Annotated in this window: 51 protein-coding genes and 1 pseudogene (2 of these 52 only partly in view); 21 read left to right on the forward strand and 31 right to left on the reverse strand. The window is 63.0% G+C overall.

Annotated features, from left to right (window positions below):
- Window positions 1-552 carry the 5' portion of a Crp/Fnr family transcriptional regulator gene (locus C3F42_RS11310; RefSeq protein WP_023631937.1) on the reverse strand. The gene continues 135 nt to the left of window position 1, outside the view, so the window shows 552 of its 687 coding nt (coding positions 1-552); its start codon is at window positions 550-552; the stop codon falls past the left edge of the window.
- Window positions 553-644: 92 nt separating this feature from the next.
- Here C3F42_RS11310 and C3F42_RS11315 point away from each other — a divergent pair, with 92 nt between their 5' ends.
- Window positions 645-1,169, forward strand: a complete 525-nt coding sequence (locus C3F42_RS11315; protein WP_094010166.1) for a DUF962 domain-containing protein — start codon at window positions 645-647, stop codon at window positions 1,167-1,169.
- A gap of 55 nt (window positions 1,170-1,224) precedes the next feature.
- On the opposite strand, the gene pcaC is transcribed toward C3F42_RS11315, so the two are convergent.
- The 9 genes from pcaC to pcaR form a co-directional block, all read right to left on the reverse strand.
- The gene (pcaC, locus tag C3F42_RS11320; RefSeq protein WP_104444452.1) at window positions 1,225-1,617 is read right to left on the reverse strand and encodes a 4-carboxymuconolactone decarboxylase; all 393 of its coding nucleotides are present in this window, start codon (window positions 1,615-1,617) and stop codon (window positions 1,225-1,227) included.
- Between the two features lie 10 nt (window positions 1,618-1,627).
- Complete coding sequence (gene pcaD, locus C3F42_RS11325) at window positions 1,628-2,419, reverse strand: 3-oxoadipate enol-lactonase (protein WP_104444453.1); 792 nt, start codon at window positions 2,417-2,419, stop codon at window positions 1,628-1,630.
- A 12-nt stretch (window positions 2,420-2,431) separates the two neighbouring features.
- The gene (locus C3F42_RS11330) at window positions 2,432-3,784 is read right to left on the reverse strand and encodes a 3-carboxy-cis,cis-muconate cycloisomerase (RefSeq protein ID WP_094010168.1); all 1,353 of its coding nucleotides are present in this window, start codon (window positions 3,782-3,784) and stop codon (window positions 2,432-2,434) included.
- 9 nt (window positions 3,785-3,793) lie between these two features.
- A complete protein-coding gene (locus tag C3F42_RS11335; RefSeq protein WP_023632037.1) occupies window positions 3,794-5,083 on the reverse strand; it encodes an MFS family transporter in 1,290 nt (429 codons plus the stop codon).
- A 148-nt stretch (window positions 5,084-5,231) separates the two neighbouring features.
- The gene (pcaF, locus tag C3F42_RS11340; protein WP_177182878.1) at window positions 5,232-6,437 is read right to left on the reverse strand and encodes a 3-oxoadipyl-CoA thiolase; all 1,206 of its coding nucleotides are present in this window, start codon (window positions 6,435-6,437) and stop codon (window positions 5,232-5,234) included.
- Window positions 6,434-7,213, reverse strand: a complete 780-nt coding sequence (locus C3F42_RS11345; protein WP_023632036.1) for a CoA-transferase subunit beta — start codon at window positions 7,211-7,213, stop codon at window positions 6,434-6,436. Before C3F42_RS11345 ends, pcaF begins: the two co-directional genes overlap by 4 nt.
- A complete protein-coding gene (locus tag C3F42_RS11350) occupies window positions 7,210-8,070 on the reverse strand; it encodes a CoA transferase subunit A (RefSeq protein WP_094010170.1) in 861 nt (286 codons plus the stop codon). The genes C3F42_RS11345 and C3F42_RS11350 overlap by 4 nt, the downstream gene beginning before the upstream one ends.
- A 182-nt stretch (window positions 8,071-8,252) precedes the next feature.
- A complete protein-coding gene (locus tag C3F42_RS11355; RefSeq protein WP_038705520.1) occupies window positions 8,253-9,599 on the reverse strand; it encodes an MFS transporter in 1,347 nt (448 codons plus the stop codon).
- A gap of 416 nt (window positions 9,600-10,015) precedes the next feature.
- A complete protein-coding gene (pcaR, locus tag C3F42_RS11360; protein ID WP_094010171.1) occupies window positions 10,016-10,885 on the reverse strand; it encodes a pca regulon transcriptional regulator PcaR in 870 nt (289 codons plus the stop codon).
- A 567-nt stretch (window positions 10,886-11,452) separates the two neighbouring features.
- On the opposite strand from pcaR, the gene C3F42_RS11365 reads away from it, so the two are divergent.
- A complete protein-coding gene (locus tag C3F42_RS11365) occupies window positions 11,453-11,653 on the forward strand; it encodes a hypothetical protein (RefSeq protein ID WP_023629966.1) in 201 nt (66 codons plus the stop codon).
- 312 nt (window positions 11,654-11,965) lie between these two features.
- Window positions 11,966-13,438, forward strand: coding sequence for an inorganic phosphate transporter (locus tag C3F42_RS11370; RefSeq protein ID WP_023629967.1), 1,473 nt, complete (start codon window positions 11,966-11,968; stop codon window positions 13,436-13,438).
- 101 nt (window positions 13,439-13,539) lie between these two features.
- Here the strand turns inward: C3F42_RS11370 and C3F42_RS11375 are convergent, their stop codons facing one another.
- Window positions 13,540-15,015 carry a helicase HerA-like domain-containing protein gene (locus C3F42_RS11375; protein ID WP_094010172.1) on the reverse strand — a complete coding sequence of 492 codons (1,476 nt, stop codon included), beginning with the start codon at window positions 15,013-15,015 and terminating at the stop codon, window positions 13,540-13,542.
- A 315-nt stretch (window positions 15,016-15,330) separates the two neighbouring features.
- Between C3F42_RS11375 and C3F42_RS30230 the strand changes: the two are divergent.
- From C3F42_RS30230 to C3F42_RS11395, 5 genes and pseudogenes are all read left to right on the forward strand, one after another.
- Window positions 15,331-16,155 (forward strand): annotated as a pseudogene (locus C3F42_RS30230) (cache domain-containing protein); the annotation flags it as partial.
- 141 nt (window positions 16,156-16,296) lie between these two features.
- Entirely contained in the window at window positions 16,297-17,061 is a 765-nt protein-coding gene (locus C3F42_RS30235; protein WP_371041571.1) for a methyl-accepting chemotaxis protein, read from the forward strand.
- 152 nt (window positions 17,062-17,213) lie between these two features.
- Window positions 17,214-18,326, forward strand: a complete 1,113-nt coding sequence (locus C3F42_RS11385; protein ID WP_371920590.1) for a glycosyltransferase family 4 protein — start codon at window positions 17,214-17,216, stop codon at window positions 18,324-18,326.
- Window positions 18,319-19,083 carry a DUF2334 domain-containing protein gene (locus C3F42_RS11390; RefSeq protein ID WP_038705517.1) on the forward strand — a complete coding sequence of 255 codons (765 nt, stop codon included), beginning with the start codon at window positions 18,319-18,321 and terminating at the stop codon, window positions 19,081-19,083. The genes C3F42_RS11385 and C3F42_RS11390 overlap by 8 nt, the downstream gene beginning before the upstream one ends.
- Window positions 19,080-20,072: a lysylphosphatidylglycerol synthase transmembrane domain-containing protein gene (locus tag C3F42_RS11395; protein WP_094010175.1), complete on the forward strand. Its 993-nt coding sequence runs from the start codon at window positions 19,080-19,082 to the stop codon at window positions 20,070-20,072. The genes C3F42_RS11390 and C3F42_RS11395 overlap by 4 nt, the downstream gene beginning before the upstream one ends.
- Here the strand turns inward: C3F42_RS11395 and C3F42_RS29875 are convergent.
- Window positions 19,978-20,211 (reverse strand): hypothetical protein, encoded by a 234-nt coding sequence (locus tag C3F42_RS29875; protein WP_081941206.1) that lies wholly within the window; start codon window positions 20,209-20,211, stop codon window positions 19,978-19,980. The two genes, C3F42_RS11395 and C3F42_RS29875, sit on opposite strands and share 95 nt — an antisense overlap.
- A 14-nt stretch (window positions 20,212-20,225) precedes the next feature.
- Entirely contained in the window at window positions 20,226-21,077 is an 852-nt protein-coding gene (gene purU, locus C3F42_RS11405) for a formyltetrahydrofolate deformylase (protein WP_094010176.1), read from the reverse strand.
- A gap of 298 nt (window positions 21,078-21,375) precedes the next feature.
- Between purU and mvaT the strand changes: the two genes are divergently transcribed.
- Window positions 21,376-21,753 carry a histone-like nucleoid-structuring protein MvaT gene (gene mvaT, locus C3F42_RS11410; protein WP_094010177.1) on the forward strand — a complete coding sequence of 126 codons (378 nt, stop codon included), beginning with the start codon at window positions 21,376-21,378 and terminating at the stop codon, window positions 21,751-21,753.
- A gap of 73 nt (window positions 21,754-21,826) precedes the next feature.
- On the opposite strand, the gene sbcB is transcribed toward mvaT, so the two are convergent.
- The 3 genes from sbcB to C3F42_RS11425 form a co-directional block, all read right to left on the reverse strand.
- Window positions 21,827-23,257 (reverse strand): exodeoxyribonuclease I, encoded by a 1,431-nt coding sequence (sbcB, locus tag C3F42_RS11415; RefSeq protein ID WP_094010178.1) that lies wholly within the window; start codon window positions 23,255-23,257, stop codon window positions 21,827-21,829.
- Window positions 23,258-23,318: 61 nt separating this feature from the next.
- Complete coding sequence (locus C3F42_RS11420; RefSeq protein ID WP_023631126.1) at window positions 23,319-23,678, reverse strand: PilZ domain-containing protein; 360 nt, start codon at window positions 23,676-23,678, stop codon at window positions 23,319-23,321.
- Window positions 23,679-23,801: 123 nt separating this feature from the next.
- Entirely contained in the window at window positions 23,802-24,188 is a 387-nt protein-coding gene (locus C3F42_RS11425; RefSeq protein ID WP_023631127.1) for a tol-pal system YbgF family protein, read from the reverse strand.
- Window positions 24,189-24,369: 181 nt separating this feature from the next.
- Here C3F42_RS11425 and pyk point away from each other — a divergent pair, with 181 nt between their 5' ends.
- A complete protein-coding gene (gene pyk, locus C3F42_RS11430) occupies window positions 24,370-25,824 on the forward strand; it encodes a pyruvate kinase (protein WP_023631128.1) in 1,455 nt (484 codons plus the stop codon).
- A 93-nt stretch (window positions 25,825-25,917) separates the two neighbouring features.
- Here the strand turns inward: pyk and C3F42_RS11435 are convergent, their stop codons facing one another.
- Window positions 25,918-26,838: an iron-sulfur-binding ferredoxin reductase gene (locus C3F42_RS11435; RefSeq protein WP_094010179.1), complete on the reverse strand. Its 921-nt coding sequence runs from the start codon at window positions 26,836-26,838 to the stop codon at window positions 25,918-25,920.
- A gap of 292 nt (window positions 26,839-27,130) precedes the next feature.
- Between C3F42_RS11435 and C3F42_RS11440 the strand changes: the two genes are divergently transcribed.
- The 4 genes from C3F42_RS11440 to C3F42_RS11455 all read left to right on the forward strand — a co-directional run bounded on the left by C3F42_RS11440 (window position 27,131) and on the right by C3F42_RS11455 (window position 34,826).
- Window positions 27,131-28,654, forward strand: coding sequence for a fumarate hydratase (locus C3F42_RS11440; RefSeq protein ID WP_023629003.1), 1,524 nt, complete (start codon window positions 27,131-27,133; stop codon window positions 28,652-28,654).
- A 156-nt stretch (window positions 28,655-28,810) separates the two neighbouring features.
- Window positions 28,811-29,782 carry a hypothetical protein gene (locus tag C3F42_RS11445; protein ID WP_104444455.1) on the forward strand — a complete coding sequence of 324 codons (972 nt, stop codon included), beginning with the start codon at window positions 28,811-28,813 and terminating at the stop codon, window positions 29,780-29,782.
- A 65-nt stretch (window positions 29,783-29,847) separates the two neighbouring features.
- Window positions 29,848-32,439 carry a hypothetical protein gene (locus C3F42_RS11450; RefSeq protein WP_104444456.1) on the forward strand — a complete coding sequence of 864 codons (2,592 nt, stop codon included), beginning with the start codon at window positions 29,848-29,850 and terminating at the stop codon, window positions 32,437-32,439.
- Window positions 32,436-34,826 (forward strand): RHS repeat-associated core domain-containing protein, encoded by a 2,391-nt coding sequence (locus C3F42_RS11455; RefSeq protein ID WP_104444457.1) that lies wholly within the window; start codon window positions 32,436-32,438, stop codon window positions 34,824-34,826. Before C3F42_RS11450 ends, C3F42_RS11455 begins: the two co-directional genes overlap by 4 nt.
- Window positions 34,827-34,861: 35 nt before the next feature.
- Here the strand turns inward: C3F42_RS11455 and C3F42_RS11460 are convergent, their stop codons facing one another.
- From C3F42_RS11460 to C3F42_RS11490, 7 genes are all read right to left on the reverse strand, one after another.
- Window positions 34,862-35,452: a hypothetical protein gene (locus C3F42_RS11460; protein WP_023629010.1), complete on the reverse strand. Its 591-nt coding sequence runs from the start codon at window positions 35,450-35,452 to the stop codon at window positions 34,862-34,864.
- Window positions 35,453-35,617: 165 nt separating this feature from the next.
- Window positions 35,618-36,196 carry a DJ-1/PfpI family protein gene (locus C3F42_RS11465; RefSeq protein WP_104444458.1) on the reverse strand — a complete coding sequence of 193 codons (579 nt, stop codon included), beginning with the start codon at window positions 36,194-36,196 and terminating at the stop codon, window positions 35,618-35,620.
- A gap of 74 nt (window positions 36,197-36,270) precedes the next feature.
- Window positions 36,271-37,428 carry a phosphatidylserine/phosphatidylglycerophosphate/cardiolipin synthase family protein gene (locus C3F42_RS11470; RefSeq protein WP_094010184.1) on the reverse strand — a complete coding sequence of 386 codons (1,158 nt, stop codon included), beginning with the start codon at window positions 37,426-37,428 and terminating at the stop codon, window positions 36,271-36,273.
- Window position 37,429: 1 nt separating this feature from the next.
- Window positions 37,430-38,011 (reverse strand): YceI family protein, encoded by a 582-nt coding sequence (locus tag C3F42_RS11475; protein ID WP_023632820.1) that lies wholly within the window; start codon window positions 38,009-38,011, stop codon window positions 37,430-37,432.
- A 44-nt stretch (window positions 38,012-38,055) separates the two neighbouring features.
- Window positions 38,056-38,352 (reverse strand): amidase, encoded by a 297-nt coding sequence (locus C3F42_RS11480; protein ID WP_094010185.1) that lies wholly within the window; start codon window positions 38,350-38,352, stop codon window positions 38,056-38,058.
- On the reverse strand, window positions 38,349-39,425 hold the full coding sequence (locus tag C3F42_RS11485) for a serine hydrolase (RefSeq protein WP_094010186.1): 1,077 nt from the start codon (window positions 39,423-39,425) through the stop codon (window positions 38,349-38,351). Before C3F42_RS11485 ends, C3F42_RS11480 begins: the two co-directional genes overlap by 4 nt.
- Before the next feature lie 145 nt (window positions 39,426-39,570).
- Window positions 39,571-40,458 carry an acyl-CoA dehydrogenase gene (locus tag C3F42_RS11490; protein WP_104444459.1) on the reverse strand — a complete coding sequence of 296 codons (888 nt, stop codon included), beginning with the start codon at window positions 40,456-40,458 and terminating at the stop codon, window positions 39,571-39,573.
- Window positions 40,459-40,591: 133 nt separating this feature from the next.
- On the opposite strand from C3F42_RS11490, the gene olsB reads away from it, so the two are divergent.
- Together olsB and C3F42_RS11500 are read left to right on the forward strand one after the other, a co-directional pair.
- The gene (gene olsB / locus C3F42_RS11495; protein ID WP_104444460.1) at window positions 40,592-41,347 is read left to right on the forward strand and encodes an L-ornithine N(alpha)-acyltransferase; all 756 of its coding nucleotides are present in this window, start codon (window positions 40,592-40,594) and stop codon (window positions 41,345-41,347) included.
- Window positions 41,347-42,135 (forward strand): 1-acyl-sn-glycerol-3-phosphate acyltransferase, encoded by a 789-nt coding sequence (locus C3F42_RS11500; protein ID WP_094010188.1) that lies wholly within the window; start codon window positions 41,347-41,349, stop codon window positions 42,133-42,135. The genes olsB and C3F42_RS11500 overlap by 1 nt, the downstream gene beginning before the upstream one ends.
- Window positions 42,136-42,151: 16 nt before the next feature.
- On the opposite strand, the gene C3F42_RS11505 is transcribed toward C3F42_RS11500, so the two are convergent.
- A complete protein-coding gene (locus tag C3F42_RS11505; RefSeq protein WP_094010189.1) occupies window positions 42,152-42,730 on the reverse strand; it encodes an ACP phosphodiesterase in 579 nt (192 codons plus the stop codon).
- 152 nt (window positions 42,731-42,882) lie between these two features.
- Between C3F42_RS11505 and C3F42_RS11510 the strand changes: the two genes are divergently transcribed.
- The gene (locus tag C3F42_RS11510) at window positions 42,883-43,185 is read left to right on the forward strand and encodes a helix-turn-helix transcriptional regulator (RefSeq protein ID WP_023628827.1); all 303 of its coding nucleotides are present in this window, start codon (window positions 42,883-42,885) and stop codon (window positions 43,183-43,185) included.
- 24 nt (window positions 43,186-43,209) lie between these two features.
- Entirely contained in the window at window positions 43,210-44,259 is a 1,050-nt protein-coding gene (locus C3F42_RS11515; protein ID WP_094010190.1) for an alkene reductase, read from the forward strand.
- 61 nt (window positions 44,260-44,320) lie between these two features.
- Here the strand turns inward: C3F42_RS11515 and C3F42_RS11520 are convergent, their stop codons facing one another.
- The 6 genes from C3F42_RS11520 to C3F42_RS11545 form a co-directional block, all read right to left on the reverse strand.
- The gene (locus tag C3F42_RS11520; RefSeq protein ID WP_094010191.1) at window positions 44,321-46,507 is read right to left on the reverse strand and encodes an autotransporter outer membrane beta-barrel domain-containing protein; all 2,187 of its coding nucleotides are present in this window, start codon (window positions 46,505-46,507) and stop codon (window positions 44,321-44,323) included.
- Window positions 46,508-46,692: 185 nt separating this feature from the next.
- Complete coding sequence (locus C3F42_RS11525; RefSeq protein ID WP_094010192.1) at window positions 46,693-48,789, reverse strand: hypothetical protein; 2,097 nt, start codon at window positions 48,787-48,789, stop codon at window positions 46,693-46,695.
- Window positions 48,790-48,847: 58 nt separating this feature from the next.
- The gene (locus tag C3F42_RS11530) at window positions 48,848-50,854 is read right to left on the reverse strand and encodes a hypothetical protein (protein WP_143067515.1); all 2,007 of its coding nucleotides are present in this window, start codon (window positions 50,852-50,854) and stop codon (window positions 48,848-48,850) included.
- A gap of 398 nt (window positions 50,855-51,252) precedes the next feature.
- On the reverse strand, window positions 51,253-52,077 hold the full coding sequence (locus C3F42_RS11535) for an ATPase (RefSeq protein WP_094010194.1): 825 nt from the start codon (window positions 52,075-52,077) through the stop codon (window positions 51,253-51,255).
- Between the two features lie 87 nt (window positions 52,078-52,164).
- Window positions 52,165-53,160, reverse strand: a complete 996-nt coding sequence (locus C3F42_RS11540; RefSeq protein ID WP_094010195.1) for an NAD(P)-dependent oxidoreductase — start codon at window positions 53,158-53,160, stop codon at window positions 52,165-52,167.
- Between the two features lie 49 nt (window positions 53,161-53,209).
- Window positions 53,210-54,100: a LysR family transcriptional regulator ArgP gene (locus C3F42_RS11545; protein WP_094010196.1), complete on the reverse strand. Its 891-nt coding sequence runs from the start codon at window positions 54,098-54,100 to the stop codon at window positions 53,210-53,212.
- A gap of 124 nt (window positions 54,101-54,224) precedes the next feature.
- Here C3F42_RS11545 and C3F42_RS11550 point away from each other — a divergent pair, with 124 nt between their 5' ends.
- The 3 genes from C3F42_RS11550 to C3F42_RS11560 all read left to right on the forward strand — a co-directional run.
- Entirely contained in the window at window positions 54,225-54,824 is a 600-nt protein-coding gene (locus C3F42_RS11550) for a LysE/ArgO family amino acid transporter (RefSeq protein WP_094010197.1), read from the forward strand.
- 238 nt (window positions 54,825-55,062) lie between these two features.
- Entirely contained in the window at window positions 55,063-55,659 is a 597-nt protein-coding gene (locus tag C3F42_RS11555) for a superoxide dismutase (protein WP_023630875.1), read from the forward strand.
- Window positions 55,660-55,992: 333 nt separating this feature from the next.
- Window positions 55,993-57,324, forward strand: partial view of a bifunctional diguanylate cyclase/phosphodiesterase gene (locus C3F42_RS11560; protein ID WP_038707431.1) — the 5' portion only. Its footprint extends 720 nt past the window's final position; the window shows 1,332 of its 2,052 coding nt (coding positions 1-1,332); it begins with the start codon at window positions 55,993-55,995; its stop codon lies beyond the right edge, outside the window.

Consider the following 57,324-nt stretch of genomic DNA (forward strand, 5'->3'; position numbering starts at 1 on the left):
CATCAAGGCCAGCTGTTCCTGGGACACCTGCAGCCGCCATTGGGCGACATCGCGCTCACCGTAGCCCTCGGCCATCTGCAACAGCCGTTGCGCCACCCGCGGCGCGGCGGCCAGCAGGCTCTGCTGCTCGAGGGCGACGAACACCCAGCGCAACTTGTGGCTCATCAGCAGGGCCAGGTCGCGCCAGTACTCTGGCTGGCGGGCCAACCATTCCAGCAACGGCGCCTGGGGAATCCACAGCAGGCGTGTCGGCCCCTCGGCATAGGCGTCATGGGTGCGCGGCTGGCCATCGAACAGGCTGATCTCGCCGAACCAGTGGGGTGACTCGACCAGCGTCAGCAACGCCTCCTTGCCTGCGCTGCTGACCGCCCCGACCCGCATCGCCCCTTCGAGTACCGCATACAAGCCACACGGCGCATCGCCGCGCTGGAACAGTCGCTGCCCCGCTGCCAGCTCACGCGGACGGCCCAGGGCCAGCAGACTATCCTGAACGGTAACGGGCAACTGCCGGAACCATTGGCCATGCAGCAGCTGGGTACGCGGATCGTGCATGGCACCTCGCAAAGCGAACTCTGTCGGCCAGGCGACAGACGACGATGAATGGACAGGGGCAAGCTGTGCTCACCCCTGATGGAGGAACAACAATGAAAAACCTCGTCGAGCACTTGAGTCAATACGCGGCCTACCACCGCGATCCACGCAACATCGCCACCCACTTCATCGGCATTCCGCTGATAGTGCTGGCCGTGACCGTGCTGCTGTCACGCCCGGGCTGGGAGGTGGTGGGCCTCTGGCTGTCGCCAGCGCTGCTGCTGGCGATCTGGTCAGTATGGTTTTACCTGCGCCTGGACCTGCGCTTCGGCCTGGTGATGGGCCTGCTGCTGGGCTTGTGCCTGTGGGCCGGCCACGCGCTGGCCGTGCAGAGTACCGGGCTGTGGTTGAGTGCCGGGCTGGGTGCGTTCGTGGTGGGCTGGATCATCCAGTTCGTCGGACATGCCTACGAAGGGCGCAAGCCGGCATTTGTCGATGACCTCAGCGGGCTTATCATCGGCCCGCTGTTCGTGGTGGCGGAGCTGGCGTTCATGGTTGGGCTGTGCGGCGAGCTGAAAAAGGCCGTGGAGGCCAATGCCGGGCCTGTTGCCGTTCGCCAGAAGAAAGCAGTCGTGTGAAGTGATCGCGGGGCAAGTCGCGGCGGTGCGCCGATGCGACTTGCCCCGCGATGCGTTACTGCCTGGACTCCACCCCAAGTTCATCCCACACCGACTCGGCCAGGTGGAACGTGGCATTGGCCGCCGGGATGCCGCAGTAGATCGCGCTCTGCATGATCACTTCCTTGATCTCCTCCCGCGTCACGCCATTGTTGGCGGCCGCGCGCAGGTGCAGCTTGAGTTCGTCGTTGCGGTTCATGCCGATCAGCATGGCGATGGTGATCAGGCTACGGGTGTGCCGTGGCAGGCCGGGGCGGGTCCAGATATCGCCCCAGGCGTGCCGGGTGATCATCTCCTGGAACTCGCCGTGGAAATCATTGAGCTTTTCCAGGCTGCGGTCCACGTGGGCATCGCCGAGCACCGCGCGACGCACCTGCATGCCGGCTTCGTAACGTTGTTTCTCATCCATGGCAGGTTCCTCAGCGGGCCAGCAGGAAATCGAGCACACGGGCGGTGAAGGCCGCGCCGATCTCGACGTTGGACAGGTGCGCCGCCGGGAACTCGGCATAGGTCGCGTTGACGATGCGGCGGTGCATGAAGCGGCCATGCTCAGGCGTGGTGACCACGTCCGCGGTGCCCGCCACCACCAGCGTCGGCACCTGGATGCGCCCCAGCTGTTCGCGGTAATCGGCATCACGTACCGCCGCGCAGTTGGCGGCATAGCCTTCTGGGCTGGTGTACGCGAGCATCTGGCAGATGCGCTGGGCCTCGGCCGGCTGCGCCTGGGCGAAGGCCGGGGTGAACCAACGGGCGATGGAGCCATCGCGCAGGTCCGCCATGGCTTGCTGCCCCCCCTTGAGCACCGTGTTGATGCGAGAGTTCCAGACCTCGTCGTTGGCGATCTTCGCCGCGGTGTTGCACAGGGTCAGGCTGTGCAGGCGGTGGCCGGCGTTGATGCCCAGCCACTGGCCGATCAGGCCGCCCATGGACAGGCCGACGAAGTGCGCATGCTCGATGTCCAGCGCATCGAGCAGGGCCAGCACGTCGCCCCCCAGCTGTTCGATGCTGTAGGGGCCTTGAGTGACCAGCGAGCCGCCATGGCCACGGGTGTCGTAGCGCAGCACGCGAAAGTGTTCGCTCCAGGCGGGAATCTGCACATCCCACATGCCCAGGTCGGTGCCCAGGGAGTTGGACAGCACCAGCACCTGCGCATCGGCCGGGCCATCGAGTTGGTAGTTCAGTACGCCATCGGCCAGTTGCAAAAGCGCCACAGCGGTCTCCTATCAGGCAGTGAAACGTTGATGTTCGGCCACGGCGCGCGCCACCCAGACGCGGGCCTGGCCCAGGTAATGGGTGGGGTCGAGCAGGCGGTCGAGCTCGTCGCCGGACAACTCGGCGTTGACCTGCGGCTCATCACCGAGCACTGCACGCAGATGGCGCCCTTCGGCCACGGCGCGCTGGCAGCACTGCTCCAGCAGGTGATGGGCACGGTCGCGGCCCAGGCGTTGGGCGAGGACAATACTGACCGCCTCGGCCAGCACCAGGCCCTGGGTGAGGTCGAGATTGCGGCGCATGCGTTCGGCGTCCACCTCCATGCCTTCGGCGATTAGCTGGGCCTGGCGCAGTGCTCCGGAGACCAGGCAGCAGATCTCCGGCAGGGTTTCCCACTCGGCGTGCCACAGGCCGAGGCTGCGTTCGTGCTCCTGGGGCATCGCGCTGAACAAGGTCGAGAGCAGCCCGGGCACGCGGGTAGCGGCGCCGATCAACACCGCCGCCCCGACCGGATTGCGTTTATGCGGCATGGTCGAGGACCCGCCCTTGCCCGGTGCGGCGGGTTCGAACAACTCGCCTGCCTCGGTCTGCATCAGCAGGCTGACGTCACGGCCGAACTTGCCCAGGCTGCCGGCGACCAGGCCCAGCACCGAGGCGAACTCCACCAGGCGGTCGCGCTGGGTGTGCCATGGCTGTTCAGGCAAGGTCAGCTTCAGTTGCGCGGCCAGGGCCTCGGCCACCGGCAGCGCTTTGCTGCCCAGCGCCGCCAGGCTGCCGGAAGCGCCACCGAACTGCAGTACCAGCAGGCGCGGGCGCAGTTCCTTGAGGCGTTGCCGATGGCGAGTGAGGGCGCCGAGCAAACCGGCCAGCTTCATGCCCAGCGTCACCGGCGTTGCATGCTGCAGCCAGGTCCGCCCCACCAGCGGCGTGTCGGCATGCTGCAATGCCTGATGCGCCAGGGTGTCGGCCAGCTTGCCGAGATCGTTTTCGAGCAATCCCAGGGCATGGCGCAGTTGCAGCACCAGGCCGCTGTCCATCGCATCCTGGCTGGTAGCGCCCAGGTGCACGTAGCGCTCGGCCTCGGGTACGCCACTGGCGACCACCTTGCCCAGGGCCTTGACCAGCGGGATCGCCGAATTGCCGGCCACCGCGATGGCGTCGGCCAGCGCCCGGGCATCATAGCGCTCGGCCTTGCAGGCCGCCTCGATGGCAGTCACCGCCGTGTGCGGCACCAGCCCGGCGGCCGCTTCGGCACGGGCCAGGGCCGCCTCGAAGTCGAGCATGCCCTGCAGCCGGCCCCGGTCGGAGAAAACCTCGCGCATGGCCGGGGCGGTGAAGTAGGCGTCGAACAGTTGGTTGCTCATGCAACGTCCTTAGTGATCATGGTGCAGGTACGCCGCCTGCTTCGGCAGGCGCAGGCTGAACAGGAAAGCCACCGCCATCATGGCGGTCACGTACCAGTAGAAGGTGTTCTCCATCCCCAAGGTTTTCAAGCCCAGTGCCACGTATTCGGCCGAGCCGCCGAACACCGCGTTGGCCACGGCGTAGGCCAGCCCCACGCCCAATGCGCGAACCTGTGGCGGGAACATCTCGGCCTTCACCAGGCCGCTGATGGAGGTGTAGAAGCTGACGATGCACAAGGCCAGGGTCACCAGCACGAAGGCCATGAACGGGCTGGTCACGGTCTTCAGCGCCATCAGCAAGGGGACGGTGAATAGCGTCCCCAGGGCGCCGAACAGCAGCATCGAATTACGCCGACCGATGCGGTCGGAGAGCATGCCGAACAGCGGCTGCAGGATCATGAACAGGAACAGCGCGCCGGTCATGACGAAACTGGCGCTCTTGGCGTTCATGCCGGCGGTGTTGACCAGGTACTTCTGCATGTAGGTGGTGAAGGTATAGAAGATCAGCGAACCACCGGCGGTATAGCCCAGCACCGTGATAAACGCGGCAGCGTGATTGCGGAACAGCCCGCTGATGCTGCCGGCATCCTTGTCCTGGCGGGTCTCGGCGCTGCTGGTCTCCTTCAGCGAACGGCGCAGCATCAGCGAGATCAACGCGGCAATGGCACCGACCACGAACGGGATGCGCCAGCCATAGGCGCGCAGTTCGTCCTCGGTGAGCAGTTGCTGCAGGATCACCACCACCAGCACCGCCAGCAACTGGCCGCCAATCAGGGTGACGTACTGGAACGAGGCAAAGAAACCGCGTTGGCCACGCAGCGCCACTTCGCTCATGTAGGTGGCGGTGGTGCCGTACTCACCGCCCACCGACAGCCCCTGGATCAACCGCGCCAGGAGCAGCAGCGCTGGCGCCCAGGTGCCGATGCTGGCGTAGGTGGGCAGGCAGGCGATGATCAGCGAGCCGCCGCACATCATCAGCACCGAGATCATCAGCGAGTTCTTGCGCCCGTGACGGTCGGCCAGGCGGCCGAAGATCCAGCCGCCGATAGGGCGCATCAGGAAGCCTGCGGCGAACACGCCGGCGGTGTTGAGCAACTGCACCGTGGGGTCGTCGGAGGGGAAGAAGGCCGGGGCGAAGTAGATGGCGCAGAAGGCGTAGACATAGAAGTCGAACCATTCCACCAGGTTGCCCGACGAGGCGCCGACGATGGCGAAGATACGCTTGCTGCGTTCTTCGCCGGTGTAATAGGTTGAGGTCATGGTGCGTTTGCTCCTGGAGGGTCACAGGTAATTCTAGACATACCTGGTTACACACTCGTTCCGCCTTGCCCGTGCGTCATGGCGGGACAAGCCCGCTCCCACGTAGCCTGGCACAGGCATTTTCGTGGGAGCGCCGGGTTCCAAAGGATCAGACCCTTTCAATAGCCAACGCCAACCCCTGCCCAACGCCCACACACATGGTCGCCAACCCCTTGCGCCCGCCGCTCTTCTCCAGCTGATGCAATGCCGTCAGCACCAGACGTGCCCCGCTCATGCCCAGCGGATGCCCCAGGGCGATGGCGCCACCGTTGGGGTTCACCTGTGGAGCGTCGTCTGCCACACCCAGCTCGCGCAACACCGCCAGGCCCTGGCTGGCAAAGGCTTCATTGAGCTCGATGACATCGAAGTCGGCCACGGCAATGCCAAGGCGCTCGGTCAGCTTGCGCACCGCGGGGACCGGGCCGATGCCCATCACCCGTGGCGCCACACCGGCGCTGGCCATGCCCAGCACCCGGGCACGTGGGGTCAGGCCGTGCGTCTTCACCGCCTCGGCCGACGCCAGAATCAGCGCGGCGGCACCGTCGTTGACACCCGAGGCGTTGCCAGCGGTAACGCTCTTGTCCGGGCCGTTGACTGGTTTGAGCTTGGCCAGTGCCTCCAGCGTGGTCTGCGGGCGCAGATGTTCGTCGTGCTCGACCACCGTCTCACCCTTGCGGTGCTGGATACGCACCGGCACGATTTCCTCGGCGAAAAAGCCGGCGGCCTGCGCGGCGGCAGCCTTCTGCTGGCTGCGCAGGGCGAAGGCATCCTGGTCGGCACGCGATACCTGGTAATCATCGGCGACGTTGTCGGCGGTCTCGGGCATCGAGTCCACACCGAACTGGGCATTCATCAACGGATTGACGAAACGCCAGCCGATGGTGGTGTCCTCGAGCTTCATGTTGCGCGAGTAGCCGCTCTCGGCCTTGCCCATCACGAACGGCGCGCGGGACATCGACTCGACGCCACCGGCAATCGCCAGCTCCATTTCGCCGCTGGCGATGGCCCGGAAGGCGCTGCCGACGGCGTCCATGCCCGACGCGCACAGGCGGTTGAGGGTCACGCCCGGGACACTGTGTGGCAAGCCGGCCAGCAACAGCGCCATGCGCGCCACGTTACGGTTGTCCTCGCCAGCCTGGTTGGCACAGCCGAAGAACACTTCGTCGAGCCGGTCCCATTGCACACCCGGGTTACGCTCGATCAATGCCTTGAGCGGCACTGCCGCCAGGTCGTCGGCGCGCACGCCGGCCAGGGCCCCGCCGAAACGGCCGATAGGGGTACGAACAGCGTCGCAGATGAAGACGTCACGCATCAGGCTTCTCCTGCCGTCTGGCCATGGGCGGCGGCGGTACGCGCTTCGAGATCGCGCAAAGCGGACAGCTCTACCTCGCTGGGTGCCGCGGTTTGCTGCACGCCCTCGGCAAAGCGGATCGCCCAGCCAGTGGCTTTGATGATCTGCTCGCGGGTCACGCCTGGGTGGATCGAGGTGACCACGAACTCGTGGGTATCTGCCTCCGGCTCCATGATGCACAGGTCGGTAATGATGCCGACCGGCCCCTCTCCCGGCAGGCCAAGGCGCTGGCGCGAATCGCCGCCTTCGCCATGGCCGACCGAGGTGATGAAGTCGAGCTTGTCGACGAAGGCCCGCGGCGACTGCTTGAGGATGATCAGCACCTGCTTGGCGGAGCCGGCGATCTCCGGTGCGCCGCCTGCACCCGGCAGACGGGTCTTCGGTGCGTGGTAGTCACCGACCACGGTGGTGTTGATGTTGCCGAAGCGGTCGACCTGGGCGGCGCCGAGAAAGCCGACGTCGATGCGCCCGCCTTGCAGCCAGTAGCGGAAGATCTCGCCGGTCGGCACCACGGTGTCGGCGGTCTCGGCCAGCTCGCCGTCTCCGATGGACAGCGGTAGCACGCTGGGCTTGGCACCGATCGGGCCGGACTCGTAGATCAGCACCACGTCGGGCGATGAGGTCAGGCGCGCAAGGTTGGCGGCCTTCGACGGTAGGCCGATGCCGACGAAGCAGACGGCGCCGTTGCGCAGGCGACGGGCGGCGGCGACGGTCATCATTTCGGAAGTGGAGTAGCTCATTGCGCGGCCTCCGCGGTGCTGGCCAGCCTGGCCTGGAATTCGGTGAAATCGGCGGTGCCACGGATATAGGTGTCGATCCAGGCAGTGAACGACTCACGGTTACGGGCAATCGGATCCCAGGCCTGGTAGAAGCGGTTGTCGCGCTCGTAGTAGCCGTGGGCGTAGGACGGGTGGGCGCCGCCGGGCACCAGGCACACCGCGCTGAGGGCCCAGGTCGGCAGCACACAGGCATTCATCGGTGCCTGCAGGTCATCGACGATCTCCTCGACGGTGACAATGCAGCGCTTGGCTGCAAGCGCCGCTTCCTTCTGCACGCCGAGAATGCCCCACAGCAGCACGTTGCCCTTGCGGTCGGCCTTCTGCGCATGGATCACGGTGACGTCCGGGCGCACCGACGGCACGGCGGCGAGCACTTCGCCGGTGAACGGGCAAGTGACAGACTTGATCAGCGGGTTGACCTTCGGCAGGTCGGAGCCGGCGTAGGCGCGCAGCACCGCGAACGGCAGGCCGGAGGCGCCGGCGACATAGGCGTTGGCCAAGTCGGCGTGGCTGTGCTCCTCGATCTCGATGGCGTGGGGCCACTGTTTTTCCACCGCGTCGCGCAGGCGGTGCAGCGAACCGACGCCGGGGTTGCCGCCCCAGGAGAAGATCAATTTGCGCGCGCAGCCGGCGCCAATCAGTTGGTCGTAGATCAGGTCCGGGGTCATGCGCACCAGGGTCAAGTCGCGCTTGCCCTGGCGAATGATCTCGTGGCCGGCGGCGGTCGGGATCAGATGGGTGAAACCTTCGAGGGCGACACTGTCGCCATCCTGGATGAACTGCTTCACGGCCTCGTGAAGCGAGAGGATTGCTGCCATTGGAGACTCCTGGTCAGGTCGAGTCGGGTCAGTGAGCAGCGGACCGATGCATCGCTGCGATGGGCCCAGATTAAGGAGACTGAGGGGGTTATCTCAATCCGATAATCGCACTTTTGTGCGATTATCGAACAATTTGTTACCCTGCTATTTATACGATCCTGCAGGAGCGAGCCTCCCAGACCTCAGGTCGCATCCGCGTGGCTGACCAACCCTTTCACCACGACAGCCACCGCGGCCAATGCCGCTGGCACCAGCAGTGCCGTCAGCACCTGCTCGAAATTCCACCCCAACCCCAGCAGCGTAGCCCCGCTCCAGGCGCCGAGAATCGCGCCGAAGCGACCGATCCCGAGCATCCAGGAAACGCCTGTGGCACGGCCTTGGGTCGGATAGAAGCGCGCCGCCAGCGAGGGCATGGCCGATTGCGCGCCGTTCACGCACATGCCGGCAACCAGCACCAGGGTCGCCAGCAAGGTGATGTTGCCCAGGCTCTGTCCAACGGCGTAGGCGAACACACCTGCGAGCAAATAGAAGATGCCGATCACCTTGTGCGGGTTGAAACGGTCCATGGCCCAACCCACTGCCACCGCGCTCAGCACCCCGCCAAACTGGAACAATGCGCCGATGAAAGCGGCCTGCTCCATGCTTGCGCCGCTGTCGCGCATCAGGGTCGGCAGCCAGCTGGTCAGCAGGTAGACGATCACCAGGCCCATGAAATAGGTCAGCCACAGCAATACGGTGCCCAAGCCATAGGTACCCGAGAAGATCACCGCAAACACGTTGCGCGCCGCCACCGCCTTCTGTTCCGGCACGCGGAAGCTCGATGCCTGGGCTACCTGTTCAGGATTGATCGGCGCCAGGGTCTTGCGCACCTTGTCGGCGCCGCGATTGCGCACCACCAGAAAGCGCGCCGACTCCGGCAACCAGGCCAACAGCACCACGGCCAGCAGCAGCGGCAGCACGCCACCGATCACCAGCAGGCTGTGCCAGCCGTAGGCCGGGATCAGCTTGGCCGAGATGAAACCACCGCCGGCCATACCCAGGTTGAAACCACAGAACATGCTGGTCACCAGCAACGACTTGAGGCGCTCCGGGGTGTATTCCGACAACAAGGTGGTGGCGTTGGGCATGCCAGCCCCCAGGCCCAGACCGGTCAGAAAGCGCAACACCAGCAATTGGTCGACATTGCTCGCGTAGGCAGAGGCCAGGCTGAAGCCACCGAACACCAGCACCGCTCCTACCAGCACGCCCTTGCGCCCGAAGCGGTCGGCCAGCGGGCCGGAGCCGAGGGCGCCGAACACCATGCCGATCAGTGCGGCGCTCATCACCGGGCCGAGACTGGCCCGGTCGATGCCCCACTCGTGGGACAGCGCCGGGGCGATGAAGCCCATGGCGGCAGTGTCCAGCCCATCGAGAAAGACGATCAGGAAGCACAGGATCACCACCCGCCACTGATAACGGGACAGCGGCTGGGCGTTGATGAAGGACTGGACGTCGAGGCAGTTGCCGACAGCGGATTGTGGCTTGTTCATTATTTTTATCCGGGAGTTGGGCACAGGCAGGCTACCGCGCAGGGCGGTTGCACTGGAACAGGGAACAGCGGATACGACGGCCGAGGCTCAGCCGGAGTGCAGCAGCACCGTGCGCGGGTGCGACCGCGACAGCGAAGGGACAGTGGTCATGGGGATGCCCTCGGGCCTGTTGTTATTATCCGGTCGGCGCAGCCGACAGGTGCGACAGACATTAATCAGCAGGCGTGGGCGGCGCAATTCGCCGAGAGCGACACTGTGCGTTTATCGAACAGGAAACGGCGTGATGTGTTCAACGCTCCTGCGCACGAGCAAAGTACGGTGTTGCTTGCAATGGCCGCATCACTGGAAAGCCAGCTGAGCCGGGTCGCTACGGGCGCCTGCTTTTCGGCGTTGGGGCGCAATGCGCCCCGGCGGGCTCAGCCAAATAGCTGATGACATAAATCCCTGCTTGCCGCCAGCAAGATCGGCAGGAAACGCTGCTCCAGCTCCCCGCGGCTGACGCGGCCGACATGAGTACTGACATTAAGCGCCGCCAGCACTTGACCGGATGCGTCATAGATCGGCACCGCAATCGAGCGCAACCCTTGTTCCAGCTCCTGGTCCACCACGCACCAACCTTGCTCACGCACCTGCTGGATACAGGCAAATAACGACTCCGGATCATGCAGGGTACGGCTGGTTCGGGCCTTGAGGTCGGCTCGTTCCAGGTATTCGTGCAGGCTGGCATCATCCAATGCCGCCAGCAGGATACGGCCCATCGAAGTGCAGTAGGCCGGCAATCGCCCGCCGACTGAAAGGTCGACCGAGATCAGCCGTTCGACCGTTGCGGAGCGTGCGATATAGAGAATGTCATCGCCCTCCAGCGTGGCCATGTTCGCCGCCTCGTGGAGCTGGTCGCTGATGCGATCCAGATAAGGCTGAGCCGACACCGCCAATGGCGTGGATGACAGGTAGGCATGACCAAGGGTCAACACTTTGGGCAACAGCGAATAGGTACGCCCGTCAGTGGTCGCATAACCCAGCTTCATCAGGGTATGCAGGCAGCGCCGCACCGCGGCCCGCGGGATCTCCGTTCGGTGGCTGATCTGGGCGATGGTCAGGTGGCGCTTGCGCTCCTGGAAGGCCTGGATCACTGCCAGGCCACGGGCTAGGGAGGTCATGAAGTCGGGGTCGCCGGTGAACGCCTGGATACGCTTGGCCGCCGATGCCACGATCGGCGGGGCCAGGGTGGGGCTGCTACTGCGTGCGGACTCGTGGGCTGACTGGCCGCTGGTTTCTTCACTCATGGGCATGCCTCAAAAAAATCGCTACCTCGTGCGATTATCGAACGAACGGCCGATAATCGCAATTGACCGCTGACACTTTTGCTTATACCTTTCCCCTGCCACATGTGGCTTCTTTGGAGAGACTGGTCAGGTACCCACCGTAGAAGTCCCAGGCAACGGCCTCGCCCTTAAGCGAGGCCGTTTTCATTTCTGACAGTGGCCGGCGAACTTTGCTTGCCATCGACTTGAACCTTTTGAATGCCTGCACGACAAAGGGCATATAGGCTGCACAACAAACTTCAGGTCTATTGTCAGTTGCAGGTAAAGAACGATAGCCTTCAACCGGGCGATTGCTATAATTGCCGGTGTTGATTGCAAGCACCGTTTAACGGATCCAATCGACGCATTTTCGTTGCCTTTAGACTGCCAGTCCCTGCCTTTGCAGTGGCTCGCCGTGTGCTGCACCGCAGCTTGCCAACTCATACATTGCCATTTCGCTGCAATGAATTGTTCGGCTTGCCGACATATCCGCATTCTGCGTGTGTATTTAAAGGCTGACGCCCAACTTCAACCTAATCAGGTATTACTGTGACGAAAGAAGAACTGCGCGCGGAACTCGAGCGCCAGGCTGAACGTTACAAGGATGTTTACGGTGGTGAAGTCACCACCTATGCCGCGCAACCCGATCCGGAACGCAAGCCCTGGCGTAAACGTGCCAGCGTTCTCGACCAGGCGTTCGCCCAGGAAATCGAGAAGATCGAAAAGGAACTGCGCAGCGACGACAACTGAAGCCGATCGATGCCAATGCGCTATCACCCAGGAAGGGTCTGAGGCCAGCCGGGTGAGCAAAAACCTGTGATATGAAATGGAATCACACAAATTTCATACAGTCGTTTTAATTGCGAAAGCCCAGTAAAAATCACCTCAAATAGCTGATTTTCCTGAATTTTATCGATTTTTAACGGCGTTTTTTTGCGATTACCCGGCACCTGGCTGCTTGTGCCATGTTGGCATTTGCCTGCCATCGGTCAGCCGCAGGTGCATCGATTGCCATCGTTTTCTGGCATAATCCGCCCCCCCTAAGACCGCCAGACAACCTTCATGATCGATTTATTCAGCGGACTGGATGCCTGGGTTATCGTGAGCCTGACGCTCGCTCTGACCTTCGTGCTCGCCTTCGAGTTCATCAATGGCTTTCATGACACCGCCAACGCGGTAGCCACCGTCATCTATACCAAGGCCATGCCACCGCACCTCGCCGTGTTCTTCTCTGGCGTGTTCAACTTCCTCGGCGTTCTGCTCGGTGGTGTCGGGGTGGCCTATGCCATCGTCCACCTGCTGCCGGTCGAACTGCTGATCAATGTGAACACCGGCCACGGCCTGGCCATGGTTTTCTCGTTACTGGCCGCCGCCATCACCTGGAACCTGGGCACCTGGTACTTCGGCATTCCGGCGTCCAGCTCGCACACCCTGATCGGCTCGATTCTCGGGGTCGGCCTGGCCAACGCCCTGCTCAGCGACATTCCGCTGGGTGACGGCGTCAACTGGCAGAAGGCCATTGATATCGCCATGTCCCTGGTGCTCTCGCCAATGGCCGGCTTTGCTGTCGCCGCCCTGGTGCTGATTGGCCTGAAATGGTGGCGCCCGCTGTCGAAGATGCACAAGACCCCTGACCAGCGCCGCAAGCTTGACGACAAGAAGCACCCGCCGTTCTGGAACCGCCTGGTGCTGGTGATCTCGGCCATGGGTGTGAGCTTCGTGCACGGCTCCAACGATGGCCAGAAAGGCATCGGCCTGATCATGCTGGTACTGATCGGTATCGTCCCGGCCAAGTTCGTCCTCGACCTGAACAGCACCACCTACCAGATCGAGCGCACCCGTGACGCCACCTTGCACCTGAGCCAGTTCTACCAGCGCAACGCCGCCACCCTTGGCGAGTTCCTGGCGCTGGGCAAGGCGCAGGCAAGCGACCTGCCGGAGCAGTTCAGCTGCAATCCACAGCAGACCGAGCCCACCATCGCCGCGCTGCAATCGTCGCTCGCCGGTGTGACCGACTATCGCGCCCTGAGCGCCGAGAAGCGCGTCGAAGTGCGCCGCTACCTGCTGTGCCTGGACGACACGGCGAAGAAGGTCGGCAAGCTGCCTGGCCTGGAGCCTCGTGAAAAGGCTGACCTGGATAAACTGCGCAAGGACCTGACCGCCACCACCGAATACGCCCCGTTCTGGGTGATCGTCGCCGTCGCCCTGGCCCTGGGCCTGGGCACCATGGTCGGCTGGAAACGCGTGGTGCTGACCGTTGGCGAGAAGATCGGCAAGCAGGGCATGACCTATGCCCAGGGCATGTCGGCCCAGATCACCGCGGCCTGCGCCATCGGCATGGCCAACGTATTCAGCCTGCCGGTGTCCACCACCCACGTACTGTCGTCCGGCGTGGCCGGTACCATGGTTGCCAACAAGAGCGGCCTGCAAGGCGGCACCGTGAAAACCATCCTGCTGGCCTGGGTGCTCACCCTGCCGGCGTCGATGGGCCTGGCAGCCGGCCTGTTCTGGCTGGCCACCAAGGCCATTAGCTGAGTGCTGATGCAGTACTGAAAAAGGCGCCCCTTACAGGGCGCCTTTTTCGTGGGAGCGGCGGTGCGCCGATGCGATTTTCTCCGCGTTTAGCCCAATAAGGCTTAACGTTTCTTCCCGCCCAGCAGCGACCCCATCAACCCCCGCACCAACTGGCGCCCCAACTGATTGGCCGCTTGGCGCACCGCCGATTTGATCGCCTGCCCCGCCGCGCTCTGCAGGAACTCGCCGGCCTTGTCGGCAAAGCTGTCTTCCCCGGCCTTGGACTGGGGAACCGGCTCCACCGGCGCGCCCTTGCGCTGCGTGAGCATTTCATAAGCCGACTCACGGTCGATCGGCTTGTCATAATGCCCCGCCAACGGCGACGCCGCGATCAGCGCACTGCGCTCAGCCACGCTCAAGGGTCCGATCCGCGACTGTGGCGGCGCGATCAACACCCGCTGAACCATGGCTGGCGTGCCCTTCTCTTCCAAGGTGCCGACCAGGGCTTCGCCGATACCGAGCTCGGTAAGCACCGCCAAACTGTCGAACGCCGGGTTCGGCCGAAACCCATCAGCCACTGCACGCAATGATTTCTGCTCCTTGGCGGTGAAGGCGCGCAGGCCATGCTGGATGCGCAAGCCCAACTGGGCCAATACCGCATCCGGCAGATCCCCCGGCGACTGAGTGACGAAATACACTCCCACGCCCTTGGAGCGGATCAGCCGCACCACTTGCTCCAGGCGGTCCTGCAACGCTTTGGGCGTGCCGTTGAACAGCAGGTGCGCCTCATCGAAGAATAACGCCAGCACAGGTTTGTCGGCATCGCCGCGCTCCGGTAGTTGCTCGAACAGTTCTGCCAGCAGCCACAGCAGGAACGTCGCATAGACCTTAGGGGCATCATGTACCAAGCGGCTGGCATCGAGCAGGTGGATGCGGCCGCGCCCGTCGCCCTCGGGGCGCAGCAGGTCTTCGAGCTGCAGCGCCGGTTCGCCGAACAATGCCTCGGCCCCTTGTTGCTCCAGGGTCGCCAGCCGGCGCAAGAGAGCCTGCGTGGAAGCACTGGTCATCAACGCGCCGTCCTCCCCCAGCAATTGCGGGTTTTCCTTGAGGTGCGCGAGCAGGGCCTTGAGGTCCTTCAGGTCGAGCAACAGCAAGCCCTCACGGTCGGCTACCTTGAACGCCGCATACAAGGCCGCCTGCTGGCTGTCGGTAAGCTCCAGCAGATTGCCCAGCAGCAGCGGCCCCATTTCACTCAAGGTGGTACGCAGGGGATGCCCTGATTGGCCCGCGACATCCCACAGGGTCACCGGGTAGCCTTGGGGCGTGTGTTTCAGCCAGGGCATCCCGGCAATCCGCTCGGCCACCTTTCCCTGCGGCGCACCCGCCGCCCCGAGACCACACAGGTCGCCCTTCACATCCGCGGCAAAAACCGCCACCCCGGCGTCACTGAACAGCTCGGCGAGATGTTGCAGGGTAACCGTCTTGCCAGTCCCCGTGGCACCGGCCACCAGGCCATGCCGGTTGGCCAGGCGCATGGCTTGGGATATGGGCTGACCATCCGGGCTTGCACCTACAACCATTCGTAAGAAATCTGACATCTTCTTTCATCCCCCACTCAAGTTCTGCCGCGTTACAGCCGATAGTTCAGAGTGACTCTTACCAGAAAGACAGTAACAACCCGAAAAGGACCCACGGGAATTGTTGCACTGTTTTCCAGCCGTGCTTTGTGCGAACGACCCGATAAAAACCTTAGCGGACACGATCACGTTATGAACAAAAGCCTTCGTTTCAGCCACAAGATTCTTCTGGCGGCATCACTGATCGTGATACTCGCCTTCAGCCTGTTCACCCTGTACAACGACTATCTCCAGCGTAATGCCATTCGCGAAGACCTGGAGAACTACCTGGCCGAGATGGGTGAATCGACCTCCACCAACATCCGCAACCTGTTCGAAGGACGCATCAAACTGGTCGACAACGTCGCCCAGAACCTCGCACAGTTCCCACAGAACACCGGCACACTGCTGGGCCAGAACGCCCTCACTTCGAGCTTCCTGACCATCTACCTGGGCCAGCCTGACGGGACATTCACCGTACGCCCGGACACCAAGATGCCCGACGGCTACGACCCGCGCGTGCGGCCCTGGTACAAGGACGGCCTGAACGCCAGCGGCCCGATCCTCACTGAACCCTACATCGACATGGCCACCAACAAGATGGTCATTTCGATCATCAGCACCGCCTCGCGCTCGGTGGGTGTGGTCGGTGGCGACCTAGCCCTCGACGGCCTGGTGGAGATCATCAACTCGCTGAACTTCGGCGGCATGGGCTATGCCTTCTTGGTCAATGACCAAGGCAAGATCCTGGTGCACCCGGACAAGAACCTGGTGATGAAGTCGCTGTCGGACCTGTTCCCACAGAACACACCGCGGCTATCCAGCGAGCTGACCGAAGTGACGCTCAATGGCGAAACCCGGCTGCTGACCTTCACCCCGGTCAAAGGCTTGCCGTCGGCCAACTGGTACATCGGCCTGTCGGTGGACAAGGACAAGGCCTTCTCGATGCTCAGCACCTTCCGCACCTCGGCGGTGATCGCCACAGTGGTTGCGGTAGTGATCATCATCGCCCTGCTCGGCCTGTTGATCCGCGTACTGATGCAGCCGTTGCACACCATGACCCGTGCAATGTCGAACATCGCCGAAGGCGAAGGCGACCTGACCCGCCGCCTGGAAATCCACAATCACGACGAGTTCGGCATCCTCGGCACCGCCTTCAACCGCTTCGTCGAACGCATCCATGGCTCGATCCGTGAGGTGTCATCGGCCACCGAACAGGTCAACGAAGTGGCATTGCGGGTCATCAGCGCCTCGAACTCATCGATGGCCAACTCCGACGAGCAGTCCAACCGCACCAACAGCGTCGCCGCCGCCATCAACCAGCTCGGCGCCGCTGCCCAGGAGATCGCCGGCAATGCCGCCCAGGCCTCGCAGCACGCCAGTTCCGCTCGCCTGCTGGCAGAGGAAGGTCAGCAGGTGGTGCAGCGCAACATCGATGCGATGAACCGTCTCTCGGACCTGATCGTCACCTCCAGTGAGCATATCGAGACGCTGAACAACAAGACCGTGAACATCGGCCAGATCCTCGAGGTGATCACCAGCATTTCCCAGCAGACCAACCTGCTTGCCCTCAACGCCGCCATCGAGGCTGCCCGCGCTGGCGAGGCCGGCCGTGGTTTCGCCGTGGTCGCCGACGAGGTACGCAACCTGGCGCACCGCACCCAGGAGTCGGCGCAACAGGTGCAGACCATGATCGAGGAGCTGCAGGTCGGCGCCCGCGAGTCGGTCGACACCATGGGCCAGAGCCAGCGCCACAGCCAGGACAGCATGGACATCGCCAATCAGGCCGGTGAGCGCCTGGGCAGCGTCACCCAGCGCATCGGCGAGATCGACGGCATGAACCAGTCGGTGGCCACCGCGACCGAAGAACAGACTGCCGTGGTCGATTCGATCAACATGGACATCAACGAGATCAACATGCTCAATCAGGAAGGCGTCGAGAACCTGCAGGCCACCCTGCGCGCCTGTTCGGACCTGGAGCAGCAGGCCGGTCGCCTCAAACATCTGGTCGGCAGCTTCCGCATCTGACCCTTCACCCGCTCCCACCCTGCGTGGGAGCGGGCCCAGCCAAACCCTGATCGAACAAACTATCCTCCAAGAAGGTCAACCCTAAGGCGCGTCATCGCCGGCCCTTTACCGCCTGATGACACACCGAGGACGATCCCGGAGGGATGCTGATCGTGCACATCGCCGACATCACCATGTTCTATGCCCCAGCCAGCGGCGGCGTACGAACCTATCTTGATGCCAAACATCGCCGTCTAGACGCCATGCCTGGCGTTCGCCACAGCCTGTTGATTCCTGGCGCCAGCGCCAGCCAGGTCAACGGCATCTACCATGTTCCAGCGCCGCCCCTGCCATTCGGCAACGGCTACCGTTTCCCGGTGCGTCTGGCCCCCTGGTGCAAGGAACTGCGTCGTCTGCAACCCGACCTGATCGAAGTTGGCGATCCCTACCTCACCGCCTGGGCGGCCCTGGAGGCACGGCGCCAACTTGATGTGCCGGTGATCGGCTTCTATCACTCCGACCTGCCACTACTGGTGAGCAATCGCATGGGCAGTTGGTTCACCCCCAATGTCGAGGCCTACGTCAGCAAACTCTATGGACATTTCGACCGGGTACTGGCGCCCAGCCAAGTGATGGCCGACAAGCTGCGCAGGCTGGGTGTCGAGAATGTCCATGTGCAGCGGCTAGGGGTAGATTTAGTGCAATTTCACCCCGACAAGCACGACCCAGGCCTGCGCCGCGAACTGGGCATCGCTGATAATAGTCGCCTGCTGGTCTTCGCCGGCCGCGGTTCGCGGGAAAAGAACCTGCCGGTGCTTCTGGACTGCATGCAGCTGCTCGGACAGCCTTACCACCTGCTTCTGGTCGGTTCGAACATGCCGGCCGGGGTGCCAGGCAATGTCAGCGTGATCGACCACTTCTGCCCACCCGACGAGGTCGCCCGGCTTCTGGCCAGCGCCGACCTGCTGGTACATGCCGGCGATCAGGAAACCTTCGGCCTGGTGATTCTCGAGGCCATGGCCTGTGGGACACCGGTAGTGGCTGTGCGCGCCGGCGCCTTCGGCGAGATCGTCGGCGAGCAGTGCGGCCGCCTGTGCCTGCCCAACGATGGCAGGGCCATGGCCAATGCCGTACGCGAGATCTTCGACAGCGGCGTGCGCGCGCTTGGCAGCAGGGCGCGTCAACACGTGGAGCGTCATTACAGCTGGGACAACGTTGTCAATGGCCTGCTTCAGCACTATCAGGCAGTGCTCGGCCATTCGCTGCCGGTACGCGCCCATGGCTGAGACCCTATTGGCCAACCGCAGCCTGATGCTGGTGCTACACGATGTGGCGCCGGAAACCTGGCCGGATTACCAACCCTTCGTCCAGGCGATCGACGACATGGGTGGCGTGCCCATGACCTGGCTGGTAGTTCCGGACTTCCACCATCGCAACCCACTCACGCGTTCGCCCGAGTTTTGCCGCCTGCTCGAACGGCGCTTGGCTCGTGGTGACGAACTGGCCCTGCACGGCTACTATCATGCCGACGACGGTCCTCCGCCACGCGGGCCGCGCGAATACGTCGAGCGCCGAATCTACACCCACGAAGGCGAGTTTCACAGCCTGGACCAGGCCAGCGCACTACAGCGCCTGCAAGCCGGGCTGACGCTGTTCGGGCAACAGGGCTGGCCAGTGGCAGGCTTCGTCGCCCCTGCCTGGCTGATGAGCGAAGGCACGCGCGCGGCGCTGCGCCAACTGCCGCTACGCTACACCAGCACGCCAAGGCACCTGTACCGGCTACCCGATTTCACCGCCTTCGCTGCCCCCGGATTGGTATGGAGCGCCCGCAGCGCCTGGCGCCGCGGGCTGTCGAGGGTGGTCAGCGACTGGCAACGCCGACGCTGGCGTGAGGCCGACACCCTGCGACTAGGCCTGCATCCGGTCGACATGCGACACCCCAGCGCGCGCAACTACTGGCTCCAGACCCTGCGGCAACTGCTGGAGCAAGGCCGTGAGCCACTGACCAAGTCGGCCTGGCTGGAGCGCCAGGCCACCCCATGACCCGCCTGGGCTGGCTCGGCCTGGCATTGCTGCTGGCGGTGCTGGTGCCCGCCTTGCTTGGTGGCAGCGAGCTGCTCCCCCGGCTCCAGTCTTTCGCACCCGGGCTGATGATGTTGCTGCTCGGCATGATCCTGCTGTGCTGGGCGATCAATGCCATCCGCCTGCGCCTGCTGCTCGGCGAGCAAGGCGCCCAGGTGGGCCGGATGCGTAGCCTTGGGGTGATCATCGCCACCGAGTTCGCCATCTGCACCACCCCCGGGGGCACCGGCGGCCCGCTTACCCTGATGACGTTGCTGGCACGCGAGCGTATTGCTCCATCACGGAGCGGCGCGGTGTTCGCCATGGACCAGTTGAACGACCTCTTGTTCTTCTTCTGCGCCATGCTGGCGATCGCCGCCTATGCCCTGTTCCATCGTCTTGGCCAGAGCCAGGCACACATGTTGATGGGCAGCGCCTTGCTGCTGTGTATCGCCTTGACCGTGATCGTCCTGCTGGTGCGCTATCGGCACGCGGTGATGCGTGGCAATGGCCGGCTGCTGCGCCGCTTGGGCGTGACATCGCAACGCAGGCTGCGCTGGGCGCGCAAGGTACTGCGCTTTGCCCATGCCCTGGCGGATACCTTGCGCATGCCACGGCGCAGGCTGGCGGCGGTGTTCTTCCTCACTTGCGCGCACTGGTGCCTGCGCTACAGCGTGCTCTATCTGGTGCTGCGGGGGTTGGGCGTCGACCTGGCGTGGATTCCGAGCTTCCTGGTGCAGATGCTGTCGCTCAGTGCAGGGCAGTTCAGCCTGCTGCCGGGCGGCGCGGGCGCGGCGGAGCTGACCTCGGCGGCCTTGCTGTCACCGCTGGTAGGAAGCTCGACGGCAGCCGCGGCGATCCTCATTTGGCGCGCGGTTACCTACTACTTTTACCTGCTGGCCGGGGGGCCGGTATTCCTTTATCTGCTGGCGCGTCCACTGCTGGATCGTCGGCGCCGACAGGCGGATTGAGCCGCCTCCAGAGTTCGGCGGCACCCGCGAACTCGGTGCCGTCATCATCGCTCAACGCTTCGGGATCGAAACGGGCAAGGCAGCCCTCGCCCAAGGTTGGTGGCGCCGAAGCGCCGGCCTTGTCACGTGGATCCGCCATTTGCCGGCCCCGTGTCAGTTGAACACAACAGTCTTGTTGCCGTGCACCAGCACGCGGTCTTCCAGGTGATAACGCAGGCCACGGGCCAGGACCATTTTCTCCACGTCACGCCCGAAGCGGACCATGTCCTCGATGCTGTCGGCATGGCTGACACGCACCACATCCTGCTCAATGATGGGGCCTGCGTCCAGCTCCTCGGTCACGTAGTGGCAGGTCGCGCCGATCAGTTTCACGCCACGCAACGCCGCCTGGTGATAAGGCTTGGCGCCCACGAACGACGGCAGGAAGCTATGGTGGATGTTGATGACTTTTTCCGCATATGCCTGGCACAGCTGCGGCGGCAGGATCTGCATGTAGCGCGCCAGCACCACGGCATCGGCGCCGTATTCCTCGACCAGGCGCGATACCTCGGCGAATGCCGGCTGCTTGTCCTTCGGGTCGACCGGTACATGGTGGAACGGAATGCCATGCCATTCGACCATGCTTCGCAGGTCATCATGGTTGGAGATAACGCAGGGGATCTCGCAGTCAAGCTCGTCGGTATGCCAACGGTGCAGCAGGTCTGCCAGGCAATGTGACTCACGGCTGGCCATGAGCACCACACGTTTCTTCTGTGCCGAATCGGTGATCCGCCAGGTCATCGAAAATTCTTCGGCGATCGGGGCAAATGCCTCGCGGAAGGCCTCTATACCGAAAGGGAGAGATTCGGCACGGATCTCATGACGCATGAAGAACCAACCGCTCTGTTCATCGGAATGGTGGCTGGCTTCATTGATCCAGCCATTGTAAAGGGCCAGGAAATTACTGACTTTTGCCACGATGCCGACACGGTCGGGGCAGGCAATCACCAGTCGATAGGTGCGCATGAGGGAGACTCCAGAACTTCGCAAAGGCGCATATTCTAGCGACCTGGCGAGAAAAACGCAGTAAGCATCTTTACCTGAGCGGCTTGGCCGGGAGGCTTGATCGCGCAGGTCCAATTGCTATTTCCCAAGGGCAAATCGGCATTGGCTCAAGAAAATTGTAAATTTTTCTTAACCTAACGTCAGGGAATTCGTGCCCTACTATTAATTGAGTCTTGAATTTTAAATTGTTTACTTGAGAGTTTCGTCTGTCTATTATTGCCCTACTGTCTCTCTCCGAACATGCATTAAGGAACACATCATGTCCCTGATCAACGAGTACCGCGCCACCGAAGAAGCTATCAAGGAACTCCAGGCCCGTCTGGCCAATCTGTCGCAGGACGGCAAACTGCAAAAAGAGCTGGAGTTCGAGAAGAAGCTGCGCGAACTGATGGCCGAAAATGGCAAATCGCTACGTGACGTGATCGCGCTGCTCGATCCGGAAAGCAAACTGAGCAAGACGCCACGTGGCGCAGTTAAGACCACCAGCACCAAACGTGCGCGCAAGGTCAAGCAATACAAGAACCCGCACAACGGCGAGGTAATTGAAACCAAGGGTGGCAACCACAAGACCCTGAAAGAGTGGAAAGCCAAGTGGGGCGGCGACGTCGTCGAAAGCTGGGCCACACTGCTGGACTGATAAGCTTGACCCGCGTACTGGCTTGAACATGAAAACGCCGGCATTCGCCGGCGTTTTTGTTTATCTGCACATTTCAAAGCAGATATTGCACTTTCAGTTGTCGGATATGACCCTGCCAGGCTTCCAGTACCTGGCGCCCCGCCTCGCTGGCGTCTGCCAGGCTGGCTTGGCATGCCTGCTCGAAATTGGCCAGGGTGTTCGGCGCACCAAAGGCAGGGTTTGTAAGACGTTGCTGACAGAACTCATGCCACCGTGCACGCTCTTGTTCATCAAGGGTTTCGGAAAAGTTTCGCGCCCGATAGCGGAACAACAATTCCGGCATGCGCGGATCATCGAACATCCACTGCCCCTTGGCCAATTGCGCCGGATCGGTACACCGCACTTGTTCGCTCAGCCGTTTGTCCCGTTCACCGAGGAAACCGTCATACAACTGTTGCTCCGGATCTTCGCTGGAAGCAAAGCCCTCTTCCTGATAGATGATGTCCAGCTTGTCTCGCCAGGTCATCTGCTGATTGGCCAACTGCTCCGCCCGTGCCTGCAACACCGACAATTCAAGCCCCAACCGTTGTTGATCGGCTGGGCGCAGTACCGATAGCGGCGCCAGCACCGGGCAGCGATTGATATGTACCAACTTCAGCGGTACCGGTAGTTCGCCCTGGGCCATGTCTTCATGCCGCGTGTACAAACGCTGACGCAATGCTTGCGCACTCTCCTGGAGCAGAGGCGAATTATCCTGTTGCAAGTCGCAGACTATCAGCGCGTTGCGATTACGCGGGTGCCAGGCCAATGGCAGCACCACACCGATATAATTGCGCTGCGCCGAGAAACGTCCGGATACATGTACCAGGGGCTGCAATAGGCGGATCTGCTCCATGACCTTATGCTTGCTGCGCAACTGGAACAACCAGTCATACAATCTGGGCTGTCGGTCACGAATCAACCGGGCCAGGGCAATGGTCGCCCGCACGTCGGAAAGCGCTTCGTGGGCATGGCCATGATCGATGCCATTGACCTTGCTCAACAGCTCCAGGCGCAAGCTGGTGCGCCCATCCTGCTGTGGCCAGACGATGCCCTCCGGGCGCAGCGCATAGGCCGTACGCACCACATCGATCAAGTCCCAGCGGCTGTTGCCACCCTGCCATTCACGGGCATAGGGGTCGAAGAAGTTGCGGTAGAGGCTATAGCGGGTGACCTCATCATCGAAGCGCAACGTATTGTAGCCGGCGCCACAAGTGCCGGGCCGGGCCAGCTGCTCATGGATCAGCGTCATGAATTCGGCCTCGCACAGCCCCTGGCTGGCCAACTGCTGCGGCGTGATGCCGGTCACCAGGCAGGCCGCTGGGTGCGGCAGGATATCGTCGGAGGGGCGGCAATAGACGCTGATAGGCGCCTCGATCTCGTTGAGGTCGAGGTCGGTGCGAACGCCGGCCACCTGCAGTGGGCGGTCGCAGCGTGGATTGATGCCGGTGGTTTCGTAGTCGTGCCAGAAGATGCTGGAGCTCACGGGGTCGTCCTGTAACAAGGTCGACCAGAGTCTAACGGCACGCGTGAGGGCTGGGCCAGCCTCACGCGGAGGCGTTCATCGGCCGGAAGCTGAAGAAGTCGCGCAGGGAGCGGACGAACTCATCATATTCCTGAGGGGCCTGCAGCAGCATGAAGCCGGCATCAAAATGTCCGGGCGTTTCGTCTTCACGACACCACAGGCAACTGGCAGTGAGGTTGATGAACTGCAGGCCACCGCCGGCCAGGGGAACCCGCAATTGCAGCTCGAAGTCCGGCCCCACCAGCACCGGCAACTGGCTGATCAACATCAGGCCGTCTTCCGAGGCATTGCCCAGATAGCCGATTTGCTGGTCGGTGCAGCGGTTGAAGACCTTGAGCACGCAAGGCAGCTGGTGACGTTGTATGTGTCGCTCGATAAACATGATCGCAGTGAAGTCCTGTACCTGGAGCCAGGAAGACAAGGTACTGGCGATGATCGTTACAACTCTCCAACAGATTAGCCCAGTCCGACGGACGGACTACATGAAATCATCGACACCTTGGGATTAACGCCAAGGTGTAGTGTTCACCGGACTGGCCACCGCCGCTTCGCTGCCGCGCAGGTGGCCGAGCTTCTCCAGTGTCTGCAGGCGTGCCTGGGCGCGATAGGCGTATTCATTGCGCGGGTACTGCTGGATCAGGTACTGGTAGGTCTGCGCCGCGTCGACGTAGAGCTTCTGGCGCTCAAGGCACTGGCCACGCAGCAGCGACACTTCCGGGTGAATGAACGGCCGGGCACGGCTGGTACGGTCGACCTGCGACAGCTCGAGCATGACCTTCGCGCAATCGCCACGGTCATAGGCGCGATAGGCATTGTTGAGGTGGTGGTCCATGGACCAGCGAGTGCAGCCGACGACACTGGCCGCCATGGTCAAAACGATCAGGGTGCGCATGGAAATTCTCCTTTGATGGGCACTGTATCGGCCTTTCACGACAAATCTTCACCGGCTTTTGCAAGCATATCGCGACCGGTCAAACGCCATACTCGCAACCGTGCAGGTAGTGCAACGGAACAATGACTACAACGCAATTGAGGAGTAGCCTTTCGCTGCGCTTCACTATAGGAGTCTGTGCATGACCATCCGCCGTACCAAAATCGTCGCCACCCTTGGCCCCGCCAGCAATTCGCCGGAAGTGATCGAACAGCTGATCCTCGCCGGCCTGGACGTGGCACGCCTGAACTTCTCCCACGGCACCCCGGACGAGCACAAGGCCCGCGCCCGCCTGATCCGTGACATCGCCGCCAAGAACGGCCGCCATGTCGCGCTGCTGGGCGACCTGCAGGGTCCGAAGATCCGCATCGCCAAATTCGCCAACAAGCGCATCGAACTGAAAGTCGGTGACAAGTTCACCTTCTCCACCGCTCACCCGCTGACCGAAGGCAACCAGGATATCGTCGGCATCGACTACCCCGACCTGGTCAAGGACTGCGGCGTCGGTGACGAGCTGCTGCTCGACGACGGCCGCGTGGTCATGCGCGTCGAAACGGCCACCGCAGATGCCCTGCACTGCGTGGTGATCATCGGCGGCCCGCTGTCGGACCACAAAGGCATCAACCGCAAAGGTGGCGGCCTGACCGCACCGGCCCTGACCGAGAAGGACAAGGCCGACATCAAGCTGGCCGCGGAAATGGACCTGGACTACCTGGCCGTGTCGTTCCCGCGCGACGCCAGCGACATGGAATACGCCCGCAAGCTGCGTGACGAAGCCGGCGGCAGCGCCTGGCTGGTGGCCAAGATCGAACGCGCCGAAGCAGTGGCCGACGACGAGACCCTTGACCAACTGATTCTCGCCTCCGACGCGGTCATGGTGGCCCGAGGCGACCTGGGCGTGGAAATCGGCGATGCCGAGCTGATCGCGATCCAGAAGAAGATCATCCAGCACGCCCGCCGCAATAACAAGGCGGTGATCGTGGCGACCCAGATGATGGAGTCGATGATCCAGAACCCGATGCCGACCCGCGCCGAAGTGTCCGACGTGGCCAACGCCGTGCTCGACAACACCGACGCGGTGATGCTTTCGGCCGAGAGCGCGGCCGGCAGCTACCCGATCGAGGCAGTCCAGGCCATGGCCCGTATCTGCTCGGGCGCCGAGAAGCACCCGACCAGCCAGAAGTCCAGCCACCGCCTGCACACCACCTTCGAACGCTGCGACGAGAGCATCGCCCTGGCGGCCATGTATACCGCCAACCACTTCCCCGGCGTCAAGGCGATCATCGCCCTCACCGAAAGTGGCTATACCCCGCTGATCATGTCGCGCCTGCGTTCGCACGTGCCGATCTTCGCCCTGTCGCCGCACCGCGCCACCCAGGCCCGTGCCAACATGTTCCGCGGCGTCTACCCGATCGCCTTCGACCCGGCGTCGCTGCCGGCCGACAAGGTCAGCCAGGCGGCCGTCGACGAGCTGCTCAAGCGCGGCCTGGTGGAGCAAGGCGACTGGGTCATCCTGACCAAGGGTGACAGCTACCACACCATCGGTGGCACCAACGGCATGAAGATCCTGCATGTCGGTGATCCGCTGGTCGGCTGATCTGGCGTTAAAACGCTATCGCGGGGCAAGCCCGCTCCCACGCATCAGGTATCACCTGCGTGGGAGTAGGCTTGCCCCGCGATTTTTCAATGCCTAGGCATGCTCGGTGAACACATCCGCCAACACCTGATTCCGCGGTACCCCGGCAATGAACAGGCGCCGGGCGAACCGTTCGACACTTGTCGGCGCCCCGCACAGCAATGCCATGGTCTGGCGCGACGGCAGGCGCAAACCGGCCAGCGCCTCATCCAACTGCTCGACCAGCACCAACTCCACCTTCACCCCGTCCACCGCCTGCAATGCCTCCGCCAAGTAGTGCCCGGCTGGCGTGCGCGCCACATGCAGCAGCCGAATTTCGCCCTGATGCCCCTGACGCAGGGCCTCGCGCAGGATACCCCACAAGGGCGCCAGCCCGGTGCCCGCCGCCAGCAGCCACAAAGGCCGCGCCTGCCAGTCAGGGTCGTAGTGCAGTGCACCGCCGCGCAGCTCACCCAGCCTCAGCGCATCGCCTACGTGCAACTGCCGGGCCCTGTCGCAAAACGCGCCGGGGCGGCTGCAATCCAGGTGAAACTCCAGCGCCTCATTCTCTGCCGGCAGGCTCGCCAGCGAGTAGGGGCGGGCCACATCGCCGCACCACAGCACCAGATGCTGGCCAGCCTGGTAGCGTAGCGTCCGGCCTGGGCGCAGACGCAGGCGCAGCACGTCGCCGAACCAATCCAGTGCAACCACCGTGGCTGGCAGGCCATCCTGCAGCGGATCGAACAGCGCCACCCGCAAGTCGCTGGCCACCGAGCACTGGCAGGCCAGGCGCCAGCCCTCGTCGCGCTGGGCCGCACTCAGGGCCTCGGGCCTGGCATCCTCGGGCTGGCCATCGAGGCAACGTACCAGGCAGGCGTGGCAGCTGCCGGCGCGGCAGCTGTAGGGCACATCCAGGCCTGCCTCGTTGAGGGCATCCAGTAGATTGCTGCCGCTTGGCACTGCCCATTGGCGCTCGCCCACGCAAAGTTCGGGCATGGTCAGGTTTCTCATTCGATTCAAGGTTTTCCAGGGGCGCTTTGCGCCCCATTGCCGGCGAAACGCTCCCGATACAACAGCATCGCATGTCATCAGCAAAAAGGATGCCCCTTCCCTGCCGACCTTGGTCCAGACCACGTGCAGGTGTTTCCGCAGGCGGGGCACGGTATACTGCCGCGCCTTTTTTGTGCCGGCCCGACCAGCCGGCGCCTTGCCAGGCGTTCCTGACATACAGGTGTGCACTGTCGGAATGCCTTTTCGAATGTTCCCGTCTTTAAGAGGAGCGCGCTGCATGACCGTGATCAAGCAAGACGACCTGATTCAGAGCGTCGCCGACGCCCTGCAATTCATTTCGTACTACCACCCCGTCGACTTCATCCAGGCGATGCACGAGGCCTACCTGCGTGAAGAGTCGCCTGCCGCGCGTGACTCGATCGCCCAGATCCTGATCAACTCGCGCATGTGCGCCACCGGCCACCGCCCAATCTGCCAGGACACCGGCATCGTCACCGTATTCGTGCGCGTCGGCATGGACGTGCGCTGGGACGGCGCCACCCTGAGCGTCGACGACATGATCAACGAAGGTGTGCGCCGCGCCTATAACCTGCCCGAGAACGTCCTGCGCGCCTCGATCCTGGCCGACCCGGCCGGTGCCCGCAAGAACACCAAGGACAACACGCCGGCAGTGATCCACTACTCCATCGTCCCGGGCGACAAGGTCGAGGTCGATGTCGCAGCCAAGGGCGGCGGCTCGGAGAACAAGTCGAAGATGGCCATGCTCAACCCTTCCGACTCGATCGTCGACTGGGTGCTCAAGACCGTGCCGACCATGGGCGCTGGCTGGTGCCCGCCCGGCATGCTCGGCATCGGCATCGGCGGCACCGCCGAGAAGGCCGCGGTGATGGCCAAGGAAGTGTTGATGGAATCCATCGACATCCATGAGCTGAAAGCCCGTGGCCCGCAAAATCGCATCGAAGAGATCCGTCTGGAGCTGTTCGACAAGGTCAACCAGTTGGGTATCGGCGCCCAGGGCCTGGGCGGCCTGACCACCGTGCTCGACGTCAAGATCATGGACTACCCAACCCACGCCGCCTCCTTGCCGGTGTGCATGATCCCCAACTGCGCCGCGACCCGTCACGCCCACTTCGTGCTCGACGGCTCCGGCCCTGCCGAGCTGGAAGCGCCCTCGCTGGACGCTTACCCGGAAATCGTCTGGGAAGCCGGCCCAAGTGCTCGCCGCGTGAACCTCGACGAGATCACTCCGGAAGAGGTTGCCAGCTGGCAGCCCGGCGAGACCATCCTGCTCAACGGCAAGATGCTCACCGGCCGCGACGCCGCGCACAAGCGCATGGTCGAGATGCTCAACCGTGGCGAAGAGCTGCCTGTGGACCTCAAAGGCCGCTTCATCTACTACGTCGGCCCGGTCGACCCGGTCGGTGACGAAGTAGTCGGCCCGGCCGGCCCGACCACCGCCACGCGGATGGACAAGTTCACCCGCCAGATCCTCGAACAGACCGGCCTGCTGGGCATGATCGGCAAGTCCGAACGTGGCCCGACCGCCATCGAGGCGATCAAGGACAACAAGGCCGTGTACCTGATGGCCGTCGGCGGCGCCGCCTACCTGGTGGCCCAGGCCATCCGCAAGTCGAAGGTCCTGGCCTTCGCCGAGCTGGGTATGGAAGCGATCTACGAGTTCGAAGTGAAGGACATGCCGGTCACCGTCGCGGTGGACAGCAAGGGTGAATCGGTGCACATCACCGGCCCTGCGCTGTGGCAGAGCAAGATCGCAGAAAGCCTGGCGGTGGAAGTGAAGTAACGTCTACACCGCAGTAGGAAACAAGCCGCTCCCTTGAGGAGCGGTTTTTTTGCTCGCAAGAAATTAATGCTGGCTCCTACAGCCAGCAATATGTACCGCTCTCAAAGCGTAATTTCCGACTCAAATGAGGCCTCATCTCCTGCATAGGCAGACCTCATGAGCAACACCGTAAAAGCCAATCAATGGCTACGCCGTTTCCAACTGGATATCACCTCCAACTCCCGTCGCGTTTATGCCAATGGCCGCCAACAGGTGGAGATCACAGTCACACTTGAACCTCGGAACGGCCAGACCATCTCTCGAGAAAGTCTCAACTCGCTAACCCTGGTCCAGATCGATGACGAAGGCAATCCTCGAGTACTGGATCATCCGGACCTGTACGCGCATACGCAGCGCGACGAGCGATTCGTCTACCATAACGCCAGCGGCAGCGCACCCAGCGCGCTGATGGTGTCATCCTCCAACGCCATTCACCGACGTTTCTATGTGTCGTCGAAGCGTCCTGGAGGCACGCTCAGCCAAATCCACGCGGCGATCTGGATGGATGAAGATCATCTCTTCGTCACCAATGCCGAACCCTTCAAGTCGTCGGTCGTTATTGAGTCAATTGCGCCTGTGCCGGCCCACAAAGACCTCTTCCAACTGAGCGTCGAGTCCCCCCTCAAGTACAAGCTCCCGAGCTTGAACCTGAATTACTGGGATGATGAGTTCGAAGAAACCGCCGGTTACTTCGGATTTACCGATCCGAGAACCGTGATGGTCGAAAGCCGGGCACTGGCCACTCCGGCCTCTCACGCCATCTATGAAATGAACGCTTGGGCTCACGCATTGATCTCGTTCCAGCTCACCAATGACTACAGCCAGCACCGCAAGGTAACAGTCTATGAGGTAGGCCAGCCATTCACGGTGAAATCTCCAGACTCAGGCCGAGCCTATCACCAGCGTCCTGGCCACATGCTGATTCATCTGTACGCCAGGCGCTTCTATAACCGCCACTACAGCAGTTCCGAGTCGAGGCGCAGTATCTGGAACGTGATCGACCAGCATGGCAACGCCTATGAAGTCGAGTTCTCTGTCGCAGAAGCAGGCAAACATGTGTCCTTCACGGTAAACGCGAACAACGCCTGACCTTCCCAGAAAATCGGTGTCCATCGAAAGGGTACCGATCTCTCCCCTGCGCCAGGAAACACCTGATGTCTTCGATACATACCCAAGCCAGTAATTTTCTGGGCTTCATGAAAACCGGCGTGGACAACCGTACCGGCCAGTTCACCCTCGCGGTCTCCCTGCCGCTCCCTCCCGCCAACCAGCTGAGTGGACCGGCGCTCTCGGTCACCCTGGCCTTCAGCGTGCTGGGTTCAAGTATCAACAAAGGCTACGGACTAGGTTGGACCATTGGGCTGTCCGAGCTCGACCGGAACACCCTGAGGCTCGCCTCCGGCGAGCAGTACGCCATTGATCAAGATGCTTCCACATTCGCACCCGACACGCCGTTGACCTTCACCGATCAAAAACTCCCGACGCTGCGGGTCACTCCACAACACAACGGCGATTTCCGGGTAGACAAGAAGTCCGGAGAGTGCGAAATCCTGCGTGAGCAGGAAGACAGTGGGCGCTATCTGGTTGAGGAAATGCACTCCCCGGAGGGCCATCGCCTGTTCATCGACTGGGCCCCCTACGGGAATGACGACCATTTCATTCTCCAGCGGATCCGTGATGAACAGCGCGCGCTGCTGAATGTGGATCAGCTGGAGGATGAAGTCCATCTCATCGTCAACCCGGATACCTCACAAGCGCTCAAGTTGCGCCTGGCGCTGAGCAATGACCGACTCAGCGAAATCCACGTGCCCGGCATCCAGCGTCCCTTCGTAATCGAGTACGACGACCTGCTCCTGGACAATGGCGCTCGCCTGCTGCTGCCCACCACCGTGGACAGCCCGCTGGGTGCCCATGACATCGTCAAGTGGGCGACCGGGGCCGACGGCCATCAGTTGCAGGCCAACGCACCGTTTTCCCACCTGCCGCGGGTCGAATCATGGACCCACAGCGCCGGCACCCCCGACACCGAACGGATGCACCACTACCGATGGGTCGGCACGGCCAATTTCCTTGGCTTCGGCAGCGCCCAGGCGTTTTCCTGGGAGCACGGACGGGACAACCTCTACCAGGTCGAAAGCGACTACCAGTACGAAGTGGTCGAAACGGTCAGCGATGCGCAGGGCACGCCCCTGGATACCATCACCCGCACCTGGAACCGCTTTCATCTGCCCCTCCTGGAAAGCTCGAGACGAGGCGATTGCGAGATCAGCACGCATACCCGCTATGGTATCGATCCTGGCAAAACCTGGGAGGAGCAATCCAGTACCTGCCAGCTCCCCCATCAGGTCTCGACCACTTACACGGACCATCGCCGCCCTGGGGCCATTCGCACCGAAACGACGCTTTATCAGTACGATAACTACGGCAACATCACCCAGGTCGACTACCCAACCGGGATCTGTGAAATCAATTGCTACTATCCCGCCGAAGGGGGAGAAGGTTGCCCAGCGGATCCCCTGGGGATGGTGCGCTTTGTGCGCAAGAAAACTATTCGGCCAGCCAAAGCTGATGGCTCAGCTCCGGTGTTGAGCAGCACGTACACCTATGCGCCACTTCCTTCACGGGTGGTCGATGCCCCTGCGCATATCGTGGTCGAGCGTGAACAGTTGCTTGACGAGTTGGACAGCCGCACGCTGGAGGAGACCCGCCACACGTATTTCCATCAACCTCATACCTGTTACGGGCGAATCCAGCGAAGCGTCACGACCCTCAACGACAAGTCAACCGCTACCGAATACCACTATGGGCAGGCAAACGGCGAACTGCTCTTGCGGACCACGGTGATCGGCTTCGAGAACGACGACGTGAACCGCTCGACCCACGACAGCGCGCAGTCACTGCTCACAGGCCAGACCACTTGGGAACGTAGCGAAAGCGGGGCGCTCACCCGCTACGAGTATGACCAGATTGGCCGTATCGTCCGAACACTCAACTCAGCCGATAGCCCGTACCAGACACAGCGCCTGGTGCGTTACCACCTGGGCGACGCACTGGCGGTGAACCTGCAAGGCTCCAGCGTCCTGCCGCCAATGATGATCGAGCTGGTGGAGGTTACCGGCCAACGCCAGCGTCTGTGGCTCGACGGCGATGGACGTACCCGGCGTATCGAATTGGAAGACCTGGACAACGAGCCCGGCCGCTTCCTTGAAATCATGCATTGCCAATTCGATGCCCTGGGCCGGCAGATACGCCGGACGACCCAGGACTGGTTGTCAAAGGACTCTCCTGGCCCGCTGTCCCTGACTACCATCATTGCCTTCGACGACTGGGGGCAGACCGCCCTGACCATTGACGCCCACGGCATACATGCACACACGCTCCATGACCCAATCACCCGTCGCTGCGAACAATGGCAAGCTGCGGGCGGACTCTGCAGCCCTCGGACCGTGACCCTGAAAAACCTTGCGGGGAGCCCCATCGAACAGCAGCACTACGATTGCAACAACAATCTTGCCCGCACCTTGAAGTGGGTGCGCGATGGCCTGGACAGGGTGGTCGAAGAGCGGCTCAGCGTACCGAACATGTCCACTACCGTTACCCGCTACCGATATGACCACTATTCGCGGGTCATCGAAAAGGTCTTGGAAGATGGCACAACCCTCGCCTGGCACTTCGCGCCCCACAGCGATGGACAGCATCCCGAATTGATTACCACCACCGCCCCTGCGCAGGAGGAACAAGCATGAATGCCATTACCTTGGGCCGGCAGACTTTCGACGGCCTGGGCCGCCAGCGTGCGGTAGAGGTGGCCGGGCGCACCACCCTCTACCACTACCGCCCGGGCCAGTTGCCTCCCTGCGCCAATACGCTTGCCGATGGTCGACGCGTGGACTTCGCCTACGAACCACAACTGAATGACGTACTGCTTTCGTCCAGTACCGAGGGCGGCCACAGCGAACAACTGCACTATCACCCTTGCCTGGGTCAGCCCACCGAGGCCAGTGGTGCCCTGGGGACGCTGAAGTGGAGCTTCTCCCCCGCCGGCTTGCCGCAGCAGGAGTCCTGGGTCATCGATGGCGCCGAGCACATTACCCATTGGCGCACATCGCTAGGTGGCAAGCCACTGGGCTTCGTGGGCGCCAACGGCACCGAACAACAACGCCATTACGATGCCGTCGGCAGGCTCGCGCAAATCATCACAGGCAAGGTCAGTACGCGCATTTCCTATGATGCACTGTCGCGCGTCGCTCAAGTCACCACGCAGGATCAGGATGCCCGCGTGCTGGTCAGGCAACTGAGCTACGATGCCATGGGGCGAGAAGCCAGCAACACCTTCAGCTTGACCGAAAACGGTGCAACTCGAACCTTCACCCAAACCCTCGGCTACAACGCGCTCGATCAGCTCATCCGACGTACTGGCAAGTACGGCCAGCAAGAGGCAGACGAACGCTTCGCCTACGATTCGCGAGGCCGCATGGTGCGCTTTACCGCGAACACCAATGCTGCACCGAGGGACCCGTTCGGCAACGCCATCGTCGAGCAACGGTTTGTCTTCAATGAACTCGACGGCTATCGACAGGTCATCAGTCGTTTCAACGACGGCAGCGAAGATATCGCCCAGTTCCACTACGCAGCCGCTGACCCTTGCCGGGTCGTGGCGATCGATCATAGCCATTCCAGCTGGCCGGCGCGGATCGAGCTTACCTACGATGCCCACGGGCGCGTCATCGCAGACAGCCTGGGTCGCAAACTGACGTGGGACGCCCACGAACGACTGCAAAGTGTCGAACATGGGGGCAAGACATGCGAGTACCGCTACACCCCAAATGGCCAGCTGCGCGACCGAACGCTCAATGGCTCGCTCAACCGCAGTTTCTTCAGCGGCAGGCAACTGACCCATGAGCACCGGGGGAACACCACGCTTGAGGTGATTGGCGACGGCAGCACGCTGTTCGCCGTGAGCGCGATCACCGAAGGTGTACGCCAGACCACTTTGCTAGGCTGCGACGGCCAAGGCTCGGTGCGCCTCAACGCCGGTGACCAGGTGCGCATGCTGCAATACAGCCCTCACGGCAGCGAACAGGGCAACGACCAGCAACAGCCATTCGGATATGCAGGGGAACGCCGTGAACCCCTGACCGGCTGGTACATCGCCGCAGGCTATCGGCCCTACGACCCATTGCTGATGTGTTTCCTCGCGCCCGACAGCGAAAGCCCGTTCGGTCATGGCGGTATCAATGCCTATACCTATTGTGGCGGCGACCCGGTCAACCGCATCGACCCAGATGGGCACAGCTGGCAGACCTGGGTAATAGCCGGCATTGGTCTGGCGGTCGGAGCCCTGGCCACGGTCGCCAGCTTTGGCGCCGCCGGCGCCGCGCTGGCCGCGGGCGGTATTCTCAGTGCCAGCGGTGCACTGGCCGTGGCGACGGCGACACTCAACATCGTGTCCCTGGGCACGGGAGCGGCAGCCATGGCGATGCAAGTGCAAGGCAAGAATGAGCAAGCCGCCAATGTGCTCGGCTGGATATCGTTAGGCACAGGGTTATCCAGCATTGCCACGGGGGGCTTGACACGGATGGCTGGAAAAAGCGTCAGCACCCTCAAGCGCAGCAATGCACTGAGAAAGCCTGCGGTTCACGCCCCCAAGAATCCTCAGCATCCCATTGACGTCATGTTCAGAAACCCCAGAACCAACCGAGCAGAGGTCGTCTGGTACGACGATGCGTGGGGCAGAGGGATAAAAGCTTTTGAAACACATGGGGGCAAGGACGGTGTCTTGATGAACGCGGCTGGCCAATACGAAGACGCAGCACGCATCGCGCTGCGCGAGATAGCCCCGCGGGTGGCCAACGCCCCAGCAGGCGAGCCCATCGTCCTGCTCGCCTGCTGGGGCGGAAAAAGCGGCGCGGCGCAACGAATCGCCGATGTGCTGCAACGCCCGGTTTATGGTACCGACAAGATCACTTACGTCCCAGGTGTAAGCCGCATGGACAGGCTGGACGTCGGCAATCTCTGGTCCACAGTGCCCATGCAGAAGATCTCCAGATACCGTCGATTGTTCGGTGCCAAAGGTCCGTTCGATTTCGACAGTACCCTGGAACCGGCAACCGGACGAATGTACTTCCCATAATGAGGTTCATGCCGGTAGACACCCCGCCAGGCATATCATATCGGTAGCGCCTTGAGCCAGAACGACATGATCTTGTTGCTGCTTTCCTGCTCGTCCAGATCGCACCAGGCATGACGGGTGCGTAACGAAGGGTCCTGCAGGAAGCCGCGGTTACGCCAGAAACCGTGCAATGGTTTGTAACTGGCAGGCCGCAGCGGGTGTATGCCTGGGCGCTCGACGACGCAGAACGTGCAGTAATCGAACTCCGCCAACTTATGTGCGTAGGATTCGCGCTCGATGAAAAAGCGTACGCCCAGGCCCTGACTGCGATAAGCAGGTAGCAACACCGAGCCACCGAAGTAGTAGACCGACGTCGGATCACGCCCCTGGGCGAGGAACGGTTGCTGGAAGCGAGGCGCTTCATCTATCAGCGGCAGGCCTGTGGAGGCCCCTACCACTCGGCCGCCGTCCAACGCCAGCACCATCAGGCTACGGCCAGAGTCGGCGTAGGTAGCCAAGTGATTAGCCTCATGCTCCAGCGACCCCTCATAGAGGTAGGGATACTCGCGCAACACCGTCAGGCGCAAGCGTGCAAGCTCATCGATGTAAGGCGCAATCGCCGCGCCATGCAGCAGGCGTATTTCCATGGAGAAGCAGTCGTCTGGTCGCGGTGGATAACGCGCTCGGGCAAGCCGGCCTGAGGGGAAACCCTACCATCGGCGTCGCAACTTGCCCTTGTCCCGGCACGACAGGTATTTCTCCATGACCGCTACCGCCCCCCCCTGAACGCGCCCGCATTGATGCTGACGCCCTTACTGAATGCGCGTCCCAAGCACCTTGAGAAACGCCGCAAGCCACGCCGGATGAGCAGGCCAGGCCGGCGCTGTCACCAGGTTGCCGTCCACATGAACCTGGTCCATCGCGATATCGATGAACTGTCCACCCGCCAGACGCACTTCGGGGGCGCACGCCGGGTAGGCACTGCACTCGCGCCCTTCCAGTACCCCGGCCGCAGCCAGCAACTGCGCGCCATGACACACCGCGGCGATAGGCTTGCCCGCATGATCGAACGCCCTGACCAGTTCCAGCACCTTGTCGTTCAGGCGCAGGTATTCTGGTGCGCGCCCACCGGGGATCAGCAACGCGTCATAGCTCTCTGCCCGCACCTGGACGAAGTCGTAGTTCAACGCAAAGTTATGCCCGGGTTTCTCGCTGTAGGTCTGCTCGCCTTCGAAATCGTGAATCGCCGTGCGCACCGTCTGCCCCGCAACCTTCTCCGGGCAGACCGCATGCACGGTGTGGCCGACCATGCGCAAGGCCTGGAACGGCACCATCGCCTCGTAGTCTTCGACGTAATCGCCCACCAGCATGAGAATCTTCTTCGCCGTCATCGTATCCACTCCTTCGGTAGTCTGGGAACAGTCCCAGCAAGATAGTCCGCTTTGCCCGACCGCGATACGTGCGACTAGTCGCGGCGGTCGAGCAGGTTGGCCACCAGCCGGTCCAGCCAGCCCCATAGGCGTTGTTGCACACGACGCCACAGTGGCCGGGCGTGCCAGCGCGCGAGGTCGACTTCCAGGCTCTGGGCGAAATCGCGCTCGAAGCTGGCGGCCACGGCCGCGCTCAGTGGCGGGTCGATGGCCTCGACATTGGCCTCGAGGTTGAAGCGCAGGTTCCAGTGATCGAAGTTGCACGAGCCGACACTGACCCAGTCGTCCACCAGCACCATCTTCAGGTGCAGGAAGCATGGCTGGTATTCGAAGATCCGCACCCCGGCGCGCAGCAGCCTTGGGTAATAGCGATGTCCGGCATAGCGCACCGCCGGGTGGTCGGTGCGCGGGCCGGTGAGCAGCAGGCGCACGTCGATGCCCTTCTGCGCGGCACGCCGCAGCGAGCGCCGCACGCTGAAGGTCGGCAGGAAGTACGGCGTGGCCAGCCAGATGCGCCGCTGGCCGCTGTTCAGGGCGCGCACCAGCGCATGCAGGATGTCCTTGTGCTGGCGGGCGTCGGCATAGGCCACCCGGCCCATGCCCTGGCCCTGCGCCGGCACCTGGGGCAGGCGCGGCAGTCCGAAGCCCTCGGGCGGGCGCCAGGCGGTGCGACGCTGGTTGGCGTGCCACTGGCGGTCGAACAACAGTTGCCAGTCGGTGACGATCGGCCCCTCCATGCGCACCATCACTTCGTGCCACTCGCTGGTGTCGGCTTCGGGTGTCCAGAACTCGTCGGTGACCCCGGTACCGCCGACCACCGCCCAGCGCTCGTCCACCAGCAACAGCTTGCGATGATCGCGATAGAGATTGCGCAGGCCCCGGCGCCAGCGCAGGCGGTTGTACCAGCGCAGCTGGACACCCGCCGCCAGCAGGCGCTCACGCAATACGGAGGTAAAGGCCAGCGAGCCATAGTCGTCGAACAGGCAACGCACCCGCACGCCACGCCGCGCGGCCTGTTCCAGGACCTCGACCACCGCCTCGGCGCACGCCCCGGCCTCGACCAGATAAAGCTCCAGGTCGACCTGATACTCGGCACGCACGATCGCCAGAAGCATGCGCGGGAAGAACTCGGGGCCGTCGATCAGCAGTTCGAACTGGTTGCCATCCCGCCACGGGAAGACCGGCCCCGGCATGTCAGCGGGCGGTGAAGATCAGCACCGCGCTCACCGGCACCGAGGGGTTGATCGACTTGAGCCCGGCCAGCTTGCGCAGGTTCTCCAGGCCCGGCAGGAGACCGAACTCCGAGGCACGCAGGATCAGCGGCTCCAGGGTCACCACCTGGAAACGCCGTTCGTCCAGGCGCGTGGCCAGCAGCAGGGTGTTGTAGCTGCGGGTCTGGCCATGCAGGGTCACGCTCACCGGCAAGCGCAGCTCCAGTTGCGCGCCGTTGGCGAGGTCGTTGATCGGGCGCAGGTCGATCTGTGCCTGCACCGTGGCCTCGGGGAACTGTTCGAAGGCGAACAGGCCGTCACGCATGCGCTCGTCACGCAGCGGGATGCCGCTGCTGATCGAGTCCATCTCGATGCTGACCTCAGCCGCGCCCTTGCGGTCGACCTTGCCATGCAGCACCAGGAAACGGTTGACCTCGGCGATATTGCCATTCTTGCCGGTGACGAAGGACAGGCGCGAGGATTCGCCATCCAGGTGCCAGTTGGCATGGGCGGGCAGGCACAGGGCGAGCAGGAGGGCGGGCAGCAGACGGGACGGCTTGAACATGTGAAATCCTGTGAATCAAGGCCGTCAACCTTACCCGCACGGTTTCACGGCAGCAAGCGGCAGCCTTCGCGGTGACCCTGCCAGGCCGCCTGGTTGCGCCGGCCAAGGCCCTCGGCGGTGACCAGGCGCCGGGGGCTGTCCTCTTTCAGCAGGCCCAAGGGCAGGTACTGGCGCACATAGCCCCGGCAATAGGCCTCAGGGAAACCCATCACGAACCGGCACGAGCAGTACTCTTTCGCCGAGTAGGCCGAAAGGATGCCCGGGAAGTCCGCCAACGCCTGGCGCTCGTGCCAGGCCCAGGCAGACACGGCCAATAACAGCAGGAGCACCACCCGCTTCATGCGCCCTCCCCGGCCACGGCGTCCAGCACCCGCTTGAGCAGTTCGTTGTGGCTGAAGCTGCCATCGCGGTCATCGGCGTAGCGCACGATCACCAGCTTTTGCGTGGGTAGTACATAGAGCGCCTGACCCCAGTGGCCGAGTGCGGCGAACGTATTGCTCGGCGCATCCGGCCACGGCACTGGCTGGCCGGGCAATGGCTGGTTGAGCCACCAGTGCCCGCCGGGGTTGGCCTCGCCCGGCACAGGCTGCGCGGCGCTGAACAAGGTGCGGTTGAACGCCACCCACTCGGCCGGCAGCAACTGTTGCTCGCGCCAGCGCCCGTCACGCTGCATCAGCAGGCCGATGCGCGCCAGATCGCGAGCACTGAGATAGAGGTACGAGGAGCCCACATAAGTGCCCGCGCCATCGCGCTCCCAGACAGCGCTGTCGATCCCCAGCGGCATGAACAGGGCTTGCCAGGGATAGTCGGCATAGCGCTCAGGCGCGAGCATGGCGCGCAGGCTGGCGGCCAGCAGGTTGCTGTCGCCGCTGGAGTAGACGAACTGCGTGCCGGGCGCACTGGCGGCAGGCCTGGCCGCTGTGTAGGCGGCCATGTCGGTGCGGCCACGGGTGTAGAGCATGGCCACCACCGACGACTTCAACGGCGCGTATTCGTAATCTTCCTGCCAGGCCAGGCCACTGGCCCAATGCAGCAGGTCGGCCAGGCGCAACGTTGGGTGCGCCTGCAAGGCCGGGTAATAGCGCAAAGCCGGATCGTCGAGCTGGAAGCGCCTTTCGCCGTAGGCAACGCCCATGACCGTGGCCAGCACGCTCTTGCTCACCGACCAGGTCAGGTGCGCAGTGTCGACACGGGTTGGCTCGGCGTAGCGCTCATGCAGAATGCGGCCATCGCGGATGATCAACAGCGCATCGGTGCGAATGCCGCCGCGCTCGGTATCGTGTGGCGCGAAGGCGTAGGTGTCTACGGTTTGCCAGTTGATAACGGCGTTATCGACTGGCCACTGCGCCGAGGGCCAGTCTTCGGCCAAGGCCGGGGCTGTGGTCATGGCCAGGGCAAGCATCACTGCCTTCATGGAGAGTCCTGCAAGGGGCTGCTTTGCAGCCCATCGCGGCTGAAGCCGCTCCTACAAAGGTTGCGCACGGCCTGTAGGAGCCGCTTCAGCCGCGATGGGGCGCACAGTGGCCCAGGTTCAAAGGTGCCCACAGCCTCTCAGGCTTTCATGACAGTCCGGCGGCACTCCAGGCCTTGGCCAGGCGCTTGTCACGGGCGGCGCCGGCCAGCGCCAGCAGGCCCTGGTCGCGTTGCCACAACTGCGCCCAGTGCTCCGGCCCTGCGGCCAACGCCTGGTCGATCTCGCCTCGCAAATCGTGGAACTGAGCAAACAGGCCTCCCAGCAGCAAATGGCAGGCCACACTGTCCGGGCATTGCCGACTGCCCTCGGCGCACCCGGCGAGCAGGCCGATCAGCTTCAGGCGCAGGGCCTGCGGCCAGGCGCACTCCTGGGCTACGCCATGCAGCCAGGCCACAAGCGCGGCGAGCACATACAGGTCCTCGAGAGAGCGGAACGGCTTGACGTAGGCATCCCAGCCATCACCGGCCAGCAACTCGCACGCGGCATCCTTGAGCTGCAGGCGGCCATGCCCCACTTCGGGCATCAACGGCAGTGTCGGCAAGGCTTCGAGGCTGACCCCCGGCTCGCCCGGATAGACCACCGCCAGTTGCAAGCGCGGCGCCTCGCCCGCGCCTTCGTGACGAGCGGCCACCAGCAGCCATTCGGCGTCCAGCCCAGCGGTGACGAAGTCCTTGTTGCCGGTCAGGCGCAGGCCGTCCAGCCGGGTGTACATGTCCGCCGGGCGCACGCTGCGCCGCTCGGTGGCACACAACGCGCCCAGGCTGGCCGGAGCGCTGGGCCATAGGACCCGCAGCGCCGCCTGGTAGCCGAGCAGGAACGCCAGCCCGGGAGTGGCCATGGCCCGCCCGCCCAGCACCGCCAGCTCGAACGGCGCCACCGTGCCCAGGCGCTCGAGCACCGCCGCATAGGTTTCACCGAGGGTCGCCGCCAGCGGGTGGCGCAAGGGGTCGTTGAGTCGTTGCAACCAGGCCATCGCAAGCTCCTTTCAGGGGTGTCACGCAAGCATCACCAAAGATTCACGGGGGTGACACCGGGCGTACCTAGGCTGACTTTGCACAACAAAGCCGACCGGCCGCAACCCTTTGGCTGGCTTATGGAGACTCACGATGACCCGGATCGCTCGCTCTGGCGACACCAGCACTGAACGCCGTCTGCAAGCCGAACGCCTGGTCGGCGCCGCGGCCCTGCAGGAAGCACAGGCCCTGCGTTTCAAGGTGTTCAGCGCCGAATTCAAGGCCAAGCTCAAGGGCGCCGAACACGGCCTGGACATGGACGACTACGACATCCACTGCCGCCACATCGGCGTGCGCGACCTGGCCACCGGTCAACTGGTCGCCACCACCCGCCTGCTCGATCACCAGGCCGCCAGCAGCCTCGGCCGCTTCTATAGCGAAGAGGAGTTCAGCCTGCACGGCCTGTTGCAGTTGCAGGGCCCGATCCTCGAACTGGGCCGTACCTGCGTCGACCCGGCATACCGCAACGGCGGCACCATCGCCGTGCTCTGGAGCGAATTGGCCGAGGAGCTCAATGAGGGCCGCTACAGCTACCTGATGGGCTGTGCCAGCATCCCCATGCAGGACGGCGGCGTGCAGGCCCATGCGATCATGCAGCGCCTGCGCGAACGCTACCTGTGCACCGAGCACCTGCGTGCCGAACCGAAGAACCCGCTGCCCAGCCTGCCGCTGCCGAACAACGTCATCGCCGAAATGCCGCCGCTGCTCAAGGCCTACATGCGCCTGGGCGCGAAGATCTGCGGCGAGCCGTGCTGGGACGAGGACTTCCAGGTCGCCGACGTGTTCATCCTGCTCAAGCGCGACGACCTCTGCCCACGCTATGCCCGTCACTTCAAGGCGGCGGTCTGATGCCGCGCATACGGGCCGCTGCCCGCCTGCTGCGGCTGTTCCTGGTACTGGCCCTGGGGCTGGCCATGGCCAGTGTCATCGCCCTGGGCGAGCGTCTGGGGCTGAGCGCCTCGATAGAACAGCGCCAACGCTGGACACGGATGTTCATGGGGCGCCTGGTCGCCGCCCTGCCCTTCGAAGTGCAGGTCAGGGGCGAGCTGCCGCAACAGCCGATGCTGTGGGTCTGCAACCATGTGTCGTGGACCGACATCCCACTGCTCGGCATGCTCACCCCGCTGTCGTTCCTGTCCAAGGCCGAGGTGCGCCACTGGCCGCTGGCCGGCTGGCTGGCCGAGAAGGCCGGGACCCTGTTCATTCGTCGCGGAGGCGGCGATGCCCAGCGCCTGCGCGAGCAGATCAGCGAACAACTGGGCGAGCAACGCCCTCTATTGATATTCCCCGAAGGCACCACCACGGACGGTCGCAGCCTGCGCACCTTCCATGGGCGCCTGCTGGCCGGAGCAATCGACCAGAACACGCCAGTACAGCCGGTGGCAATCCAGTACCTGCGCGCAGGCCAGACCGATCCGATCGCGCCGTTCATTGGCGAGGACGACCTGGTTTCCCATTTGATGCGGCTGTTCGCACAGGACCGCGGACAAGTGCTGATCCACCTGTTGCCGCCAATCGGCAGCGCGGGCAAGGAACGCGCGGTACTGGCTTTCGAAGCGCAACAGGCGGTCCATCTGGCGCTTTTCGGCGCCGAGAACGTCGAGGTCGCACCGAGGCGACAGGCTCGGGCAGCCTGAGTCCGCGATTGCCGACTCAAGCCGATTGCTGTCCCCGGGCAAATGCCTGCAACTGCGGATAGAACTCGCGAAAGTCCGCCAGCAACGGCTCGTACAACCGCTCCAGTTCCACCATCACCCCAGCTATCCCCTCAGGTCGTGACAGGCGCCGGGCAATCCCGGCAAACACCTGCTCCAGGGTGGCGAAATCGCCATACGCTCCCAGCCAGTCGTCGGCCGCCATCACCGGCGCGATGCGCGCCAACCGCCCCGGCAACTCCGGCTCGGCGAGCAATACCTTGTAGAAATCATCGGTGAATTGCGCCAGCGGCTGTTCGGCATACGCCGCCCAGTGCCGCGCCAGACAGTGGTCGAAGAACACATCCACGACGATCCCGGCGAACCGCCGCCGCTCGCGCGGGAAACGCGCCAGCGCCGCCAGCACCAGTGGGTGGCTGTCGGTGTAGCGATCAATGTGCCGGTGCAGCCGAATAGAAGCCTCCAGCACAGGCGGGAAGCGCCCGGCGAGCTCGCCTTTGACGAAATCGCCATACAGGCTGCCAAGCAGTTGCTGCGGCGCGGGGCCGCCCAGATGAAGGTGCGCGAGATAATTCATGGCGCCAGTCTAGCACCGCTGGCGACTATATCGTCACAAGACGATATAGCTATCAAGACTTGCCTTATGACCACTTCATATTTGTATATCGCGATGCAGCGATTTATATTTCGCTCCATCGCGATATACCGCTACACGCCACGAGCCCAACCATGCCCCTCGATCTCGACGAAATAATAAAAGCCCTGGCCCACCCGGTCCGGCGAGACATCCTCAACTGGCTGAAAGACCCGGCCGCGCAGTTCCCCGAGCAGCACCACAGCACCGAACACGGTGTGTGTGCCGGGCAGATCGACCAGCGCTGCGGCCTGTCGCAGTCGACCGTGTCCGCTCACCTGGCCACCCTGCAGCGCGCCGGCCTGATCAGCAGCCAGAAGATCGGCCAATGGCATTTCTTCAAACGCAACGAGGCGACCATCAAGGCGTTCCTCGAGCAAATGAGCCAAGAGCTCTGACCTGATCCAAGCGAGGCTTCGCACATGACTACGTTGTTCGACCCGATCACCCTGGGCGACCTGGAACTGCCCAACCGCATCATCATGGCCCCGCTGACCCGTTGCCGCGCCGACGAAGGCCGCGTGCCCAATGCGCTGATGGCCGAATACTACGTGCAGCGCGCCAGCGCCGGCCTGATTCTCAGCGAAGCAACCTCGGTCACGCCAATGGGCGTCGGCTATCCGGATACCCCCGGGATCTGGAACGACCAGCAGGTACGTGGCTGGCACAACGTGACCAAGGCCATCCACGGCGCGGGCGGGCGCATCTTCCTGCAACTGTGGCACGTCGGGCGCATCTCCCACCCGTCGTACCTCAACGGTGAACTACCGGTGGCCCCCAGCGCGATCCAGCCCAAGGGCCATGTCAGCCTGGTGCGCCCGCTCAGTGACTACCCGACCCCGCGCGCGCTGGAAACCGAAGAGATCGCCGACATCGTCGAGGCCTACCGCAGCGGCGCCGAGAACGCCAAGGCCGCCGGTTTCGACGGCGTGGAGATCCACGGTGCCAACGGCTACCTGCTCGACCAGTTCCTGCAGAGCAGCACCAACCAGCGCACCGACCGTTATGGCGGCTCGCTGGAGAACCGCGCGCGGTTGCTGCTGGAAGTGACCGATGCCGCCATCGAGGTGTGGGGCCCAGGCCGTGTGGGTGTGCACCTGGCGCCACGGGCCGATGCCCATGACATGGGCGACGCTGACCGTGCCGAGACATTCAGCTATGTGGCCCGGGAACTGGGCAAACGCGGCATCGCCTTCATCTGCTCGCGGGAAAAAGCGGCTGACGACAGCATCGGTCCGCTGATCAAGGCAGCGTTCGGCGGCCCCTACATCGTCAACGAGCGCTTTGACAAGGCCGGCGCCAACGCTGCCCTGGCCAGCGGTAAAGCCGATGCAGTGGCCTTCGGCATTCCGTTCATCGCCAACCCCGACCTGCCAGCGCGCCTGGCTGCCGATGCACCGCTCAATGCGCCGCATCCGGAGACGTTCTATGGCAAAGGCCCGGTTGGGTATATCGACTACCCACGGATGTAGGGGAATGCAGGACTTGTAGAAGCGGGCTTGCCCGCTTCTACAAGTGGATACCTGCGAACGATCAGAAGTTGTAGCGCAAGCCCAGGTTCACCCCGTACGGCTGCTCGATATGCTCGCCATTGCTGTACTGGAACTCGCCATGCAGCTGCAACACTTCCGAGACCTGCGCCACCAGGCCCACTGCCACCTCGCCTCGGGTACCGGAGAGGTCGTTGGTGAAGTGGTTGTTGTTGACCTTGACCTTGTTGCTGTTGATGAACTCGTGGGCCGCCGCCACCTTGAGGTACGGTTGCAGGATGCTGCCATTGTCCAGCGCCAGGCTGCGCCCGACCTGCGCACCGACCTCGCCAAGCACCGAGTTGGCGCCATCGCTCTCGGCCCGCAGGCCGTTGTCCAGGGTATAGCTGTCGCCATCGACCCACAAAGCGGACAGCTGGGTGAACGGCTCGACATACCAGCCATCGTCCAGCTTGAAGTGCCGACCAACCTCAACCGAGGCCCCGAGACCGTCGTTGTGATACTCGCCCTTGGTCTTGCGACCATCGCTCATCACCACATCGTTGCGGTTACGGAAACGGTTGTACTTGAGCACGGCGTCGATGTAGTAGCCACTGTCGGCCATCCAGGTGCTGTAGGCGCCGACATAGTAACTTTTGATCTTGCCGGAAGAGCCGAGGCTGTAATCCAGGCCCGACTCGCTGTAGCCGCCCATCACCCCGAGCAACCAACGGCCATCGTAGCCAGGCAAGGTGCCGTCGGCGCCGAAGCTTACACCGTTCTGGTCCTGCTGGTAGGCCACGGCGCTACCCGCCGACAGGTTGTAGCGGTTGCCATAGCTGCGCATCCACAAGCCCTGGCCCTGGCCCAGGCGCAGTTCGCCCATGCGGCTGCGCAGCGACGACAGCTCGCCATACCACACGGTCGGCGCGGCGCTGAACATGCCCAACACCGCATGGGCACTCGGGGTCAGCACGTTGCCGGGCTTCTGCTTCAGGTACCAGTTGTCCTCACCGTCGCCTTTTTCCAAGGTGTAGAGGAAGGTGCCGAAATCGATCTCGTGCAACAGGCCAAACGTGGCATCACCGCCACCGGTCTCGACTATGCGATGTGGCGCCTGCCCTTCCACCGGGTCAACACCGGTGCTGGCGATGCTCAGTTGATGATTGCCCTCTGCCGCGCCAGTTACTTTCAGCAAGTCGCCGGTGCCGCTGGCCAGGTCGATGCCCATCACGAACACGCCCGAACCCTCGAGGCTGTCGAGTGTCAGCGTCTTGAAACCGGGCGTGGTATCCCGGTCGGTGAAATCGACGGTGCCGTCGTCCAGCGAGAGGTTGCCCACCTGCGCATCCTGGGTCATGGCCCAGCGACCGCCGCTCTCAAGCGTCAGGCTCTCCACGTTCACCAGGTTACCCCTGAGCGACGCCCCGTTGCGAAACAGCAGATTGGCCGTACTGGTGCCGTCGACAACCACGTCCCCGGACAACTGGCTGTTGTCTGCCGTGAAGTCGGCGGTCATGCCACGGGTGACCTCGAGGATGTTGCCATTGCCGCCGATGAGCCGGCTGTTGTTGCCCACGAGGATGTTTACCGTGCCTTTGTTGCCATCCGCGGAATCGCGCACAATGATGGCACTCCCCGTCTTGCCTTCGACGGTCGAGCCGTCCAGGGTCATGCTCGAGTCACTACCGCCAGTGGCCGTGGTGCCCTGGCGCAATTGCACCCCCTGGGTCTGTCCGGTAATGACCGAGCCTTGCAACGCGTTCAGAGTGCCGCCTAGCATGAAGGCACCGACCCCGGTCCTGCCGGTAAGGGCCGCAGCGGACAGGCTCAGGGTACTGCCCCCCGTGAACGACGCACCATTGTTGCCGACGATGGTGCCGCCTTGCACCTGCATGCTCGACTGGGTGTTGCCCGACACGCCGAAGGTTCCCCCGGAAACGGTCGCATCGACCAGGGCCGCACTGCTCTCGTCAGACAGGGCGACCCCCACCTGGGTGCCGCTACCGGCCACTTCCCCACCATTGACGACGAGAGTCGAACGGCTGCGCACATCGATGCCCTGCGTACTCCCCGTGGCAGTGACTTCCAAGGCCCCGCGGTTGCGCACCATATAGTCGTCCGCCACCGGGCCGCTGACCACTTCGGAACGGTTGTCGATAATCTGCGTTGCCTCGACCGCCCCGGTACTTGCCATCACCGCCAGGCCGACGGCGAGGCTCAGGGGTACTCTAGCGTGCTTTACCTTCATGTTGTTCTCCCGTCCCAGTTTCTCACCCGTGCTACCGAAAAGTTGAAATCAGCCACCTGGATGTAGCCAATTGGCCGCAGTCTCGACAAAAAAGGTAAAAACCTATGTAGGAGAATTCCTGTTTTTATATAGGCAAACACTGCCCCTTCTTACCAGTGCCCAGCACATCGCCGTGGCAATTGATATCAGTCGGGTTGGAATGACTTTACTTGGGAATACAACCTTGAACCGTCTACTTCGATGGAGTAACTGGCGAACACTTTCTTGCGTCTGTCAGTCTGGGGCCAGGCCGGATTCACCTTTATCAGGAAGGATCGCCCGTCCTTGTACACATCGAGAGTGGCCTCGCGCAGGGTGGGCTCAATTGCCGGATCCACTTCCCAGCGGATCTCGACTTTGTCTCCCTCTTTGATATTGGGATAGTTGAGGTTGAACCTTGGATTGTCTCCCCCGGAAGACAGGTACCCGGGGGCCGGTAGCTCCAGCGCCTGGGCAAGCACGGTCAACGCCAGGGCCTCCGACGTTGCCTCGGGCGGCTCACCACCACGCTCGACGAGGTACTTGACGTCAACCGTTGTTCCGATCGAGTCCAGCAACACCACCCGTGGCAACTGGAACACCACATCCCCAGGGGCTGTGATCACTTGCCACGGCATTTGGTAGGGGAAGTTCGGGCCGGTCCAGACCACTGCCACCTTGTCGCCAGTCGCCATGCCGGAGTATCGCGGAACCGTAACTTTCACATGTGACGCATTGGCAAAATCCTTATGGAAATCGAGCTGGTCGTTATCGTCCCCGAACGCCTTCTCCACCGAGGGGCGTCGCAAGTCGACCGGCACCACCAGTTTGCACGGGGCAGACTCGAACTTGGCGCCCCCCTTGGCGGTCAGTGCGTAGAACAACTCGAGCGTCCCGCCCACCAACTCGAGTACCAGGTCCTTCTCGACGAGGTGCTCGATATCGCCGACGCGTTCCACGGGCAAAGTCCAATCATGGTCGTGAGTAGCGCCATCCGCAGCAGTGCCTTTCCACCACACCGACACTTCGTCACCCACGGCCATATGTGCGTAGGCAGCGATGCGAATGGTTACGCCGTCGTCCGGCACATCATGCGGGTCGAGCCCCCCGCGACTGGCTTCATCCACACTGGGCGCGTCGAGTTCAAGGTTGCCCGATACAGTGATTTCCAGAACATGCGACTTGCGCCCCGCCTGGTCGTTGACCTGGTACTCCAACAATGCGCCCCCTTGCAATGCGGCGACCGCCAAGTCATTTTTCAACTCGAGCTCAATGCCGGCGGTGACTTCCTGCTGGGTCACGGTATGGGGTTGGTCTACGGGGTCCAGGCGCTCCTGCTTGGCATTGACACCCGTCCAGGTCAGCTTCAGCTGATCGCCGGCTGTAATATCGCGGTAAGGTTCAATCCTGACTTTGAGCGGCGTACCCTCCAGGGCGTTGAAATCGATGTTGCCGTCCTCGTCGGCATCCAAGGCCACCGGCGCGTCCAGGGTACGCTCGGCAAGATCCACCTTGGCGTAGGCCTCTCGCGACCACAGCGAGCGATTATTGACCTCGTCGCGAATTTCATAGCGAACGATGAGCTGTTCGACACTGCCGACCTCTTCGATGATGTCCTGGCCGACCGTGACAGGGAAAGAATCCGCGCCTGAAGGCACCGGCCCCTTTATGGATTTGCCATGCCATTGGAGCTCGTAGCAATCGTTCGGCCCACGATTGGGGTAGCCGCCCATGATGATGGCCTCTACTCCCTTGGCAGCCTGGTCAGCATCGATGAAAGGCGGGATGCCCCCCGGCATATCCAGGTTCTCGTTGAAGGAGGTGCTGGGATCGGGGTCGACACCGCCGGGCAAGCTGCGCTTGACCATGACATCAAGCTTTAACGAATCGTCCTCCTGCTCACCGATATCGTCTTTCCACTTGTACCAGACGACGCCAGCACCGTCGGGAATCTTCGACGGTGGTACGTCGAAATCAAGATAGGTACCGGATTCGATACCGAGTGCCTGCGCCTTGCGAACTCGCTTGACCACCGACGGGCTTACCGTCTTGCGCTCTATTTCATCGTCGTTCCAATACAGCGTGACGAGGTCGTTCGGTTGCATGTGGATTGCCAGCACTTGGACCTTCAACGGCGACTGCTCATCATCCAGCAAGCGCAAGCCAATCCCCCTGCCCTTAAAAGCCTGAGGGATCACAGGTTCAGGCAGTTGCGCGACGTGTTTACCGACAGCGGGGCGATTGCGCGACAGTTCTTCGGACATGGCCTTTGCCTCCCAGGTAGTGCCCCCTGGCGAGCAGGCGCTCGCCAGGGATATGGCTTCAGAAGCGTTGAGTGGGAATTGGGCAATTATCCTGCCCAGCCTCACGCACGGAGACTGGCGTAGGTTGATGCGCCGCCGCCACCGAGCCGAAAACGTTACTGGCGGTGTAGCTCACGTGCAGGTGACCTCGACAAACCATGTAGGCATATTGGCGCTTGAGCGCCAGCACTACCTCACCCTCGTCAATATGGTGCTGCTCGATGCGGAACGACGGCCCGCTCACCGGGAAGCCGGGAATCGGATCTTCTGGCATCCCAAGGCCGCGCTTTCCATCGACCGTGATCACGATCACATCGCCGGGCGCCATACCTTTGTAGCCAGCGATACGCACCGGCAGCTCTCGTTGTGCCTCCTCCCGGCCAATGGCACCGTTGCCATTCAGTTTGGTGAACTCCAGCGAAGGCAGTGGCCCCCCTTGCCCCGGCAACTCGTCAGCGCGCAGGACCTCGACCAGCTTCGGGGGTGAAAACGAGGTGTTTTCCGGCCCTCCTGTTTCAGTTTCCCGGGTGACTGCATAGGCCATTACCACTTGGCCGCTGGGCTCGGCACCCAACAACGCTGCTGGCACCGCACGGACGATAGGTAGCTGCTCAGACGCCTCGTGCGCAGTGACCGAATCGAGCGGATGAGGCGATTGGTTCCCCCACCACAGTGCGAGTTTGTCCCCCTCGGCCAGGACTTCCCTAGCACTGAGCCCCTCCCACGCAATGGTAACCTCGGCGCCTGCCGCGACATCCTCGGGATCCAGCTTGTCGTCCTGGCCTGAGCTACCACCTTTGATCGTGGCGGGCACCAGGTCGTCATGCCCGGGCGTTTCCGGATCAGGGTCGGGGCCACCTGGCACCCGTAGATCGACCTCTACATTCGCGGCGCCATCCGATGTACCGATCAACGAACCGGCTCGCCACAGTTCATAGGCAACGGCCACCGGGCCGTACTCCGTTTCCGCGCTGGTCAGCGGGTAGGGCAGCTTGAGCACCATCAGTGGATCCGGCGCTGGCGGAATCTGGTTGACCCGCTGCGGCGCGTCACGTTGGCTCCCCCACAACACGACGATCTCGTCACCCACCGCGACGCTGGTGATCTGGGGAACATGCACGTCCACACCCGCCCGGGCATCCGCCTCGAGGACAGGTGGATCACCGCCAGCATCGAAACCTGGCACTTCGGGAACCGGCAGCAGGTCCGGGATATCCGTCAACAGCAACTCGAGCGTGTCGTGCGGGACCGAAGCCAGCGACACGTTCCCCGCCCGGTCGGTCGACTGGTAGGTGAAGGTGATGGGTTTTCTGTCGTCCAACTTCTGCAAGTCGATCAAAGGCAATGGCACGGTAGTGGGATCAGTTGCGCTAAAAACGGTGATCGGCCCGATCGGTACCTTGTTGGTACCATCGGTCATGGTGACCACGATCTGGTCACCCACCTGCTGCGACACATATCCCTTGACCTCGGTATCCAACAGGCCGGAGGTGAAGTCTCCCACCAGAATGCGCCTTCTCTCCTCCACCACCTTGGGAAACTGCAGTTTGGCCAAGGCTCCATCGCTGCCTCCCGGAGCCTCTCGGTCGATGCGCACAAGGCGCCGGGGCCCTAAATCCCAACGGTCATCCGGGAACGGTTGTACGTCATAGCCCAGGCGAAACCGCGCATCCTCTCCATCAGCCACCGAGGCCCAATACGTGGCAGGCACGCTGAGCTCGAATTTAAAATCAGGGTTTGCCTGTTCTGCCTGAGCTATGGAGTGGAAAGCGCCAGGAATGTTATCGAGACGCACGTCGTCCCATGTCAATGCGATGATGTAATCGACCTCGGACTCTGGCCAGTTCGGTACCTTTACCTTTAGCGCGTCTTCTTGCTTGGTTTTAGGCAGCAATTCCATCTTTCCGGTACCGTCATCAATCAGATCTTCAACAATGGCCTCGCCCATCGCGAGTTTCGGAAAAACCAGCGTCGAAGTCTTCTTTACTTTTGCGCTGCTGATCAACGGGTGAGCAGGCGTATTCATGGCAACCTCCCCTTGCATTTGGCGTGTTCAGGCGTGTGCTGTTGTGAGCGTGGATTGCGCGGTACCTGAATGTAGGCTCCACCCCGGTGTCATTGGCCCGGATGATGCTCAGCTCCGGATGACGCGGTGCCGAGATCGTGATCGCGGCTGCTTGGCCACCACCGTCTGGGTGAAGCAGTAATAACAAAGTCCATCCAGGCCCACACCTGACAGAAATGCTAGGTGCGCGCTGCCATAGGCCTGAAAGCTGACGCTGCTGCGCCCAGGTTTACGCGCACCTGGGGCTTGCAAGAGGCGGCTGAAACCACTGTGGACAAACCACGAGCAAGCCCCGCGCGTAGATCACGCACGGAGCTTCAAAATAGGCAGGGAAGTAGAGCAGGCGCGTAGAAGCGCGCTCAAGGACGGGAGTTAATCTGCTGCTGCAGGTTCTGGATCTGGCTCTGCAGCGTGCTGATGTTGCGGGTTACCTGCCCGCGGAAGGCATCGAATTCCTGCACCGAGGCGCCACCGGCCGTGGGCGTAGGGCGATTGTCCACCTGGCTCTTGAGCACCAGGATATCTTGCTCCAGACTCTCGATGGCGGCATTTGGGTTGCCCTGTTTCTTCAAAGTCGCCACGTCGTTGCTCAGGCTCTTGAGCTGGCCATCGAGCTTACCGCCATCCACCTGCCCCGATTTGAGCGCGGCCAGCTCGGCATTGAGGACCTTGAGTTGCGCCTGCAACTGGCTTTGCAGTTCAGTGACCGCCTTCTGCTGTTCACGGGTATCGGCCAGCACTTGCTCCAGGCGCTTGCCCAGGTCCCCCGCCTGCCCGGCGACGCCCAGCTGCTGCTTGCCCTGCTCGGCCAGGGAAGCCTGCAACTGGCGAATCTGCAACTTCAATGCCTCGCTGCCGGTGCTGTTGCTGGACTCACTGGCGTCGACCTTGCCGCTGATCACCTGCAAGCGCCCGGCGGCCTCTTCACTGATACGGGCAAAGCTTTCCTGGGTCGCGACCAGCTGTTGCTCCATCAGGGTGATCTGCTGGAAGCTCCACCAGCCAAGCCCGGCCAGGGCGATGAACGAGGCGCCCAGCAATGTCCACAGCGGGCCATTGCTACGCGGCCGCACCGCCTTCTGGCGGCTACGGGCCACATGGGCAGGCAGCAATTCATCGTCATCAGGGGTGCCGGCACGCAGGGTGGGCACGTCGTCGAAATCATCGTGGGCGTCGTTACGCATGGGTGCATTCAACCGCGGTGGTAGCAAAGAGGCATGAGTATAAACCGCCAGGGCGGCGCACTGATGACCATCATCCCGCGCACAGGTTCAGCGTTGCCCGTGTTGCGCCTGCCACCAGCTGCAGAATTCATCCAGCGCCGCCCACACATCGGTTCCGGGCCGGTAGTCCAGATACTGGCGGGCGCGGCTGATATCGAGGGTGAAATCCGTGCTCATCACCTGCACCGCCGTGCGGCTCAGGGTCGGTTGCGGGCGCCCGGGCCAAAGCAGACAGGCAGCCTCGTTGAGCGCCCCCAGACTGTAGGCCAGGGCAGGTGAACGATAGCGGGTGACCTGGGGTAGCTGCATGCGGCGCATCACGTAGTTGACCACATCCCACAGCGGCAGTGGCTGGCCGTTGCTGATGTTGTAGGCCTGGCCCAAAGCCTGGTCCTCGGCGAACAGCGCGCTGAACAGTGCCTGGTTGAGGTTGTGCACACTGGTGAAGTCGACCTTGTTCAGGCCATTGCCGATGATCGCCACACGCCCCTTGGCCTGCATGCGCATCAGCCGTGGGAAGATGCTCGCATCGCCGGCCCCGGTGACGAAGCGCGGGCGCAGCGCCAGCACCTCCAGGCCGAACTCCTGGGCGCCGAACACCTTCTGCTCGGCCAGGTGTTTGGTCAGCGCGTAATGGTCATGGAATCGACGCGGTACCTGGTCCTCGCGGACATCCATACGCGAGCGGCCGGTGAAGTAGATCGACGGCGACGACAGGTGTACCAGGCGCCGCACATGCTCCTTGATGCAGCCTTCGACCACGTTCTCGGTGAGCACCACGTTGCCTTGGTGGAAGTCCTGATAGCGGCCCCAGGTGCCCACTGCGCCGGCGCAGTGCACCACCGCGTCCACCCCCTGGCACAGGCGCCGGGCCAGTTCGGCGTCGCCCAGGTCGCCGGGGATGAACTGCGCCCCACGCTTGACCAGATGCTCCACACCCTCTGCCCGCCGGCCGTTGACCCGCACCTCCAGGCCCTGCTCCAGGGCGAAACGCGCAAAGCGCCCGCCGATGAAGCCGCTCGCGCCGGTGACCAGAATTCGCATGTAAGACTCCGCCTTGCTCTATTTCAGATGCAGCTGACGCTTGAAGTGCCTACAAGGGCACCAGCCAATTCCGCGCCGAATGGCGCAGGTGCTCGGTCAACTGGGCGAGCAACTGCCCGCCGTTGCGCCAATGATGCCAGTACAAGGGCACATCGATGGGGGTATCTGCACAGATCTCCACCAGCTCACCACGCACCAGCTGCTTGGCCACCTGTCGCTCCGGCACCAGCCCCCAGCCGAGGCCGGCTTCTGTCATGCGCATGAAACCTTCGGATGAGGGGCAAAGGTGGTGCAGGAAACCTTCCTGCACACCCAACGACGCCAGGTAGCGATGCTGCAGGAAATCGTCAGGCCCGAACACGACAGCCGGGGCGCGGGCCAGGCGCTCGACCGCGAACCCGTTGGGAAAGTAACGCGCCATGAACGCGGGACTGGCCAGCGCCCGATAGCGCATCAAGCCCAACGGCAAGCTGCGCGCTCCGGCCACCGGCCGTTCGCTGCCACACAGGCAGGCCGCCACTTCACCGGCGCGCATGCGTTTCAGACCGACGTCCTGGTCCTCGACCACCAAATCGAGCAGCACCTGCTGCTCGGCGCAGAACGGCCCCACCGCCCCGGCCCACCAGGTTGCCAGGCTATCGGCGTTGAGGGCGATGCGCAGGCGCTCGGGCATGCCCTCCTCGTCCAGTGCCGGCACCTGGCCTTGCAGATCGCGCTCGAGCAGGCGCACCTGCTGCACATGGTTGAGCAACTGGCGCCCGACTTCCGTCGGGCTCGGTGGCGTGGCGCGCACCAGCACCGGCTGGCCAACCCGTGCCTCGAGCAGCTTTATGCGTTGCGAGATGGCCGATTGCGACAATCCCAGTACCTGGGCGGCGCGCTCGAAGCCGCCTTGCTCGATCACCGCGGCGAGGGCGGCGAGCAATTTGTAGTCGAACATCGATTTCTCTAATGACTGATCAGCTATATTTGTTTTTCTTATACCGCCGCAACCGCCAGAATGGCCACATCTTTCTTGGTAACCCGCGCCGATCCCGCATCGGCGCCATTGGAGTGTTCCCGCTATGTGGCAAAGCTATCTCAACGGCATGCTGGTGGCCTTCGGCCTGATCATGGCCATCGGCGCGCAGAACGCCTTCGTCCTGGCACAAAGTCTGCGCCGTGAACACCATCTGCCAGTGGCGGCACTGTGCATCGTCTGCGATGCCCTGCTGGTCGCCGCCGGGGTGTTCGGTCTGGCCACGGTGCTGGCGCACAACCCGACACTGCTGGCCGTGGCCCGCTGGGGCGGTGCGCTGTTCCTGATCTGGTACGGCGCCAAGGCCCTGCGCAGCGCCTGCTCGAAACAGAGCCTGCAGCATCAGGAAGGCCAGGGCATGCGTTCGCGCCGCGCGGTGCTGCTCAGCGCCCTGGCGGTGACCCTGCTCAATCCGCACGTCTACCTTGATACCGTGTTGCTGATCGGCTCCCTCGGCGCCCAGCAGGCCGTGCCCGGCGCCTACGTGGCCGGCGCCGCCAGTGCCTCGCTGGTATGGTTCTCGACCTTGGCGATCGGCGCCGCCTGGCTGGCACCGTGGCTGGCACGTCCGGCGACCTGGCGCATGCTGGACCTGATGGTGGCGGTGATGATGTTCGCGGTGGCGGCGCAGTTGATCTTCAACTGACGCCGCGAAAAAACCGGGTATCCCACGCAGGGCTACGACAGTCAAGCAGCCCACCTGTCGGCCCCAGCCAACCGCTCTGGAACCTCTATTCCCTATAGATGTTGCGTGGTTAAGCGCCGAGGCCGGTGCTATGATCCAGCCCTTGCGTCGCAAAGAGTACAAACTCGCCGACGCTCACCGGGCCGCCCGTGATCGGCCTTGCGCATACCGCGAACAGACCTGAATCAGGAGATCCACCATGGCTTTTGAATTGCCGCCGCTGCCATACGCCCACGATGCCCTGCAGCCGCACATCTCCAAGGAAACCCTGGAGTATCACCACGACAAGCACCACAACACCTATGTCGTGAACCTGAACAACTTGGTCCCAGGCACCGAATTCGAAGGCAAGACCCTCGAAGAGATCGTCAAGAGCTCCTCCGGCGGTATCTTCAACAACGCCGCTCAAGTCTGGAACCACACCTTCTACTGGAACTGCCTGGCGCCGAACGCCGGCGGCCAACCAACTGGCGCTCTGGCCGAGGCCATCAACACCGCCTTCGGTTCCTTCGACAAGTTCAAGGAAGAGTTCACCAAGGTCTCCGTCGGCACCTTCGGCTCCGGCTGGGGCTGGCTGGTGAAGAAGGCCGACGGCTCCCTGGCCCTGGCCAGCACCATCGGCGCCGGCAACCCGCTGACCAGCGGCGACACCCCGCTGCTGACTTGCGACGTCTGGGAACACGCCTACTACATCGACTACCGCAACCTGCGTCCGAAGTATGTCGAGGCGTTCTGGAACCTGGTCAACTGGAAGTTCGTTGCCGAGCAGTTCGAAGGCAAGACCTTCAAGGCCTGATTGTTCGCCAAGCCTGCAAAAAGACCCGGCCTCGTGCCGGGTTTTTTGTTGCCTGCCATGACGCTAGCGCCAAGCAAGCTCGCTGCCCCCAGGGCCAACCTGACAGAATTGCCTGCAACCCATCCGTGCGCTCTTGCTCAGCCCGCATAGCGCGCTAACATCAACCTTCTGGAAAGTTGACGCAGCGCACTCAAGTCGCATGACCGCTCAACCGATATAGAGCCAAGGGCAGATCCGTCGACGGACGTGTTGCCTGCCGGGGCATTCGGTCGATAGTCTGTCGCCATGGTTGATGGCAAAATAATGGCATGCGCATGGATTAAGGAAACCCCATTGAAGCTGGAATTCCGAAACAGCTTATCGGTCAAGTTGCTGCGGGTCGTACTGCTCTCGGCATTGGCTGTCGGCGTCGTACTCAGCTGTGCGCAGATCGTCTATGACGCCTACAAGACCCGCCAGTCGGTGAACAACGACGCCCAGCGCATCCTCGACATGTTCCGCGACCCCTCGACGCAGGCGGTGTACAGCCTCGACCGGGAAATGGGCATGCAGGTGATGGAAGGCCTGTTCCAGGACGGCTCGGTACGCATGGCCTCCATCGGCCACCCCAACGAAACCATGCTCGCGGAAAAGTCCCGGCCACTGCAGGACATGTCCATGCGCTGGCTGACCGACCTGATCCTCGGCCAGGAGCGCACCTACACCACGCAACTGGTCGGCCGCGGCCCCTACAGTGAATACTACGGCGACCTGAGCATTACCCTCGACACCTCCGCCTATGGCGAGGGTTTCCTGGTCAACGCGGTGATCATCTTCATCTCCGGCGTGCTGCGCGCCCTGGCCATGGGCCTGGTGCTGTATCTGGTGTACCACTGGCTGCTGACCAAGCCGCTGTCGAAGATCATCGAGCACCTGACGCAAATCAACCCCGACCGCCCCAGCCAGCACCAGATCCCCTTGCTCAAGGGGCACGAGCGCAACGAACTGGGCATCTGGGTCAACACCGCCAACCAGTTGCTGGCCTCCATCGAACGCAACACCCACCTGCGCCACGAGGCCGAGAACAGTCTGCAGCGCATGGCCCAGTACGATTTTCTCACCGGCCTGCCCAATCGCCAGCAACTGCAGCAGCAACTGGACAAGATCCTCATCGACGGTGGCCGCCTGCAACGCCGTGTCGCCGTGCTGTGCGTGGGCCTGGACGACTTCAAGGGCATCAACGAGCAGTTCAGCTACCAGGTCGGCGACCAGCTGCTGCTGGCGCTGGCCGACCGCCTGCGCGCCCACAGCGGGCGCCTCGGCGCCCTGGCCCGGTTGGGTGGCGACCAGTTCGCCCTGGTCCAGGCCAATATCGAACAGCCCTACGAAGCCGCCGAGCTGGCCCAGAGCATCCTCGATGACCTCGAGGCGCCCTTCGACCTCGACCACCAGCAGATCCGCCTGCGCGCCACCATCGGCATCACCCTGTTCCCCGAGGACGGCGACAGCACTGAGAAGCTGCTGCAAAAGGCCGAGCAGACCATGACCCTGGCCAAGGCCCGCTCGCGTAACCGATACCAGTTCTATATCGCCAGCGTCGACAGTGAGATGCGCCGCCGCCGCGAACTGGAAAAGGACCTGCGCGAAGCCCTGCCGCGCAACCAGCTGTACCTGGTGTACCAGCCG

The organism is Pseudomonas sp. PONIH3, from assembly GCF_002934345.1.
GTDB classification, from domain to species: Bacteria; Pseudomonadota; Gammaproteobacteria; order Pseudomonadales; family Pseudomonadaceae; genus Aquipseudomonas; species Aquipseudomonas soli.

Excerpts from the sequence above, each read along its gene's own strand:
- C3F42_RS11545 (WP_094010196.1), bottom strand. The coding sequence starts at position 54,100 with ATGTTCGACTACAAATTGCTCGCCGCCCTCGCCGCGGTGATCGAGCAA.
- C3F42_RS11370 (WP_023629967.1), top strand. The coding sequence starts at position 11,966 with ATGATCGATTTATTCAGCGGACTGGATGCCTGGGTTATCGTGAGCCTG.
- C3F42_RS11345 (WP_023632036.1), bottom strand. The coding sequence starts at position 7,213 with ATGAGCTACTCCACTTCCGAAATGATGACCGTCGCCGCCGCCCGTCGC.
- purU (WP_094010176.1), bottom strand. The coding sequence starts at position 21,077 with ATGCGCACCTATCGACTGGTGATTGCCTGCCCCGACCGTGTCGGCATC.
- C3F42_RS11450 (WP_104444456.1), top strand. The coding sequence starts at position 29,848 with ATGTCTTCGATACATACCCAAGCCAGTAATTTTCTGGGCTTCATGAAA.
- C3F42_RS11470 (WP_094010184.1), bottom strand. The coding sequence starts at position 37,428 with ATGCCGGGGCCGGTCTTCCCGTGGCGGGATGGCAACCAGTTCGAACTG.
- C3F42_RS11540 (WP_094010195.1), bottom strand. The coding sequence starts at position 53,160 with ATGCGAATTCTGGTCACCGGCGCGAGCGGCTTCATCGGCGGGCGCTTT.
- pcaR (WP_094010171.1), bottom strand. The coding sequence starts at position 10,885 with ATGAGTGAAGAAACCAGCGGCCAGTCAGCCCACGAGTCCGCACGCAGT.
- C3F42_RS11490 (WP_104444459.1), bottom strand. The coding sequence starts at position 40,458 with ATGGCCTGGTTGCAACGACTCAACGACCCCTTGCGCCACCCGCTGGCG.
- C3F42_RS11395 (WP_094010175.1), top strand. The coding sequence starts at position 19,080 with ATGACCCGCCTGGGCTGGCTCGGCCTGGCATTGCTGCTGGCGGTGCTG.
- C3F42_RS11515 (WP_094010190.1), top strand. The coding sequence starts at position 43,210 with ATGACTACGTTGTTCGACCCGATCACCCTGGGCGACCTGGAACTGCCC.
- C3F42_RS11475 (WP_023632820.1), bottom strand. The coding sequence starts at position 38,011 with ATGTTCAAGCCGTCCCGTCTGCTGCCCGCCCTCCTGCTCGCCCTGTGC.
- C3F42_RS29875 (WP_081941206.1), bottom strand. The coding sequence starts at position 20,211 with ATGGCGGATCCACGTGACAAGGCCGGCGCTTCGGCGCCACCAACCTTG.
- C3F42_RS11530 (WP_143067515.1), bottom strand. The coding sequence starts at position 50,854 with ATGAATACGCCTGCTCACCCGTTGATCAGCAGCGCAAAAGTAAAGAAG.
- C3F42_RS11555 (WP_023630875.1), top strand. The coding sequence starts at position 55,063 with ATGGCTTTTGAATTGCCGCCGCTGCCATACGCCCACGATGCCCTGCAG.
- C3F42_RS11335 (WP_023632037.1), bottom strand. The coding sequence starts at position 5,083 with ATGACCTCAACCTATTACACCGGCGAAGAACGCAGCAAGCGTATCTTC.
- C3F42_RS11465 (WP_104444458.1), bottom strand. The coding sequence starts at position 36,196 with ATGACGGCGAAGAAGATTCTCATGCTGGTGGGCGATTACGTCGAAGAC.
- C3F42_RS30235 (WP_371041571.1), top strand. The coding sequence starts at position 16,297 with ATGGCCAACTCCGACGAGCAGTCCAACCGCACCAACAGCGTCGCCGCC.
- mvaT (WP_094010177.1), top strand. The coding sequence starts at position 21,376 with ATGTCCCTGATCAACGAGTACCGCGCCACCGAAGAAGCTATCAAGGAA.
- C3F42_RS11355 (WP_038705520.1), bottom strand. The coding sequence starts at position 9,599 with ATGAACAAGCCACAATCCGCTGTCGGCAACTGCCTCGACGTCCAGTCC.
- C3F42_RS11445 (WP_104444455.1), top strand. The coding sequence starts at position 28,811 with ATGAGCAACACCGTAAAAGCCAATCAATGGCTACGCCGTTTCCAACTG.
- C3F42_RS11510 (WP_023628827.1), top strand. The coding sequence starts at position 42,883 with ATGCCCCTCGATCTCGACGAAATAATAAAAGCCCTGGCCCACCCGGTC.
- olsB (WP_104444460.1), top strand. The coding sequence starts at position 40,592 with ATGACCCGGATCGCTCGCTCTGGCGACACCAGCACTGAACGCCGTCTG.
- C3F42_RS11390 (WP_038705517.1), top strand. The coding sequence starts at position 18,319 with ATGGCTGAGACCCTATTGGCCAACCGCAGCCTGATGCTGGTGCTACAC.
- C3F42_RS11330 (WP_094010168.1), bottom strand. The coding sequence starts at position 3,784 with ATGAGCAACCAACTGTTCGACGCCTACTTCACCGCCCCGGCCATGCGC.
- C3F42_RS11350 (WP_094010170.1), bottom strand. The coding sequence starts at position 8,070 with ATGGCAGCAATCCTCTCGCTTCACGAGGCCGTGAAGCAGTTCATCCAG.
- C3F42_RS11455 (WP_104444457.1), top strand. The coding sequence starts at position 32,436 with ATGAATGCCATTACCTTGGGCCGGCAGACTTTCGACGGCCTGGGCCGC.
- pyk (WP_023631128.1), top strand. The coding sequence starts at position 24,370 with ATGACCATCCGCCGTACCAAAATCGTCGCCACCCTTGGCCCCGCCAGC.
- C3F42_RS11500 (WP_094010188.1), top strand. The coding sequence starts at position 41,347 with ATGCCGCGCATACGGGCCGCTGCCCGCCTGCTGCGGCTGTTCCTGGTA.
- C3F42_RS11535 (WP_094010194.1), bottom strand. The coding sequence starts at position 52,077 with ATGCGTAACGACGCCCACGATGATTTCGACGACGTGCCCACCCTGCGT.
- C3F42_RS11435 (WP_094010179.1), bottom strand. The coding sequence starts at position 26,838 with ATGCCCGAACTTTGCGTGGGCGAGCGCCAATGGGCAGTGCCAAGCGGC.
- C3F42_RS11485 (WP_094010186.1), bottom strand. The coding sequence starts at position 39,425 with ATGAAGGCAGTGATGCTTGCCCTGGCCATGACCACAGCCCCGGCCTTG.
- C3F42_RS11420 (WP_023631126.1), bottom strand. The coding sequence starts at position 23,678 with ATGTTTATCGAGCGACACATACAACGTCACCAGCTGCCTTGCGTGCTC.
- C3F42_RS11425 (WP_023631127.1), bottom strand. The coding sequence starts at position 24,188 with ATGCGCACCCTGATCGTTTTGACCATGGCGGCCAGTGTCGTCGGCTGC.
- C3F42_RS11525 (WP_094010192.1), bottom strand. The coding sequence starts at position 48,789 with ATGTCCGAAGAACTGTCGCGCAATCGCCCCGCTGTCGGTAAACACGTC.
- C3F42_RS11520 (WP_094010191.1), bottom strand. The coding sequence starts at position 46,507 with ATGAAGGTAAAGCACGCTAGAGTACCCCTGAGCCTCGCCGTCGGCCTG.
- C3F42_RS11550 (WP_094010197.1), top strand. The coding sequence starts at position 54,225 with ATGTGGCAAAGCTATCTCAACGGCATGCTGGTGGCCTTCGGCCTGATC.
- C3F42_RS11480 (WP_094010185.1), bottom strand. The coding sequence starts at position 38,352 with ATGAAGCGGGTGGTGCTCCTGCTGTTATTGGCCGTGTCTGCCTGGGCC.
- C3F42_RS11375 (WP_094010172.1), bottom strand. The coding sequence starts at position 15,015 with ATGTCAGATTTCTTACGAATGGTTGTAGGTGCAAGCCCGGATGGTCAG.
- pcaC (WP_104444452.1), bottom strand. The coding sequence starts at position 1,617 with ATGGATGAGAAACAACGTTACGAAGCCGGCATGCAGGTGCGTCGCGCG.
- C3F42_RS11315 (WP_094010166.1), top strand. The coding sequence starts at position 645 with ATGAAAAACCTCGTCGAGCACTTGAGTCAATACGCGGCCTACCACCGC.
- C3F42_RS11460 (WP_023629010.1), bottom strand. The coding sequence starts at position 35,452 with ATGGAAATACGCCTGCTGCATGGCGCGGCGATTGCGCCTTACATCGAT.
- C3F42_RS11505 (WP_094010189.1), bottom strand. The coding sequence starts at position 42,730 with ATGAATTATCTCGCGCACCTTCATCTGGGCGGCCCCGCGCCGCAGCAA.
- C3F42_RS11440 (WP_023629003.1), top strand. The coding sequence starts at position 27,131 with ATGACCGTGATCAAGCAAGACGACCTGATTCAGAGCGTCGCCGACGCC.